This is a genomic window from Pandoraea sp. B-6 (genome assembly GCF_000282835.1).
Lineage (GTDB): Bacteria > Pseudomonadota > Gammaproteobacteria > Burkholderiales > Burkholderiaceae > Pandoraea > Pandoraea cepalis.
Window position 1 is genome coordinate 27118 of record NZ_KB290505.1, and the last position, 48332, is coordinate 75449.

At 58.4% G+C, this 48332-nt stretch carries 46 protein-coding genes and 1 tRNA gene; 29 read left to right on the forward strand and 18 right to left on the reverse strand.

Annotated features, from left to right (window positions below; translation table 11 throughout):
• Positions 1-1084 (forward strand): glycosyltransferase family 9 protein (locus A985_RS24665; RefSeq protein WP_304412209.1); only part of this gene is annotated, 1084 nt, incomplete at its 5' end.
• On the opposite strand, the gene A985_RS0108080 is transcribed toward A985_RS24665, so the two are convergent.
• Together A985_RS0108080 and A985_RS0108085 are read right to left on the reverse strand one after the other, a co-directional pair.
• Entirely contained in the window at positions 1066-2139 is a 1074-nt protein-coding gene (locus A985_RS0108080) for an AI-2E family transporter (protein WP_017232900.1), read from the reverse strand. The genes A985_RS24665 and A985_RS0108080 overlap by 19 nt on opposite strands.
• Positions 2126-3091 carry a LysR family transcriptional regulator gene (locus tag A985_RS0108085; protein ID WP_017232901.1) on the reverse strand — a complete coding sequence of 322 codons (966 nt, stop codon included), beginning with the start codon at positions 3089-3091 and terminating at the stop codon, positions 2126-2128. Before A985_RS0108085 ends, A985_RS0108080 begins: the two co-directional genes overlap by 14 nt.
• Positions 3092-3276: 185 nt before the next feature.
• Between A985_RS0108085 and A985_RS0108090 the strand changes: the two genes are divergently transcribed.
• The 3 genes from A985_RS0108090 to A985_RS24670 all read left to right on the forward strand — a co-directional run bounded on the left by A985_RS0108090 (position 3277) and on the right by A985_RS24670 (position 6225).
• Entirely contained in the window at positions 3277-4056 is a 780-nt protein-coding gene (locus A985_RS0108090; RefSeq protein WP_017232902.1) for a TerC family protein, read from the forward strand.
• 173 nt (positions 4057-4229) lie between these two features.
• A complete protein-coding gene (locus tag A985_RS0108095) occupies positions 4230-4550 on the forward strand; it encodes a zf-TFIIB domain-containing protein (RefSeq protein WP_026131758.1) in 321 nt (106 codons plus the stop codon).
• Positions 4551-4848: 298 nt separating this feature from the next.
• Positions 4849-6225: a site-specific integrase gene (locus A985_RS24670; RefSeq protein WP_017232904.1), complete on the forward strand. Its 1377-nt coding sequence runs from the start codon at positions 4849-4851 to the stop codon at positions 6223-6225.
• A gap of 309 nt (positions 6226-6534) precedes the next feature.
• Here the strand turns inward: A985_RS24670 and A985_RS24675 are convergent, their stop codons facing one another.
• From A985_RS24675 to A985_RS26955, 4 genes are all read right to left on the reverse strand, one after another.
• Entirely contained in the window at positions 6535-6900 is a 366-nt protein-coding gene (locus tag A985_RS24675; protein WP_051060102.1) for a hypothetical protein, read from the reverse strand.
• Between the two features lie 329 nt (positions 6901-7229).
• Positions 7230-7496, reverse strand: a complete 267-nt coding sequence (locus A985_RS28115) for a hypothetical protein (protein WP_157211391.1) — start codon at positions 7494-7496, stop codon at positions 7230-7232.
• 70 nt (positions 7497-7566) lie between these two features.
• Positions 7567-8037: a hypothetical protein gene (locus A985_RS0108110; RefSeq protein WP_017232906.1), complete on the reverse strand. Its 471-nt coding sequence runs from the start codon at positions 8035-8037 to the stop codon at positions 7567-7569.
• 36 nt (positions 8038-8073) lie between these two features.
• Positions 8074-8622: a hypothetical protein gene (locus A985_RS26955; protein WP_198288671.1), complete on the reverse strand. Its 549-nt coding sequence runs from the start codon at positions 8620-8622 to the stop codon at positions 8074-8076.
• A 413-nt stretch (positions 8623-9035) separates the two neighbouring features.
• Here A985_RS26955 and A985_RS0108120 point away from each other — a divergent pair, with 413 nt between their 5' ends.
• Positions 9036-9461, forward strand: a complete 426-nt coding sequence (locus A985_RS0108120; RefSeq protein ID WP_017232908.1) for a transcriptional regulator — start codon at positions 9036-9038, stop codon at positions 9459-9461.
• A gap of 81 nt (positions 9462-9542) precedes the next feature.
• Here A985_RS0108120 and A985_RS27410 read toward each other — a convergent pair whose 3' ends face one another.
• On the reverse strand, positions 9543-10376 hold the full coding sequence (locus A985_RS27410; protein ID WP_017232909.1) for an HNH endonuclease: 834 nt from the start codon (positions 10374-10376) through the stop codon (positions 9543-9545).
• Positions 10377-10595: 219 nt separating this feature from the next.
• On the opposite strand from A985_RS27410, the gene A985_RS28120 reads away from it, so the two are divergent.
• The 4 genes from A985_RS28120 to A985_RS0108145 all read left to right on the forward strand — a co-directional run bounded on the left by A985_RS28120 (position 10596) and on the right by A985_RS0108145 (position 13824).
• A complete protein-coding gene (locus A985_RS28120) occupies positions 10596-10742 on the forward strand; it encodes a hypothetical protein (RefSeq protein WP_017232910.1) in 147 nt (48 codons plus the stop codon).
• A gap of 119 nt (positions 10743-10861) precedes the next feature.
• Positions 10862-11827 (forward strand): DUF932 domain-containing protein, encoded by a 966-nt coding sequence (locus tag A985_RS0108135; protein WP_017232911.1) that lies wholly within the window; start codon positions 10862-10864, stop codon positions 11825-11827.
• 77 nt (positions 11828-11904) lie between these two features.
• The gene (locus A985_RS0108140; RefSeq protein ID WP_017232912.1) at positions 11905-12906 is read left to right on the forward strand and encodes a YqaJ viral recombinase family protein; all 1002 of its coding nucleotides are present in this window, start codon (positions 11905-11907) and stop codon (positions 12904-12906) included.
• A gap of 15 nt (positions 12907-12921) precedes the next feature.
• On the forward strand, positions 12922-13824 hold the full coding sequence (locus A985_RS0108145) for a hypothetical protein (RefSeq protein WP_017232913.1): 903 nt from the start codon (positions 12922-12924) through the stop codon (positions 13822-13824).
• A gap of 264 nt (positions 13825-14088) precedes the next feature.
• Here A985_RS0108145 and A985_RS24690 read toward each other — a convergent pair whose 3' ends face one another.
• Positions 14089-14487 (reverse strand): hypothetical protein, encoded by a 399-nt coding sequence (locus A985_RS24690; protein ID WP_017232915.1) that lies wholly within the window; start codon positions 14485-14487, stop codon positions 14089-14091.
• Between the two features lie 418 nt (positions 14488-14905).
• Here A985_RS24690 and A985_RS0108160 point away from each other — a divergent pair, with 418 nt between their 5' ends.
• The 10 genes from A985_RS0108160 (at position 14906) to A985_RS0108205 (ending at position 26959) form a co-directional block, all read left to right on the forward strand.
• Positions 14906-17296 (forward strand): type I restriction-modification system subunit M, encoded by a 2391-nt coding sequence (locus A985_RS0108160; RefSeq protein ID WP_017232916.1) that lies wholly within the window; start codon positions 14906-14908, stop codon positions 17294-17296.
• A complete protein-coding gene (locus A985_RS26960) occupies positions 17287-18480 on the forward strand; it encodes a restriction endonuclease subunit S (protein WP_017232917.1) in 1194 nt (397 codons plus the stop codon). The genes A985_RS0108160 and A985_RS26960 overlap by 10 nt, the downstream gene beginning before the upstream one ends.
• Positions 18477-21533 (forward strand): type I restriction endonuclease subunit R, encoded by a 3057-nt coding sequence (locus A985_RS0108170; RefSeq protein WP_017232918.1) that lies wholly within the window; start codon positions 18477-18479, stop codon positions 21531-21533. Before A985_RS26960 ends, A985_RS0108170 begins: the two co-directional genes overlap by 4 nt.
• Positions 21523-22251, forward strand: a complete 729-nt coding sequence (locus tag A985_RS0108175) for a M48 family metallopeptidase (protein WP_017232919.1) — start codon at positions 21523-21525, stop codon at positions 22249-22251. Before A985_RS0108170 ends, A985_RS0108175 begins: the two co-directional genes overlap by 11 nt.
• Positions 22252-22281: 30 nt before the next feature.
• On the forward strand, positions 22282-22710 hold the full coding sequence (locus A985_RS0108180; protein WP_017232920.1) for a DUF3293 domain-containing protein: 429 nt from the start codon (positions 22282-22284) through the stop codon (positions 22708-22710).
• 60 nt (positions 22711-22770) lie between these two features.
• On the forward strand, positions 22771-23580 hold the full coding sequence (locus tag A985_RS0108185) for a hypothetical protein (protein ID WP_017232921.1): 810 nt from the start codon (positions 22771-22773) through the stop codon (positions 23578-23580).
• The gene (locus tag A985_RS28125) at positions 23571-24167 is read left to right on the forward strand and encodes a hypothetical protein (RefSeq protein WP_157211392.1); all 597 of its coding nucleotides are present in this window, start codon (positions 23571-23573) and stop codon (positions 24165-24167) included. Before A985_RS0108185 ends, A985_RS28125 begins: the two co-directional genes overlap by 10 nt.
• A gap of 67 nt (positions 24168-24234) precedes the next feature.
• Positions 24235-24873, forward strand: a complete 639-nt coding sequence (locus A985_RS0108195; RefSeq protein WP_017232923.1) for a PolC-type DNA polymerase III — start codon at positions 24235-24237, stop codon at positions 24871-24873.
• 97 nt (positions 24874-24970) lie between these two features.
• Positions 24971-25621 carry a uracil-DNA glycosylase gene (locus tag A985_RS24705; RefSeq protein ID WP_017232924.1) on the forward strand — a complete coding sequence of 217 codons (651 nt, stop codon included), beginning with the start codon at positions 24971-24973 and terminating at the stop codon, positions 25619-25621.
• A gap of 174 nt (positions 25622-25795) precedes the next feature.
• Positions 25796-26959, forward strand: coding sequence for a Shedu immune nuclease family protein (locus tag A985_RS0108205; protein ID WP_017232925.1), 1164 nt, complete (start codon positions 25796-25798; stop codon positions 26957-26959).
• 57 nt (positions 26960-27016) lie between these two features.
• On the opposite strand, the gene A985_RS26965 is transcribed toward A985_RS0108205, so the two are convergent.
• From A985_RS26965 to A985_RS0108250, 9 genes are all read right to left on the reverse strand, one after another.
• Positions 27017-27517, reverse strand: coding sequence for a GIY-YIG nuclease family protein (locus tag A985_RS26965; RefSeq protein ID WP_157211393.1), 501 nt, complete (start codon positions 27515-27517; stop codon positions 27017-27019).
• Between the two features lie 30 nt (positions 27518-27547).
• A complete protein-coding gene (locus A985_RS0108215) occupies positions 27548-28306 on the reverse strand; it encodes a hypothetical protein (protein ID WP_157211394.1) in 759 nt (252 codons plus the stop codon).
• A gap of 435 nt (positions 28307-28741) precedes the next feature.
• Positions 28742-31129, reverse strand: coding sequence for a phage/plasmid primase, P4 family (locus A985_RS0108220; protein WP_017232928.1), 2388 nt, complete (start codon positions 31127-31129; stop codon positions 28742-28744).
• Positions 31126-31323: a helix-turn-helix domain-containing protein gene (locus tag A985_RS0108225; RefSeq protein ID WP_017232929.1), complete on the reverse strand. Its 198-nt coding sequence runs from the start codon at positions 31321-31323 to the stop codon at positions 31126-31128. The genes A985_RS0108220 and A985_RS0108225 overlap by 4 nt, the downstream gene beginning before the upstream one ends.
• Positions 31324-31493: 170 nt before the next feature.
• Entirely contained in the window at positions 31494-32264 is a 771-nt protein-coding gene (locus tag A985_RS0108230) for a DUF6387 family protein (protein ID WP_017232930.1), read from the reverse strand.
• Between the two features lie 88 nt (positions 32265-32352).
• Positions 32353-32429 (reverse strand) — tRNA-Met (locus A985_RS0108235).
• 180 nt (positions 32430-32609) lie between these two features.
• Positions 32610-34268, reverse strand: coding sequence for an MFS transporter (locus A985_RS0108240; protein WP_026131762.1), 1659 nt, complete (start codon positions 34266-34268; stop codon positions 32610-32612).
• Between the two features lie 171 nt (positions 34269-34439).
• On the reverse strand, positions 34440-36083 hold the full coding sequence (locus tag A985_RS0108245; protein ID WP_017232932.1) for a HAMP domain-containing histidine kinase: 1644 nt from the start codon (positions 36081-36083) through the stop codon (positions 34440-34442).
• A 50-nt stretch (positions 36084-36133) separates the two neighbouring features.
• Complete coding sequence (locus A985_RS0108250; RefSeq protein WP_017232933.1) at positions 36134-36823, reverse strand: response regulator transcription factor; 690 nt, start codon at positions 36821-36823, stop codon at positions 36134-36136.
• Positions 36824-37025: 202 nt separating this feature from the next.
• Between A985_RS0108250 and recA the strand changes: the two genes are divergently transcribed.
• The 8 genes from recA to A985_RS24715 all read left to right on the forward strand — a co-directional run bounded on the left by recA (position 37026) and on the right by A985_RS24715 (position 45588).
• Positions 37026-38090 carry a recombinase RecA gene (gene recA / locus A985_RS0108255; protein WP_017232934.1) on the forward strand — a complete coding sequence of 355 codons (1065 nt, stop codon included), beginning with the start codon at positions 37026-37028 and terminating at the stop codon, positions 38088-38090.
• 100 nt (positions 38091-38190) lie between these two features.
• Positions 38191-38736, forward strand: a complete 546-nt coding sequence (gene recX, locus A985_RS0108260; protein WP_017232935.1) for a recombination regulator RecX — start codon at positions 38191-38193, stop codon at positions 38734-38736.
• A 309-nt stretch (positions 38737-39045) separates the two neighbouring features.
• Positions 39046-39732, forward strand: a complete 687-nt coding sequence (locus A985_RS0108265) for a DUF2889 domain-containing protein (protein ID WP_017232936.1) — start codon at positions 39046-39048, stop codon at positions 39730-39732.
• Positions 39729-40895: an ADP-forming succinate--CoA ligase subunit beta gene (gene sucC / locus A985_RS0108270; protein WP_017232937.1), complete on the forward strand. Its 1167-nt coding sequence runs from the start codon at positions 39729-39731 to the stop codon at positions 40893-40895. The genes A985_RS0108265 and sucC overlap by 4 nt, the downstream gene beginning before the upstream one ends.
• 82 nt (positions 40896-40977) lie before the next feature.
• Positions 40978-41859 (forward strand): succinate--CoA ligase subunit alpha, encoded by an 882-nt coding sequence (sucD, locus tag A985_RS0108275; RefSeq protein ID WP_017232938.1) that lies wholly within the window; start codon positions 40978-40980, stop codon positions 41857-41859.
• 155 nt (positions 41860-42014) lie between these two features.
• On the forward strand, positions 42015-42743 hold the full coding sequence (locus A985_RS0108280; RefSeq protein ID WP_026131763.1) for a TerC family protein: 729 nt from the start codon (positions 42015-42017) through the stop codon (positions 42741-42743).
• Positions 42744-42972: 229 nt separating this feature from the next.
• On the forward strand, positions 42973-43497 hold the full coding sequence (locus A985_RS0108285; RefSeq protein ID WP_017232940.1) for a pilin: 525 nt from the start codon (positions 42973-42975) through the stop codon (positions 43495-43497).
• Positions 43498-43791: 294 nt separating this feature from the next.
• Positions 43792-45588 carry a PglL family O-oligosaccharyltransferase gene (locus A985_RS24715; protein ID WP_157211396.1) on the forward strand — a complete coding sequence of 599 codons (1797 nt, stop codon included), beginning with the start codon at positions 43792-43794 and terminating at the stop codon, positions 45586-45588.
• A gap of 82 nt (positions 45589-45670) precedes the next feature.
• On the opposite strand, the gene A985_RS0108295 is transcribed toward A985_RS24715, so the two are convergent.
• Positions 45671-46513: a hydroxymethylpyrimidine/phosphomethylpyrimidine kinase gene (locus tag A985_RS0108295; RefSeq protein WP_017232942.1), complete on the reverse strand. Its 843-nt coding sequence runs from the start codon at positions 46511-46513 to the stop codon at positions 45671-45673.
• 217 nt (positions 46514-46730) lie between these two features.
• On the opposite strand from A985_RS0108295, the gene A985_RS0108300 reads away from it, so the two are divergent.
• Together A985_RS0108300 and A985_RS0108305 are read left to right on the forward strand one after the other, a co-directional pair.
• Positions 46731-46901 carry a rubredoxin gene (locus A985_RS0108300; protein WP_006400971.1) on the forward strand — a complete coding sequence of 57 codons (171 nt, stop codon included), beginning with the start codon at positions 46731-46733 and terminating at the stop codon, positions 46899-46901.
• A gap of 240 nt (positions 46902-47141) precedes the next feature.
• Positions 47142-48332: hypothetical protein (locus A985_RS0108305; RefSeq protein ID WP_017232943.1), on the forward strand; the 1191-nt coding region annotated here is incomplete at its 3' end.

Below are 48332 nucleotides of genomic sequence, written 5' to 3' on the forward strand. Positions count from 1 at the left end.
GCAGCAACCCGATCCGCTGGTGAACCTGGGGGTGGCGCTGCGTGAGCAACACGCGTTCGGCGAAGCGCTGCAATGCTTGCGCGAGGCGGTAAAGCTCGCGCCGGACCATGCGGGCGCGCGCACTAACCGGGCGCAGACAAATCTGCTGCTGGGCGACTTCGAGCATGGCTGGCATGACTACGAGTGGCGCTGGCAGGAAGGCGGTCAGCGGCGGCGCTTCAGCGACCGGCTCTGGGACGGCCGCGCGCCGCTCGCGGGCAAGACGGTGTTCGTCCATAGCGAACCGGGCCTGGGGAATACGTTGCAGTTCGTGCGGTTTGTCCCGCGTTTGGTCGAGAGGGGGGCGAACGTCGTGCTGTCGGTGCAAGCGCCGCTTGTCACGTTGCTGGGCGGCTTCGCGCGCGGGGTGACGGTGCTTGCCGAGCACATACCGGTGCCGTCGTTCGACTGGCAGCTGCCGCTGCTCAGCCTGCCGCATCTGTTGAAAGCGGGGGGCGATGTGGCAACCGCTTTGCCCTACGTGCGCTCGAGCGCAGGGCGGGAGATGATCTGGCGGTCGATGCTGGGCAAGCGGCCGGAAGGCGCGTTGCGGGTGGGCTTCGTGTGGCGCACCGGGCCGTTTCCGCCGCATCGCGACGTGGCGCTTGCGCATTGGGCGCCGGTCTTCGGTGCCGACGCGCATTTCTACGCGTTGCAGGTCGATGTGACCGACGACGAGCGCGCCGAACTGGCCCGGTATGCCAATGTGCATGACATCGGCGCGAAGCTCAGCGATTTTGCCGAGACAGCGGCCGTCATGGCGCAGATGGATCTCGTGATCTCAGTGGACACGGCGGCGCTGCACTTGGCCGGAGCGCTGGGAAAACCGGTCTGGGGACTCGTCGGCTTTACGCCGGACTGGCGCTGGCAGTTATCGCGTCGGGACAGCGACTGGTATCGGTCGCTCACGCTTTATCGCCAGTCGCCGCGCGGCGACTGGGATGGCCTGATGGCGCAGGTCGGGGCCGATCTCGCTACCCTCGTGCATGAAGCGCGGGCGGCTGTGCCGATGGAGGCCCACGGATATCACCCGGCGTCGGCCTGATCGCTGTCGTCGTCGCGCAGGCGCGTATAGATATTCCAGCTGGAGATGAACAGGGCGGCGATGAGCGGTCCGATCACGAAGCCCGTCAGGCCGAAGAGCGACATCCCGCCGAGGGTGGCGATCAGCACGACCCAGTCGGGCAGCTTCGTGTCCTTGCCCACGAGAATCGGACGCAGCACGTTGTCGACCAGGCTCACAATGGTGCCGCAGAACGCAAACAGCACCACGCCCTTCCAGACTTCCCCGGAGAGCAACAGCCAGGTCCCCACGGGCACCCACACGACGGCTGCGCCCACGGCGGGTAATAGCGACAGGAAGGCCATCACCACGGCGGCGAGCACGTAGCCCTGGATGCCGAGGACGGCGAAGATGAAGCCGCCGAGTACGCCTTGCACCACGGCGACGGCGATGTTGCCCTTGACGGTGGCGCGCACGACCGTGGTGAACTGCCGGATCAGTTGGGTTTTGTGACGTTCTTCGAGCGGCAGGGCGCGTCGGACCATCACGCCGAGCACGGTACCGTCGCGCAGCAGAAAGAACAGCAGGTAGAGCATTACGCCGAAGCTCACGAGCAGTTGCGCCGTGTTCTGACCGATGCTCACCAGATAGACCGCGACCAGGCGGCCGATTTGCGCGGCGCCGTCGCCCAGCTTTTGCTGGATCGCGGCGACGTCCTGCACACCGGCCAGATCCATCACTCTATGCACACTCGCGGGCATCCGGTCGAGCAATTGCTGGAAGGCTACCGTGAGTTGGGGAAGATCGGCGCGAAAACGCACGAGTGCCGTGCTGATTTCCTGCGTCAGCATGCCGATCACGAGCGTGAGCGGCAGGATCACGATGAGCAGGATCAGCGCCAGCGTGGCGAGGGCGGCCAGATTCGGCCGGCCGCGCAGACGAGTGAGGATGCGGCGCTGCACTGGCTGGAACAGCACGGCGAGAATCGTGCCCCAGAAGACGGCGCCGAATAGCGGAAACAGAATCCACCCGAACACGATCGTCACGACGAACAGCATGAGGTGGAAGAACTTGCGCTGATCGCTACGACTCGACATGAGGTTTCCTCGCAGATGACGGCGGCGCAGACGGAGACGGCGTGCCAGTCGTTCTTATAGCAGAACCGGCCGTCGGGCCGATTTCACGGATGATTTGTGTCACGAGCGGATGGCCTTCGCCACGTCGCGAGCGAATGGCGTGGATGTCCTCGAAAACCTCGCTAGGGCGGCCCAGCCAGCGCAGGCCGCGCAGCAGCGAGACGTCGCCCGCGCCCGCCTCGCTCAGCGGAAAGACGCCCATGCCGCGTGTGGCAAAGACGGCCATGAGCGCGCTGTCTTCGAATTCGCCGACGATATTCGGGCGAATGCTCTGTGCCTCAAACCATTGATCGAGCCGGGCGCGCAGGGCCGAGTGACCGGTTGGCAGCACGACGGGGAGGTCTGCCAGGCATTGAGGAAACGCGGCTCGCGCGGATTGGCGTACCAGCGATGCCGGCCCATACCAGTCGACCGGCGACGCGACCAGACGTTCGCTTGAGAGTCGCAGCGTAGGGTTATACGGGGCGGGCTGGCTCGCGAGCACGAGGTCGAGCTTGTGTAGCGCAAGTTCGGCGAGCAACTGCTCGTGTTCGCCTTCATGGCAGACGAGCCGCAGCGAGGGCGTGTCGAGCACCGGCGCGAGAATCGCGTGCGCGGCCAGTTTGGAGATACCGTCGGCCAGCCCGATGGCAAGCCTTGCCACACGACCGCTGGCGGCCTCGCGAACGTCGTCGGGGATCGACTGGCCGAGGCGAAAAATCTCTTCTGCACGCCGAAACGCCGCCTGCCCCGGGTCGGTCATTGCGACGCCGCGTCCGGCGGGCTTGAGCAACTGGTGGCCGAGTGATTTCTCGAGCTCGCGCACCTGGGCGCTGATCGTCTGCACGGCCATGTCGAGACGCTCCGCCGCGCGAGCAAAGCCCCCTTCCTTGACGACGACCCAAAAATAGTAAAGATGACGGTAATTCAACATATCGAATGGACTTCGGAAAAACCGAACTATTTTGAAGTATATAACTGGTTTTTGCGAAACATGAGTTCGGGGATCATGCTGTCCTGGACCCGCACCTCGCGTTAGGTGCGGGATAACGAAGGGGCATGGCCGCTGTCGACTGGCGGTGAATGTTCCGATAACCCTAGGGAATCTCTGGCGCACATATGGACTATCTGCTTGCTTTGACGGTTGACCCGGCGGTATGGGCGGCGCTTGTCACGTTGGTGGTCATGGAAGTCGTGCTTGGCATCGACAACCTGATCTTCATCTCTATCCTGACCAACAAGTTGCCGTTGTCGATGCGGGCGCGCGCGCAGCGTATGGGCATTGGTCTGGCGCTGGTCATGCGTCTGGCGCTGCTGGGTACGGTGGCATGGATCGCCAAGCTGACGACACCGCTCTTCGAGTTGTTCGGTCACGGCTTTTCGTGGCGCGACCTGATTCTGATCTCCGGTGGTCTGTTCCTCGTGTGGAAGGCGACGAAGGAGATGCATCAGCATGTGGCGTCGGACACGGACGATGCCGAACACGGCGAGGGCGCATCGACGGCGGGAACGATGGCGACGATCACTGCGCGTGCCGCCGTGGTTCAGATCCTGATGCTGGACCTCGTGTTCTCGATCGACAGCATCGTGACGGCCGTGGGCATGACCGAGCACATCCCGATCATGTTCGTTGCGGTGATTGCCGCCGTGACGGCAATGTTGTTCATGGCGGGGCCGCTCTCGCGATTCATCGAGGCGAATCCGACGGTCGTGATGCTGGCGCTGGGCTTTCTGCTTGTGATTGGCATGACGCTGATCGCGGAAGGTTTCGGGTCACATATCCCGAAGGGTTACATCTACGCGGCGATGGCATTCTCGGCCTTCGTGGAGGGGCTGAACATGTTGACGCGTCGTGCGAAGGCGCGCCGTAAGGCAGAGCAGGGGCGCGTGCTTCACTAGGGGGTGCGGTAACGAAAGCGTAAGTGAGGCGGCGGCGGTCACCACCGCCGTCACTTTTTTTGTCTGACCGCTTCGGTTTTTACGAACATGGATGAACGGAAAAGCAGGTTTTTCCGTGGTGCGACAGCCGATACATTAAGGGCGTTGTCTCATTTACGTGATGGAGCGAAACGATGAAATGTCCTGTATGCGGTACCCCGGATTTGCTGATGGCGGAGCGTCAGGGGGTGGAGATCGACTATTGCCCGAGCTGTCGTGGTGTGTGGCTCGATCGTGGGGAGCTGGACAAGCTGATCGAGCGAACGGAGGGAGGTGGGGCGAGGCCGGCACCTGCGGCGCTCGGCGGCGATGATCAAGGGAATCGTCGCGACTCCCAAGCGTCTTGGCGCGATCATGCTCATCGCGATAGATCTCGTGGGGACGATGACCGAAGTCGCCAGTACGACCAGCCACGCAAGAAGAAGTCGCTGTTCGAGATGTTCGACTTTGACTGACGCCGGCGGGTAACTGACGTTTGCGCCCTTTGGCGTGGGATGCAAAACGTCAGCAGCGCTTTTGTGCGAACCCAAAAAAAACGGCTCCCATCGCTGGGAGCCGTTTTAAATTTGGTGGCGAATCAGGGACTCGAACCCCGGACCTGCGGATTATGATTCCGTGGGTCAGATATTTTTTCTATGTTGATGTTGGTTGAAGATTGTTGATTTTATTGAAATATATATGTAGGTGATATACGCTTAAGGTGACGAAAATTCCCTGATTTTCACCTGAATCGTAACCCCGGCGTAACCCCAAATGACTGACGGTACCCACATCAATTTTACGAAGGCAGCTTTGCTGGCGTTGCCAACGCCGGCCGCTGGTCGAACCACATACCACGACATCAAAACCCCGGGGTTGCAGCTTCGGGTCACGGTGACCGGTGTCAAGACGTTCTCCGTTTTTCGTCGGGTCAAGGGGGGTAGCCCTGTTCGGGTGACTCTGGGGCGTTTTCCGGATGTTTCGATTGAGAAGGCTCGTCAACAGGCGATGTCGCACACGGCAGAGCTAGCCGCCGGGACTGACGTTGCTGAGCGCCAGCGCAAGGCACAATCGGTATTGACGTTCGGAGCGTTGTTCGCTGAATACATGCGGCTACATAGCAAGGTCAAGAAGAGGACCTGGGCGGAAGACGAGAGCAAGTACGAGCAGTACCTTTCGGCGCCGCTTGGGAAGAAGCGCCTTTCGGAAATTACTCGTAAGAACATTGCAGACATTCACTCAAAAATTACAGCAGACGGGCATGCGGTGACGGCTAATCGTGTGCATGCTCTCGTGTCGAGCGTCTTCGGTTGGGCCATCTCGGTGGACGTGTGGGAGCAGAACCCGGCCGTCGGTATCAAGAAGAATGCCGAGAAGTCTCGTGACAGATTCATTCAGGGCCGTGAGCTGCCTGCCTTTTTTCGAGCAGTTCATGCCGAACCCAACGGTAGCATCCTAGACTTCTTCCTGATGTCACTTTTGACTGGAGCAAGAAGGTCGAACGTGCTGGAGATGGCGTGGACAGACGTTGATCTTACTGACAACGTATGGCGGATTCCCCGCACGAAGAACGGCGAGTCTCAAACGGTAATGCTGGTCAAAGAGGCCGTTGAAATACTAGTGCGCCGCAAGAATGGCAGTGCTAGCCCCTTTGTTTTTCCTGGTCACGGCGACTCCGGTCATCTGGTGGAGCCGAAGAAGGGGTGGCATCGCATCAAGGCCCGGATGGCTGGGCAAGAACTACTTCGGCAACTGGGCGAGCATCTGGCGTGGTCAGACGAAATGCTCGAATCCGAGTTGCGGGCGTTTCTAAGCACAGTGGATGTTGACCAAGCACTTGCATTGACATCTCAACGGGCAAGTGAGGCAGGAATCAACCTTCCGGCGCTGCTGCTACCTGATATTCGGATTCATGATCTGCGCCGGACTCTTGCTAGTTGGCAGGTAAAGACCGGAGCGACGCTGCCCGTTATCGGCAAGAGCCTGAACCACCGTTCGCCTGCAACCACGGCTGTGTATGCGAGGCTGGACCACGACCCGGTTCGAGAGGCGGTTACGAAAGCGACTGATGAAATGCTGAGCATCGGTCAAGCACGCATTCGCCTGAAGGACATCCTCGGCGCTACGCCTGATTCCGATAAGGCCGCGTAGGTACAGGTCCCCGAAACAGGTCCACGATCTGCTTGGGGCCTCGCAACTCTTCACGCATCGACGTTGCTTGCCCCAAATCGGCGGAAGTAATCGCTCACAATTTCATCGACGCTGGCTCGCACCTCGTCATCCCAAGTGTATGCGTGCAATAGACGGAAGGAGCTTTGCGTTGCAGCAGGGCCGCCGACTATGTTGTGTGCCAGGAGTAGGGCAACCGTGCGGAGATCATGTTCTGTGATCCGGGACGTTAGGTCGTCAAGCGACCTTTTGGCCGCACTACGCCGGGGGGACCATTGGAGCTGGTCGTGTTCAATGTGCGCTCCCCAATCGTTCGGCAGTCAATTTCGGTAGCCGCTTCTTGGCATTTTGCACAACGTCATTCAGTTCGTGTCGTGCGGCAGGGTTCCGCAGATAGGTCTGCAGCAACTCATAAAGCTGCACGTCGCCAGCCGATCCGCCCGAAAGATTGCAGGTGAGAACAAGGGCACGTACGCCGTTGTCAATTTGTTGTCGGGTGAGGTTGTGGCAGGCGCCCGACGTCAGTTCTTGCGCTGGTGGCTCGACATAGAACTCCGGCCAACCTCTCTTGATTCCGTTCAGGATCATCGCTTGAGCCTGTTCAATTGCTCGCTTTTCAAGCGTCGCAGCCGACTCTTCACTGATATGCTTGGTCACCGCGTCCCTCGCAGCAGTTGAATATCGATTCCCGATGCATTGGCAATAATTCTTGCTCGATCGATATTAGGAATTCGACCTGCATTCAGCCATAAATGGACCGTGGCGTTGCTCACTGAGGCAGCGTGGGCTGCTTTAGTCGCCCCACCGATCCGTTCGACTGCTACTCTCACGTGGTTTTGTGTAATGTACATACGCTATTTTTCCTTTTTCTTGATAAGCGCGCGACAATTTATTGATTACTTCTTGTCTATATTTATTTTAGTGTGCCGACTGTCGGCGGTGGGGCGGGGACGATATTTTTTTGATGATGCCCCCACATTACATGTTCAACGCAAGAATCGTTGACACCCGTTGACGGCGATCCGATACAGCTGGGCAGGAGAATAGTTCGGCGTTGCGTAAACGATGGTCAAAACTTCGTTTTCCGCTGCACCCGGTGGCTGCCCCCATTGCTCGGCATAGCCGACCTCGTAATCGTGTCGAGGAACGCCCTTGTCCATAATTTCTGCTGTTGTCCGAATTGCATTTGCGCGGGCCATGCAGACGTTGAACATGGCTTCGTCAGCGTGGGCAGAAACAGTGATGCTGAGCAACAACCAAATCAACAAATTTCGGCTAAACATATACTCTACCTCGACACGTTGCTCGCATTGAGTGAAGTCATCATTCTCGTTTGGCTGCCGGATCAATCACGGCAATTACCCCGATGTCGGCATAGGTACCGACGGCTCTCCCGATAACTGCGGCGTACCTGTGATCCTTTTCCAGGCCGAGCAGTACCTCCCGCACGTTATCAGAGGCCACGACAATGAGGTCCCCCCCGTTCGTTCTGCAGGTTACGGACGGGTATCCGTCTCGCAGGCGAGGTGCATAACAATAATGCGCGGGGAAAAGGACAAGCTTTCGCTTTAAGGTGCCCGCCTGCAAACCGAGCGTGAGATTTAGCACGTCCCTCTCTGTTGCAGAAACGTCAGGGTCTTTGACATCCATAAGCCGGATGGGGACATCCTCAACATTTTTCACGGAATCTCTACCGATCCATATCCAGTCATTCGCATGGCTTCGGTGCTTAAAAGCATACGCACCAGCTACGAGCAAAAGACCAGCCAGCAATATTGTGTGTGTTTTTCGCATTGCATCGTCTCGCTCGTTAAGCAAGCGCAAATTTCCCTAAAAAACCAACGCCTTTATCTGAGCAATGTCGTCGACCAAAAGCACTTGACTTTTTATTAGTGGAATCAATGCTGTCAAAAAATCGTCGGTTGGTTCTCGAGGGGGGAATTCGCTAAGCGAGATAATCGCCCTTTGTTTCCTATCCGAAAACTCCGAATCCGTTAATAATCCATTCGATGAGAGGTTGTGAAGCTTGCGAATGTTATCGACGAACTCTTGAGCTGAAGTGGTTTTTGCTTCAATCTCGGCCACCTCAATTTCTGCTTTTCGTTTCAAAAATGCATCATCTTCATATTTTTTATTCTTATTTTGAGCGGTGACGTACGCATCATATGCAGCGTATCCGATGAGAGGGATGACGAGCAGCCACGCGGCGATGCCGAACATAATTCCAGCCAGCAACGCGGCGAAGAACATGACGAGACCTTTAGGAGCGTCGTCGTTATACAACTGTCCTGCACCGACGCACACAATGCTCAGCACGCATGCAAGCGTCGGATTTTTCGGCCTAGCCAACTCCTCGACTTTGGGCATAATCGTGCTCAAACTGCACCTCCATCGTTGTTCTTTCGATACCACTGTGCAAGCTTGTAACCGCCATAGCCCATGGCAGCGGCTGCCACTATGGGTGCTGCAGCGGTTATGACCACGCCAGCGGCCATCCCACCACCTGCCACGCTCCCGACTGCGGCAAGACCTGATGTGATCCCTGCCGCCCCCAAGCCAGCAACTGAGCCACTAGCCGCAACATCGGCAACTGCACCCCCAGCCCCCGCAACAGCGCCAACACTGGCACCAACGGCTGCTCCCGTTAGTTCAGTAGGCGAGTTCTCTTTTTCTTTAGACACAGTCTGGCTCCTTCCAACGTGTAGGTACTGATGCGAAAGAATAAACCATTGAGTTGTTAACAACAACCAACCGGTTATCACGACGACGAACGTCTATTCCACACTCGGCAGATGCCGACACTGGACGAAAAGAAGGCGTTCGCCGCCCGCCTCAAGCAAGCCCTGAAACGCAGTCCGAAGAAGATCGAGACTGCGTCTGAACTCGCCACGCAGTTCAATCTCCGTCACCCAGTCGAGCCGATCACCCCTCAAGCGGCACAGAAGTGGCTGACCGGAACGGCACGACCCACGGTGGACAAGATCAAGACGCTTGCCGAGTGGTTGGATGTGTCCGAGCAATGGTTGCGTTTCGGCGTGACGGATATGAAGCGCCCTCGCCCCGCGAAGGGTGCGAGCGCAGTTGCCGACGAAGTTAGGCCGACCGCTCTGGAGTTGGAGTTGCTTCGCCGCCTCCGCGGCCTTTCAGCCCACCGTCGGCAAATTGTCGAAGAAATCATCGAGCAGTTCGCACTCGATGGTGAGGTTTGGAGGGAGTGACTCTAGGTTGCGGGCGTACAGTAAGTCACGACCATGAAATTCTTCGCATATGCGGTATATGCAGGCACCGTGCACCCTATCTTATTTGTTCACCGCTGTCTTGACCGTGATTTGCAGAAGGTCCAGTCGTGATGGGTCTGGCATCCGATGAAGCATTGCATGGCAGTTCGGGCACACGGGCCGAAGATGTCGCACTGGATCCACCACGTACTCTGAGCCGATGGTCGACAATGGCAGAAGATGGTGAACGTGTATGAAACCTTTGCCCAGCTCACCATAAGCCTTCTCGAAGTCGAGCCCACAAACCTGACACCGTGCACCGAAGTGATCAATGCATTGCCGTCTTGCTTGCGGGTCACGTTCATATCGGTTCACCATAACGGTTTGAGCCGCCCCCTCCGTGAGTCCCACCGCGCTCTCGATTTGGTCAGGAAAGAGGGTTCCGTCTTCGACTCGGTAATCTAGGGGCGACGTGCGAATTTTAAGCAGATCAACGATTCGCCTGGCGTTAGTCGAGTCTTTCACCTGAGTTTTGGTCTGCAGCCGAAAACCTAATTTCAGGTCACAGTAGGGAATGGCATTCGCCAACGAGCGAACGAAGTATTTCCAACTCACGCTCCTCCAATGGCGATGATCGCTCTCCCAGCCTGCGGGCAGGTCTGAGGCAGGCACAAGACGGTAAGTGGACTTCGGTCCGACGATTCCAGCTCCAATCGCACCATGCTCGTTGGCGTACGCAATTACCCAATCACCCTCAGCTAAGCTGCTTAGCTTCTTATCCCCCGCATCTCCAACGCTGCCGAGAAACCCTGCCGTAACAATCCGATTGCTCAGGTGCCTTTGCCACCACGCGTCTGTATATGGCTCGCCGATGTTGATGATGTAGTAGTTTGCTTCACCAGAGGGGCTTTTCATATCGGGTTTCCATCGCTTTTGAGCTGTAGGTCGCTACCGGACGTTAGCCGGGGCGAATCGGAGAAACCAGAATTAGAAGAATTTGGACGGCGACTCAGCATGCTGCTATGCACTGGAAATCATTGTCCTGAACTCGCTCCGAGTCAATTTCAGTACGCACCCTTGGTACAAGAACAATACGGGAGCGCGTCAGCCTTCCGCCTTAACCAAGGAGCCGTCATGCATAAATCTGCTTTCAATCTTCTGCTGGTCGTCCTTATCGAGGCCATCTGCGCCGTCGCGGCCTATCTGAAGGACCGTCTAATGGGAAGCCTTCACCGCTCCGGTGACGACGAGCCGTGGGCGAATCACCCCGAGTTCGCCTAACACTTTCCGCAACTCTCCGTAGCCGGTTCTGGCTGCATCGCTTCTCATCCCCGCATTCAATCGTAGCCTCGCCCGGTTCTGACCTGGCTGGATGCGCACGTCTATTCAAGGAGTTCAAAATGCACCTTGTGCAAAACATGGCCTATGTCGGCGAAGTTCCCTGGCACGGGCTAGGCAATCAACTTGCCCCGGACCAGCCGCTCGAAGTCTGGGCCATGCAGGCGGGTATGGATTGGACAATCGAAGAATCCGAAGTCCGCTTCGTTGCCGGCAACGGTGGTCTGGGCTCGATCCACGCCTTCCCCGACCAGAAGGTCTTGTATCGAAGCGACACGAAAGACCCGCTCTCGGTGGTGTCGAGCCGTTATCAGGTCGTGCAGCCGCAGGAAATCCTGGAGTTTTATCGAGACCTCACTGAAGTGGGTGGCTTTCAGCTCGAAACAGCAGGTGTACTAAAAGGCGGACGTAAGCTCTGGGCACTGGCACGCACCGGACAGTCCGTCGCCCTCAAGGGCAGAGACGTAGTGGACGGCTACTTGCTCCTCGCCACCGCCTGCGACGGAACACTAGCGACAACTGCACAATTTACGTCCGTCCGTGTTGTTTGCAATAACACCTTGGCCGTAGCACTCGGCGACAGCACTGGAGCGATCAAGGTGCCTCATCGAAGCCAGTTCGATCAGCAAACCGTTAAGCGTCAGTTGGGGATCGCCATCTCGTCATGGGATGAATTCCTGGTGCGGATGAAGGCCCTGTCCGAGCGGAAGGTCAAGCATGAAACGGCGGACGCCTACTTCCAGCGTGTGCTGACCTACCCGACAACCACGGATTCCGGCAACGCAACGACAACGACCAACGAGCGGGCTATCAAGGCCGTGCATGAGCTTTTCTCTGGCCGTGGCAAAGGTGCGGACCTTGCTTCTGCGTCTGGCACTGCGTGGGGTCTCGTCAACGCTGTTACCGAATACGTCGACCACCAACGCCGAGCCAGAAGCGAAGACCACCGTCGAGACGCTGCATGGTTTGGTGCCGGTGCCACGTTGAAAGAAAAGGCTTGGGACGAAGCCCTTCGCTTGGTCGCATAGCCGCTCCCCCCACCGCAATACCGAAGCCCGGTTGAACCTTGCGTTCGCCGGGCTTTTCTTCATTGAAGGAGCTGAACATGAGCACTGCAATCAGTATAGAAAAGCCTTCCAGGAATCGGCCTGCCCTGCGACTTGTCGACACTCGTGGCCTCGACCGTGAAGACTGGCTCGCTGTTCGCAAGACAGGTATCGGTGGATCCGACGCAGCCGCCGCAGTTGGCTTGAATCCGTACAAATCGATGTTGGAACTCTGGCTTGAGAAAACGGGGCGAGACGCCGAGCTCGAAAAGCCGAATCCCAATGACACCACTCATCCAGTCTTTTGGGGAACGTTGCTCGAACCCATCGTCGCCGCAGCGTATAGCCAGCAGACCGGCAACCGTGTACGCAAGGTCAATGCCGTGCTGCGACATCCGACGGTACCTTTCATGTTGGCCAACCTGGACCGTGAAGTGACCGGCTTGGCCGACGTGCAGATACTCGAATGCAAAACGGCCGGAGAGTTCGGTTCTCGATTGTGGCGGGATGGTGTGCCGGAATATGTGCAGTTGCAGGTACAGCATCAGCTTGCCGTGACAGGCAAACGAGCTGCCCACGTTGCCGTTCTTCTCTGCGGCCAGAAGTTGGACGTTCATCGTATCGAGCGTGACGACGAGTTGATCGCAAGACTGATCGAACTCGAAGCCCGGTTCTGGCAATACGTGGAAAGCGATACGCCACCGCCGGCTGACGGTTCGGAATCTGCCGATCGAGCGTTGCGTTGCTTGTTTCCCAAAGACGCCGGAAACACCGTCGACTTCAGCGACGATCGGAACCTGTCCGCCACGTTCTCCGATCTTGTTACGGTCCGTGCCGAAATCGAAACACGGGAACAGCTCGAATCGAAGCTCAAACAATGCCTCCAGCAGGCCATGGGAGACGCGTCACGGGCTTTGTTCGAGACAGGCGAGGTCACGTTCAAGCGCAGCAAGGACGGCTCCAGCGTCGATTTGAAGAGGCTTCTCGCCGATCACCCGGAGCTTCAACAACAGTACACCATCACCAAGCCTGGTTCTCGCCGGTTCCTGGTATCAGTCTAGTCAACGGAGGCAATCATGTTGAAAGGCTTAGCAATCACGCCTCCGGTCATCGGGCGGATTTCGATTGGCCGTGTCGTAGAGAAGAACGGTAAGCGGTTGCCTGAGAAAGACGACCAGTTCACGATCACAACGCAGATGCAAAACCGTGACGGCTGGGTTCTCCATCCATTCGATGAGGCGCTACGCAAGGCGGGCAGTGGCAAGCTGCGATCGATCCCGGTCCGAGTGTTGTTCAACGATCCGGATCTGAATCTGCGTGCCGAGTACTCGATGTTTGACCGGCAAAACGGAAGGCCGGTGTGTGTTGGCAACGGTGAGACTTGCAGGCGTGTCACCAACGAGGGCACTGTCCCGTTGCCATGTCCGTCTCCCGACGGCTGTGCATTTGGGCAGACTGGCGGTTGCAAGCCCTACGGTCGACTGAACGTTGTCATTGGCGACGAGGATGAGCTCGGTTCGTTCATTTTCAGAACCACGTCGTTCAACTCCATTCGCACGTTGGCCGCACGGCTGCATTACTTCAACGCCGTGTCGGGCGGGTTGCTGGCGACCATGCCACTGGAGTTGAAGCTGCGTGGAAAATCAACAACGCAAAGTCACCGATCTGCAATTTACTACGTGGACCTCGTCGTTCAGTCTGGGCTTACGCTGGGAGACGCCATTGCTCGGGCACGGGAACTGGATAGCCAGCGCAAGGCTTCAGGCTTCGATCCGGCTGCGCTCGATGAAGCGGCGCAAGCAGGTTTTGCCAACGGAGCGTTCGAGGAATCTGGTGAGGATACGCAAGCGGTCGTGGAGGAGTTCTATCCGGACGACGACGGCACGGGCGAACCGGAATCTGACAAGGGGGCTGGCGGCACGAGCCTGAAGGACAAGCTCGAACGGAAGGCCACGAGAGCAACGGGAGGCTCGTCATGATCTTCGTCGAAGCCATCCTGTTCCTGACCGTTGCGCCGTTTCTGCTGATCGCAGTTGGCTTCGTCTGGCTGTGGTTCGGTCACAAGTTGCTGGTCTGCATCTTGGGACGCTGATGCGTCCCTTTGCTCCCGCTGATGTGGGGGCTTTTTTAGCTAATACGGATCGAGGCGTGCTGGTGGTGAGTTGGTGTTGCGGGATCCGCAGGTAAAATTCACACCTCCATTCCGGTATGTGTGCCGGTAGAAATGCAGCCGCTCAAGGCAGTCAATCTCGGACCTTGCAGACTGTATGCTTTAGCCACGTTACGATGCCACGATCAGTGACTGCTTTGGGATGCGTATCGTTGAGTGTCAGGTACCCATAAAACCTGCCATTTTGGTCGACAATAACTGGCGGATCAGATGCGATGTCATTGCATGGGCTTTCAGAAGATATGTCCGATCCGTACTGGCCGATGTCATTGAAGATGCTCAGCGGCGAAATGTCCGAACCGTATTGGCCGATATCATTGTGGACCGAGTCGGGGGCCACTTCTGAACAGTTCATGCAGCCCAAATAGACGTCATGTCGTGGCCCGCCGAACAACATGAGTTTGACCTGTGCCTGCGCCATGCCTGAAACCGTTGCCAGAATCATTAAAAGCAATACACCTCTCACTTTCATTTCCGACCTCCCTCTAGGTTGTCGTATGGCAATTTCGTCGTCCCATTAGACGGGGGCGGCATGTCGCCGGAACTGGGCCGCTGCGGGCGACAGCCGAACACGGAACCGGTGTCGTTCCTATATATATTATTAGGAAATGCTCAACATCGAAAACGAAGCACTCGTACGGCATTTCCGCTCTCGGTCGCCCACAAGTTTTTGAAATTCGTGGGCGAGGAGCGCCATTGCCACGAGAACTTTGAGGCGTCAACGAGCAGACGATCCTCATCCGAGCGCCCCAACTCAAGATGAGTTGCTGCTGGCGCCTCTTTCCGTCCGCCGCATTGTAAAATTTGCCATCAGTCCGACGAAGCAGTCCATCTGATCGTCTGGGGCACTTATTCGACCCACGGGTCAGCAATGCACATTCAAAGAACTCATGGCAATCAAGAAATCTGAACTCTACAGCTCGTTGTGGAAGGGCTGCGACGAACTCCGCGGCGGAATGGACGCCTCGCAGTACAAGGACTACGTGCTCGTCCTGTTGTTCGTCAAGTACGTGTCCGACAAATATGCGGGTCAGAAGGATGCCCTGATCGACGTGCCGGCTGGGGGGAGTTTCAGCGACATGGTCGCCCTGAAGGGTGACAAAGAGGTTGGCGACAAGATCAACAAGATCATTGCCCGACTCGCAGAAGCAAACGACCTCAAGGGCGTGATAGATGTTGCTGACTTCAACGACGCAGAAAAGCTGGGCAAGGGCAAGGAGATGGTGGACCGTCTCTCCAATCTCATCGCCATCTTCGACACGCCTGGACTCGACTTTAAGAGCAACCGTGCAGAGGGTGACGATATTCTGGGTGACGCCTACGAGTATCTGATGCGCAACTTCGCTACCGAGTCGGGCAAAAGCAAGGGGCAGTTCTACACTCCAGCAGAAGTTTCCCGTGTGATGGCGAAGGTGATCGGCATCGGCAGTGCCAAAAGCGCCGACCAGACCATCTATGACCCGACATGTGGCTCGGGATCGCTGCTCATCAAGGCACACGACGAAGCGAAAGGGGCTACGCGGCTTGATTTGACCATTTACGGGCAGGAGATGGACAACGCCACGTCAGCACTGGCGAAGATGAATATGATCCTGCACGACTGCCCCACAGCAGAGGTCTGGAAGGACAATTCGCTGTCCAGCCCGCATTTCAAGCAAGGCAACGGCGCCCTCAAGACCTTTGACTTCGTTGTCGCCAATCCGCCGTTCTCGACGAAGGCTTGGAGCAACGGGTTTGACCCGCTAAACGATGAATTTGGTCGCTTCGAATATGGCACACCTCCCGACAAGAATGGCGACTACGCGTTCTTGCTGCATATTCTTACGTCCCTCAAGAGCACGGGTAAGGGCGCGGTAATTCTCCCGCACGGCGTGCTGTTCCGTGGCGGTGCTGAAGGCGCAATTCGAAAGCGCGTCGTCCAGCAAGGCTACATCAAGGGCATTATCGGTCTGCCAGCCAACTTGTTCTATGGAACGGGCATCCCGGCGTGCATCATCGTTCTTGACAAAGAACATGCTGCTGCCCGCAAGGGCATCTTCATGATCGATGCCAGTAAGGGGTTCATCAAGGACGGGAACAAGAATCGCCTGCGTTCGCAGGACATTCACAAGATCGTCGATGCCTTCAACAGACAGGCCGAGATCCCGAAGTTCGCCCGGCTGGTGCCCGTTTCAGAGATTTGCGAGAACGACTTCAACCTAAACATCCCCCGCTACATCGATAGTACCGAGCCCGAGGATCTGCAGGATATCGCCGCCCACCTATTGGGTGGAATTCCAGACCACGACATCGAAGATCTGGGTGAATACTGGCGTGTATTGCCGAACGTACGTTCCTCATTGTTTTCCCCGGCCGGTCGAGCCGGTTATAGCCAACTGAAGGTTGCATCAAGCGAGATCAAGTCGACGATCTTCGGTCATGCGGAGTTTGCTACCTTCACGGAAACTGTGCATTCCGACTTCGCCAAATGGAAGGCGGGCAATGTCCCCCTGCTCGCCGGAATCCAGATCGGAGACCATCCGAAGGCGTTGATCGAAGCCATCTCTGAAAGCCTACTCGACACGTTTAAAGCCACGCCGCTGCTTGATGCCTACGACGTTTATCAGCACCTGATGAGCTACTGGGCAGACACGATGCAGGACGACGTGTACATGCTCGTTCACGACGGCTGGAATGCGCTGACCGATGGCAAGTCCAATACTGACCTAATCCCCGCACCGCTTGTAGTCGCTCGATACTTTGCAGATGATGCCACGGCCATTGAACAGCTAGAAGGCGAGCGTGACTCCATCTCACGCCAGATGGAAGAACTCAACGAAGAGCATGGCAGTGAGGATGGACTGCTGGCCGAAGCAAAGACCGACAAGGGCAAGCTCACGAAGGTCAGCGTCAAGGCCCGTTTGTCGGAGATCAAAAAGGACGCTGACGCCGCCGAGGAGCGCAAGGTCCTGAATGAATACCTCGAACTGATCGACAAGGAAGCGGCGGCGAGCAAGAAGCTGAAGGATGCCCAGAAGGCTCTGGAAGCCAAGGTAATAGCGCATTACGGCAAGCTGACCGAGGCAGAAATTAGGACGTTGGTTGTCGCCGACAAGTGGATTGCAACGCTCGCCGCTGACGTCCAGACCGAGCTTGATCGGGTGTCGCAAGCGCTCACTGGACGTATCAAGGAGTTGGCGGAGCGGTATTCGACGCCGCTGCCGAAGCTCACGGCGGAGGTTGAGATGCTGTCGGCTCGTGTGGATGAGCATCTAAAGAAGATGGGGTTCGCATGGAACTGAAGCCGGGTTACAAGCAGACCGAGGTAGGGGTGATCCCTGTGGATTGGGAGGTAACCCCACTCCTCTCCGCTGTTCGCATTGCGAGTGGCCAAGTTGACCCGAGAGTCGAACCATATAGGTCAATGGTTCTGGTTGCACCTGATCACATCGAAAGTGGAACTGGAAAATTGATCGAGCGGCGAACGGCAGAAGCTCAAGGTGCAATCAGCGGCAAATATCTGTTCAACTCTGGCGACATTATTTACAGCAAGATTCGTCCTTATCTTCGTAAGGCTACGTTGGCCAATTTTCAGGGCCTTTGCAGCGCAGACATGTACCCCCTAACACCATCCAATGGTGTCGATAGCAAATTCGTATTCCCGATTCTGCTAGGGGAGCGCTTCTCCCGATTTGCCGAAACCGTTTCGGTTCGCAGTGGTATTCCGAAGATTAACCGAGAGGAGCTTTCGGAGTTTTCCCTTGCACTCCCATCGCTTCCGGAGCAGCAAGCCATCGCCACCGCCCTCTCCGACGTCGACACCCTGATTTCGTCGCTGGACAAACTCATAGCCAAGAAGCGTGACCTCAAACAGGCCGCCATGCAGCAATTGCTCACCGGTAAGCAACGTTTGCCGGGGTTCAGCGGGGAGTGGAAAGTTAAGCGGATCGGTTCCCTTCTCAAGTTTCAGGTTGGCTTCCCATTCAAGTCGTCCCATTTCAACCAGAAAGGGGATGGAATTAGACTCATCAAGAATCGAGATCTAAAGAGCGACGATCAGACCTTTCATTTCAGCGGCAAGTACGACGAGGCCTACATCGTCCGAGATGGTGATGTACTGGTCGGGATGGATGGGGATTTTGCTCCTGCCATATGGACAAGGGGACCGGCACTCCTGAATCAACGGGTAGGTCGAATACTTCCACAAGCCGGCTTGAACAAGGTTTTCGCTAGTTATTTTTTGATTGATCCATTGAAGGAGATCGAGATCAAAACGGCGAGCACTACGGTAAAGCATTTGTCTCACGGGGAGGTCGAGGCAATCGAGGGACCGCTTCCGGATGTTTTCGAGCAAACCGCAATTGCTTCCGTTCTCTCCGACATGGACACCGAAATTGCAGCACTAGAACAAAAGCGTGACAAGACCCGTGCGCTCAAGCAGGGCATGATGCAAGAACTATTGACCGGGAGAATTCGACTCGTATGAGCACCGTCGGCCAGATCGAGAAAAAAACGCAGGAGCGTGTCGTCAAGCTGTTCGTGGACTCGCTGGGGTACGAGTACCTAGGTAACTGGATCGACCGCGTCGGAAACAGGAACGTCGACCATGGCCTGTTGAGTCGGTTCCTCAAGCGGCAAGGCTACGACGACGCCCTGATCGTCCGTGCTATCCATGCTCTCGACAAAGCCGCCTGCGATCAGAGCAAAAGCATCTACGACCGAAACAAAGCGGTGTACGAGATGCTCCGCTACGGCGTAAAGGTGAAGCCCGAGGTCGGTGAGAACACGCAAACGGTTTGGCTCGTCGACTGGAAGCAACCGCTAAACAACGACTTTGCCATTGCCGAGGAAGTAACCGTCAGCGGTGCCGATGCGAAAGCAAACACCAAGCGCCCGGACGTTGTGTTGTACGTCAACGGCATTGCGCTGGGCGTTCTTGAACTGAAGCGCTCTACCGTATCTGTGTCGGAGGGTATTCGGCAGAACCTCGACAATCAGAAGAAGGTCTTCATCCAACACTTCTTCTCGACCATGCAGCTCGTCATGGCAGGCAACGATACGGAAGGCTTGCGCTACGGTTCCATTGAGACACCGGAGAAGTATTACCTTGCCTGGAAGGAAGATAGCCCCATCGAGAACCTGCTCGATCGCCATCTGACTCAGGTCTGCAACAAGACCCGCTTCCTAGAGCTGATCCATGATTTCATCGTGTTCGATGCTGGAACGAAGAAGCTCTGTCGACAAAACCAGTATTTCGGGGTGCGAGCTGCACAGGATCATGTGAAGCGCCGTGAGGGCGGCATCATCTGGCACACCCAAGGCTCGGGCAAGAGCCTGACGATGGTCTGGCTCACGAAGTGGATACGGGAAAATGTCAAAGATGCCCGTGTCCTCATAATCACCGACCGGACCGAGCTTGATGAGCAGATCGAAAAGGTATTCACGGGTGTACACGAGGAGATTTACCGAACGAAGAGTGGCGCTGATCTGATTGCTGCGCTCAATGCGACGACCCCCTGGCTTCTGTGCTCGTTGATCCACAAATTCGGCGGCAAAGAGGGCGACGACGATGCGGCCGATATCTCAGGCTTCGTTCAGGAGCTGAAGAAATCATTGCCCGCCGATTTTCGGGCCAAGGGAGATCTTTACGTCTTCGTGGACGAATGCCATCGCACCCAGTCGGGCGAGCTGCACGATGCCATGACGTCCATTCTTCCCAACGCAATGTTCATCGGTTTCACCGGCACACCACTGCTCAAAGCCGACAAGCAGAAGAGCATTGAGGTGTTTGGGCGCTATATTCACACCTACAAGTTTGATGAAGCCGTGAAGGACGGTGTGGTATTGGACTTGCGTTACGAGGCTCGGGACGTCGACCAGGACATCACGTCGCAGAAGAAAATCGATCAATGGTTTGAAGCCAAGACCAAAGGGCTAACGAATCTGGCCAAGGCGCAGCTCAAGCAGAAATGGGGCACGATGCAACGCGTGCTTTCGAGCCAGTCGAGACTTGAAAAGATTGCTGCCGACATCCTGCTTGACATGGAAACGCGTGATCGGCTGATGAGTGGGCACGGAAATGCGATGCTTGTATCTGGCAGCATCTACCAAGCCTGCAAGTTCTACGAGCTGTTCGATAAGACCGACTTGGCCGGTAAGTGCGCCATTGTCACCAGCTACCGACCGTCTCCCGCAGACATCAAAGGTGAGAGCGCCGAAGGGCTGACGGAGAAGCTGCGCCAGTACGAGATCTACAACAAGATGCTGAGCGGGCAGGAGCCCGAAGCCTTCGAGAAAGATGTGAAGAAGAAATTCATCGACGACCCGGGGCAAATGAAGCTCCTGATCGTGGTGGATAAGCTCCTGACCGGCTTTGATGCTCCGTCGGCGACCTACCTTTACATCGACAAGCAGATGCGTGACCACGGTCTTTTCCAAGCCATCTGTCGCGTGAATCGTCTCGACGGCGACGACAAAGAATACGGCTACATCGTCGACTATAAGGACTTGTTCAAAAGCCTCGAGAACTCGATTCACGATTACACATCCGGGGCCTTGGATGGCTACGACAAAGACGATGTGGCGGGGCTCTTAGAGGATCGATTGGCCAAAGCTCACGACGAACTGGAAGAGGCTCGTGAAGCCATCAGAGCACTTTGTGAGCCCGTGGATGCTCCCAAGGACACACCGGCCTACTTGCGATACTTTTGTGCGAAGGACTCTGGCAACTCGGAGCAGCTAAAGGAGAATGAACCGAAGCGGCTTGCGCTTTACAAGTTCACCTCTGCCTTCATCCGGGCATTTGCAAGTCTGGCCAACGAACTCGAAGAGGCGGGCTATACGCCCGCTGAGATTTCAGCGCTGGAAGACGAGACCAGTCACTTCGACAAGGTTCGCAACGAAGTCAAACTGGCTAGCGGGGACTACATCGACCTGAAGATGTATGAACCCGCGATGCGGCATTTGATCGATACCTACATCCGTGCCGAGGAAAGCGAGAAGATTTCCGCGTTCGACGACCTGTCGTTGATTCAGCTAATCGTTGAACGTGGTACCGGGGCGGTTGACGCCTTGCCGAAGGGAATTCGGGAGAGCAAGGAAGCCGTAGCGGAAACGATCGAGAACAACGTTCGAAAATTGATCATCGACGAGCAACCGATCAATCCGAAGTATTACGAGCGGATGTCGGAGCTACTCGATGCACTGATCGAGAAACGAAGATCGGACGCGCTGGCATACGAGGAGTATCTGGCCGAAATCGTTGAGCTGACGAAGCAAGCGAAGAATCCAGCGACCGGTACGGCATACCCCGCCGCGCTCAATACTGCGGCAAAGCGGGCGCTATACGACAATCTTGGTAAGGACGAGACGCTAGCACTCAATGTTGATAGCGCTATTCGCCTGAGTCGACAAGATAACTGGCGAGGCAATCGCATGAAGATTTTGATGGTGAAGAACGCCATCAAAGCGATTCTTGACGGCGATGAAGAGCGCACTGAGGTGATTCTAGAATTGGCCAAGAACCAACATGAGTACTGAGCCGCTTCACATTCGGGTCAGCGGCCTGACGATCGACATCGTTCGTAAGGACATCAAGAATCTTCACCTTGGTGTTTATCCTCCCAATGGACGCGTCCGGGTTGCTGCTCCGTTGGCCGTTAGCAATGACGCCGTTCGCCTTGCCGTTATCGGGAAGCTGGGGTGGATTAAACGCCAGCGGGCGAAATTCGAGGCTCAGCCTCGCCAATCACCGCGTGAAATGGTCCGTGGTGAGAGTCACTATTTTCAGGGGCGCCGGTACCGCATCCGTATTGTCGAACATCAGGGTGCCGGTACCGTGGTGTTGCGTAACAAGACAACGATGGAGATCCATGTGCGATCTGAGGCGAACGCCGAGCAGCGCCTGCGGGTGCTAGACGGCTGGTACAGAGAACAACTAAAAGCTCAGGTACCGTTTCTGCTCGAAAAGTGGCAGCCCCTATTGGGTGTGGAGGTAGCTCACTGGGGCATCAAGAAAATGAAGACCAAATGGGGGAGCTGCAATGTTGATGCTGGCCGCATTTGGCTGAACCTTGAGTTGGCAAAGAAGCCCATGCACTGCCTCGAGTATGTTGTCGTCCATGAGATGGTCCATCTGGCGGAGCGGCACCACAACGACCGATTCATTGCATTGATGGATCGAAACCTTCCGCACTGGCGGGCATATCGTGACGAACTGAATCAAGCGCCGCTGGGCCACGAAACCTGGACTGCTTGACAGATCACAACCACATAGGTGAGACGCCCCATGATTTTTTCGTCGAACATCGATTCGGACGCGATTAGGGCCTACGTGGAAACACATTACCGCGTCAAAGGCGGTTTGCCGATGACCTTGCGGGTGGGCGTGCAGAACCCTTCGTTGGCCGTCCTGCACGAGGCTGCACATGTCGAGTCGAGCGCCTTCATCACGGCCTGCAATCCGTTTAGCCACGCCTGTGACGATGCGAGCAATGCTCAGCGCCAGGATGTCTTTGCGCAGGAACTGACCCAGCTCGGATTGAGATTTGTCGATGGCATCGGGCAACATTCGTCAAACGAGTGGCCGGGGGAACCCAGTTTTCTGGTGTTAGGGATTTCGTTAGAAGCTGCGAAGGACCTTGGCGAACGCTACGAGCAAAACGCAATCGTCTGGGCAGGGGCGGATGCTGTGCCGCAGTTGATTTTGCTTCGGTGAGCGTGAGACGAGACAGATATCGAATGGTTCTTGCCGGCGTGCCGGTTACGAAGAGGCAACATGCTGAAAGCGATTTTGCAGGGCAAGGCCGGAAGAGCGGTTGTATCCAGTGGCATTGAACAGAGTTGGCGGGAAATATTCCGGCAACGAGAGGACCTGCTAACGTCGACGTTTTTCGAGCGACTCAGGTACCTGTCGGCTGACGGTGAACGGAGCGTACTGAAGGTGCTGTCGCCGAGTCTGAACGTTTCGCCAGGGGCGATCGAATCCATATCATTTTGGCCTAGGCTTACAGGTCTCGCTAACCGAAGCTTCGTCGAACCCGACGTGCTGATCACCTGTGAGAATGTAATTTATTTGATCGAAGTGAAGCCGCCGTTTACGGGGCAGCAATCGTTTGAGCAATGGCGAGCTGAAATCGAGAGCCTAGTGCTGCAGAAGGCGATTGAGGATTCGGACTGGGTGGTCCGGGACAGGATTTGCTTTGTGGCACTGGGCCGCAATGTCGAGGATTGGAGAGCGATGGCAATCGAGCTCGAAATCGAGTACGCGGAAGACGGCCTCTCCATCCACGCGCTCGAGTGGGATGACATTAATCACGGCGTCGCCAAGTTGCTCGAAGTCGAAGAAGGACGAGACGCAACGGTGTACAGAGACTGGCTTGATGCGTTCTCCCTGTTCGGTCTGATAGACCGCCCCGCGCCATTCGAGGATCTATTGCCACTTCTGGGAAGAATATCGTCCGACTGGCGTCAGGTTTTCGACATTGATGCAAGACCTTTGAGTAAAAGTATTGAAGAAAATGCCGATTGGCCATCAATTATGAAGCTAATAAACCGCCACACCTTGGAGGCCAATCTATGGGCTTGAGCAGAGAAGATGCCGTCACGATGGTAGAGCAATTACAACAGGCTCATCGAATATCTGTGGCCTTTTACAGACGAATTTTACCGACCCTGGACAACATCGCATCGGAGCTTAAATGCCAGTTTCGTTACTGGGAACCTCTGCACACAAGCATGCCAGGCCGTGCAACGACACGGCCCAGTACCAAATGGGCGTGGGATTATGTCCCTCTTTTTGCCTTCAACCAAGTCTATTGGCGGACGGGTGGGACCGAAGCTCAACCGTCCGATGTAGGTCTCAGCTTGTGCACATATGTGGACGACGGTTTCAACTTGGATAATCGGAAGAAAAGCGGCGTTACCGGGCAACCGGATGCCGTGACCTTGCCGATAGGAAATGCTGTTCTCCAAGCATATATATTTCGTCCAACAGAAGCATCGACACGTCCGTTCAGCGAGCTTTGGAAGGAGACTGAGGATCCGAGTGGCGATAGCGGGCAAATCGAAGTAGTCGGAGAGCACATGCAAGCGATTTGGTTCGAGTGGGCTTTGGCCGATGTGCTGGTGGACACGAGGCCAATTGTGGAGACGCTCAAAATTCATGTCGAGTAAGTGCCGACACGCCCTCTGTCGTTGACAGCATTTGCGTTGCCGCTTGAAATTTTTTGCCAAAATACGTATGCAAACCGTTGCGGTACTAGACTTCGAAACGACGGGCCTTTCGCCGGCGCAGGGTGACCGGGCCACCGAAATTGCGGTCGTGCTTTTGCGTGACGGGCAAATCGTCGATCGCTATCAGAGCTTGATGAATGCGGGCAGACGTATTCCGTCGGACGTCGTGAATCTGACGGGTATCACGAACGACATGATTTCAACGGCACCCGCAGTGTCGAAGGTCATGCGTGAAGTGGCCCAGTTCGTCGGCAAGCATCCCGTAGTGGCCCACAACGCCGGCTTCGACAGAAGGTTTTGGCAGGCTGAGCTTGCGCTGGTGAGGATGCCGGCAGATCAGTCCTTCGCCTGCACAATGTTGGCGTCGAGGCGGATCTACCCTCACGCGCAAAGTCATCGGCTATCAAATTTGGCAGAGATGCTGCGATTGCCGAAAACCGGTCGTGCCCACCGAGCAATGGTTGATGCAGAAATGACCACGCACCTCTGGTGCCGACTGCAGTACGATATTTCGAAGACTTACGGCGTGGGTCAAGTCGATCACGCACTCATCTCACGGGTGCAGGTGACCAGCAAGGAAAAGGTTCCGACGCTGCTGCGTTCGCTAGGTGGAGGCCCCGTTCGGGCGTCAAACGGCAAGTCATAGTAAGCCGCGTTCTTGCGCAGGCGACCACTCAGGAAAGCAAGGCTATGAACACGGTATCACTTAGAAACGGTGTCGGTGCTTCTTATCAGGACATCTTATGGACTACATCAACACTCCCCGGTCTTTTAAGTATCCAGAGGCGATCGTTGGCCGCCGAATGATGCTCGATGAGCCGCACATTGCACCTTTGACTGATTATGTCGAAGCGCTAAGGACCAAGAACCCGACCTGGGAATTTCAGAACTTTGACCCCGCCGACGGAGGTGTCGATGCGGACATGCTCTTCCTGCTGGAAAAGCCCGGCCCTATGACTTCCAGCTCGGGTAAGCGTAAAGGCTCAGGCTTCATTTCTCGCAACAACGATGACCCAACGGCTGAGGCTCTCTTTTCCTTCATGGCGAAGGCGAACGTTGACAGAAGGCGAACGGTGCTCTGGAATGTAGTGCCTGGGTGGAACGGAACCATAAGGGTAAGTTCAACAGAGTGCCGCGAGGGGGGTGAAGAGTTGAGCAATCTTGTCGCCCTGTTGCCACGACTGAAGACCGCAATCTTGGTTGGGCGAAAGGCAGGAAAAGCCGAAAAGCTGATGCAATCGCTGGACCTCAGAATTTTCACGTCAGCCCATCCATCACCCAAGGTCAGAAGCACAAACCGAGCTATGTGGGATCGTATACCCGAACAATGGGCGGCGGCGGCCTATGGCCAATCGGACACGAACTTGCCAGTTCGCTTAGCTGCCGGTCGATAAGCTACCTCTCGATGTAAGGTCGTTTGCACGCCGCTGGCTGTTGCGAAACTAGTGTCCTGAATTAAACGTTTTGCTTAAGGTTTGCCCGGGGGGGTGATCTGGCGGACTTGCAGAGCTGTGAAGCGGTATTCGTGTGGTAGCAGATCTTGGCTTCGATGAACATGAGGGGGGGAGATGCAAGACGATGAAAAAATTCACAGAAATAAGCTTCCGAGAAAAACGTACATCAGCCCTCGTATCGATGCAGGGTTGGGCGAGCATCTCCGCATTGCCTCGAAGGTCATTGACTCCGAGGGTTTGCACTATGCAACAGTAAAGAATGAAGTCGTACTTCGAAGGACCGAAGCCGGTCGTACGGAGATCGTCGCCAAATTTCTCGAGTCCACGAGGGACTTAGAGGTGGTGACAATACAAGCGTTCAACGGCAACAAGGGCACACCGCAGAAGACTCACTTTTCCTTTATCCGTGACGAAATCCCGAGGCTGCTTGCTTTCTTCCAGAACATTGCCTCCGTCGATTTTAATGATGGCGAACGGGTCAACATTTCGGATGCAGACCTGCGAAAGCTCATCTTATCGAAAGAGCAGGCGACAAGCTTGGTTCACGAAAACCAGGATGTCTTTGCAGAGGTGGTCCAGCAGGAAATCACGAAAGAGGATGTGGTGGCACTTGGCTACCGCAAACGGCAACTCACAGCCTTTGGAAAACTGCTAATCGAGCCGGAGTATTTTGAGCAGGCGAAGACGGCCAAGGGGATTCGAGGCGATGAGGCGCTCTGGCAGGCCTTCTTCGAGCGCAACCAGTGGATCTTCGGCTATGGCCTCAGCTATCTCTTTGTCACGGGCTTTGATGACAAGAAACTTGAGCAGATTGTCGAAGGCCACGATGTCGTGAACCACGGCAAGCGAGCTGATGGTCTCATGAAAACCAGAGGGATCATCAGTTCACTCTGTTTCGTTGAAATCAAGACTCACAAGACAAAGCTCCTGGAGTCGGCGGCATACCGTGCCGGCTGTTGGGCACCCTCGAAGGAGCTTTCCGGTGCGGTAGCGCAGGTGCAGGGAACCGTTGCGTCTGCCGTTAAGAATCTCTCCGACATGATTCGACCTACAGGCGAGGACGGTGCCCCTGCTGGTGAGGAGGTCTATAACTTCAAGCCTCGCTCATTCATCGTGATCGGCACGCTAAATGAGTTCGTTTCCGAGTACGGCGTGAACAAGGAAAAACTGCGATCCTTTGAGCTCTTCCGGAACAGTGTTTCCGATATTGAGATTTTGACCTTTGACGAGCTGTACGAGCGCAGCAGCTTTATCGTGGAGTCGGCGGCAGCCTCCTAATTGGGCGGCGTGGTCCCTGTCCCTGTATTGCCAGAGCGATGTGGCAACCGCGTGTCGTCACTTGCTACGCTTATTGATGTTCTCCGCAATTTCTGAGCGTAACTGATAAATTGCGTACTGACGGTTCGGGCTGTTGCGCCGATTCATCCGAAGATGTTCGCTGCAATAATATTGCCCGGAATCGGCCTTCCGGCGGCAGCCCGGGTGGGAGCAATCAACTTGCTCCTGAATCATGACTGGTTCCTGAGACACGCTCAACAGACGCTCAGCGAATTGATCCGCTCCCGCAATCTCTCTAATCGCTCTAATGGCGTCGGCAACGCTCATACGGAACCACTCCTTGCCCTCCCGCTGAGCCTGGAGCTTCATATGAACCTGTTGCTCGATTCTGAATGGGGCCGTAACGAGCAGGTCATATTCGACGAGGTACGGATGAGGAATCCCAGTGTGATTCAACTCCAGCGCTCGTAACCTCGGATCCTTTGTCGAGAATCCAATTTTTACGAGGTTCGGCATCGCCTTGTTTGTTATGACGTATACCCATCCGCGTACTTTCATTTTGCCCCCCTCGGACACGAAGTTTCGGTGTCAGCGAATCGACGCGAGCAAATCGTCCACCGACGCTTCAAGGACTCCCCACGAAGTCTTACACGTAGCGAGATCAAAATTCGCCCGGGTTGTCACTTCGACCCATGGGTGCACAACGTTCCTCGATTCTCGAAGCGCATGGCTGAATTTTCCTCGATCGGACTTCAACCAACCGATGTCCACGGCGACGTCAATCAGGGAGTTCAGCGTCCAGTCTGGTATCGCAGGGACCTTTCCTTGCCTGTCACGTGGAGCCTTTGTTGACTGGTATGCCTCACCAGAGGCGAGGGTCGCCCTTGCCAGCAAAAGTGCTTCCAGTACGCTGCCCATCATGATCACCGCGGATGTATAGCATCCCACATGCATGCACTTCTGCGCCTCTCGCCACCGACGGTCAATGGCATCTTTCAAATTTGGCAGCGTAGCTGTAAGCCTTGAAACGTCCGGGGGCTCCAGAATGACGTTTTGAGGTTTTGCGATTGCTCCGGATTCGATGAACTTGATAGCACTACGTATATATCCAGCCAGAGCCTCCAGACGTACTCGGCGGCTTTGAGCGTCAAAGTCGACGTTCGATGACATTTCTATGATGAACGTTTGGGGGAGTCCATCAACTGCGCCGAAGATGTGCCTAGCTTCTCGTACCTTAGCATCGACGTCTCTCAGGCCAGCGTACTGATCCACCGCAGCCGCTCCCGACGGGGAGGTAATTTCCCGAAGCAAGTCTCGAAGTAATGTCAGCGCTTGGTTTTTTTCCATCTTAGCTTTGTCATTCTGGTGACCTACCCGCATTGTCATTCGCAAATTGCACCGGAGCAAGCAGTTGACGGAGAGCGTAGCCATCGACTGGGCATCTGCAGTCAGCAGGGGCATGATCAGGGGCAGATGGCCAAAAGCGTCGAAGAAGAAAACACGTGACGATGCATTCGGTTTCGTCTACGGAAGGTCCAGGCCGAAAAATTCTGCAAAAAACCTTTTTCGGCATAGTGGGGGCTGCTATTGATGACTGCCCTTCTTAACGTCAAAAATATATTTTGTGGTTTTGCTGAAAGTATCCATCCCTGCATACCCTGCGTCGAATAAATGCCTGATAGGTAAAGGAATTTTTGCAGGGCGGGTAGGATTTTCACACCCACCCTGCATCTGCCCCTATCCGCCCCTGCTGATCGCCACGACCGCCCCCCCCCCCCGCCGCTAAACGCTATACCTCGACGCCAATTCGCTGTCGGCTGCGGAAGCAGCGCCCACCGAGTCGTTCGCCGCAGCTCCCAGTACGCTGGATCCGATACCCATGCCGAGCGTATATTCCCTGCCAGCCGGTGTTAGGGCTACTCGCCAGTACCTCGTGCCGTTCGACCTCCCCTGCTCGAAACCCAGCTCCCCGAGCGCCCTCCCAAATGTCGAGACGTTTCGACAATTGAATCCGTATTGCCTACACCACTCCCTGTGCACCGCCAGCAGGTCTCTCGATTGCGCTCGCCCGGATGGTGAAGATACCAGGCACTCGTTAGCGAAAAGTTGTACAGGGTTTGCTTCAACCCGGTACTGCTCTAGCGCCGCATCCGACGAAGCGGGAATTGTGAAGCGTCCCTGCTGCCTCAGCGTCCGGAGGCCCTCGACCGCCCAAGCAAGGATGCCGGGCAACTCTTCGAGCAGTTCGCTGACCAAGCGTGGGTTCTGTTCCTCCGCCGTGAACCTGCGGTTGAACGACAGGATGACTGTGCGACGAAAAAAGCCATGCGTTAGGTCATTCGTTCTCGGCAGGTTGTTCGTGGCCGCCATAAGCCGAGCGAATGGGCGAAACGACACTGACGGTTTGTACTTCCGGGACGCCTCAATCGTATCGCCGGCAACAATCGCTTTGACGTACCCGTCGTTGATCATAGAATCTGCCGCCATCTCGCCGGCAATGTTCACCAACTTTCCGTCCAGTTCAGCCCGGACGTGCGCTAGGTGAAACGTATCGAGCATGGCGTGCGAAATGTTGGCCTCTCCGACAAGCGCATTGACCACCGACAGCAGCACCGATTTGCCATTTGCCCCAGCACCAACGAGCCAAAGCATCTTCTGTAGCGACGTATCGGGAGTCAGCAGGTAGCCCAGCCATTGCTGGACGAAGGCGATCTTTTCCGCCTTGTCCGCGTCAGGCTGAAACACGCCGTCCAGGTAAGCCAAGAACTTCGGGCACTCGGCGCTTGAGTCCCACGGCACGTCCAACCGGGTACGCAAATGATGCTTCGGCGAGTGCGCTTCAAGCTCGTACGTTGCCAGGTTCAACGTGCCGTTTTGCATACATAAAAAGTTCAGGTTCGGCGTAAACCCGATATCCGTTTGCGCTTGCTGGATTGCCAACAACCCCGTGAGTTTTCGAATAAAGCTCGACGTGGCAGCATTGCCCAAAAAATTGGCAATAGGCTTCTCGACCCCCGCTGTTTCGTCAAGCTGCTCGTATGCTCCTGCACGGTAGCAGTGAAATTCTGCGTTCGCATACACCAGGCCTCCAGAAAAGATGCTGTCCATAAAGGATTGCAGGATTGCCGGATGCGGAATGGCATCGTGCTCGAAATATGATGGCCACGCGGCAAGGCCCGCCGGAGCCCCGGTGGCAACTCCGTTCGGCAGCACACACCCCCCGCTAGGGCAGCCGTCGAACCCAAGTTCCCGAATATGCGAACACGTGATCGGCCCAGACTGAGCGAGGTGACGGGCCAGACGTTCGTCCGTTTCTTCCTGCGTATAGCCGTCGTGATGGCTGCTGGCTTCATGCGCAAAGTTACGTCCTCCCTCAAACCGGCAGGCGTTCGACAGCATCGCCATCCATTCTGGCTCCGAAACTGCATTTTGGTTTTCGGGTGTTGCCGCCCGCCGCATGAAGTGACAGCGCTTAAGAACCTGTGCCAAACCGGGCTTCCCGGCCTCGTACAGACTAACGTCGTCAACGATCTGGCTTGCGTGCGTGTTCGCCCTCGCTGCGCCATGAGTTGGGGCATGCGGAGCCCTCGACGTAGGCAACACCGGCAAATCGTCAATGGAAATCAAACGCCCCTCATTCTGACGAGCGAAATGCCCCTCAGCACCGGACGGCATGCTCGGCAGAAAGTACATGCGAGCGGGATCCTTCGTCGCACGGTCAGCGTGTCCGTCCACGAACAGATTCAGACGTTGCCAAACGTGTGGCCATTCCGTGGACAAGACGGGCGTAGCCAGCGGCAACACCACCCGATACTTCGGATGCGCTGGGGTATGGCTGTGCGACGTATGCACAACGTAGTGAAACGGGGCCAGCTTCGCCTCCAACTCGGCGAACGGTGTCCCGTCGTCTACGTCAACGACGAGCGCAGTAATGGCTACGACGTTGGTGCTCTTCCGGTTGGCTCCATCGGCATAGATAGTGGGCGACCAGAGCTTGCCGCTGTGCTTGTCGGCAATAACCGTGTGCTGCTCAAACTGCGCCAAGAATTGGGCGAGCGACAGCGTCGCCATTTTGGGCAGAGCATCCGTCATGGATGCGAACGAGGCGACGCTGATGATCGAGGAGCCTTCCCGCACAGCATCCGACTCAACGATGGCGATATCGCTCATGCCACCTCCTCGTTGCGACCGTGACGGTTGGCCATAATGAAGGCGTCAAGATCGGCAATGCGATACATGACGCGACGGCCAATCTTCACGAAAGGCAACGGATAGCGTTGGGTGCAGGCCCAGACGGCAAGCGTCTGCTTTTTGAGGCCGAGATACGACGCTGCGGCGGAGCGGTCAACAAGTTCTTTTTGCATGATCAAAATTTTCTTCGGTGCACCAGGATTTGGTGTAAGAAGAATATTGATCGATGCTCGTCAGCAATTCGACGGGAAAAACTCAGGCTCGAATCCTCCCCCCTTTTTCGATGGCGGAGGACTCCGTGTGGAGACACATGCGCCCCGCACACTCCGACTAGCTGGGGCAACTATGCCGAAAGGCTATTGAGGGCGTGAAAAGTGGCGAAGCTGATATTCTTGTCGGCCGATTTTCTTAACCCGTCAAGCAAGTCCTTTGGCGAGGGGCGATCTTGAAAGTCGAGCAACTCAGCAAATTTTTCACGGCTGACCGTGTGCCCCTCGAAGGTAGCGTGCAGGCGAAGGTCAAAGTATTGAAGGACTCGACTTTGACGCCATCCTGCAATCTTCGTGGTGTATTTGTGCCCGGTGACCTTTGCGTCGACATGTTGCCGCCACGCCTTGAGCCATGCCTTGAAGTCCGTGTGTAGTTGCGCATCCGTAGCCGTGAGATCAACCGCCAAGTGGAGGAAAGAACCGGAAAACGGGTTTTCGTGAGAAAGCAGGAGCTCATCAACTGCTGAGGAATTTTGGGCAGTGCTTCCAGGCGCGTCACCGTTGTCAGCGGCAATTTCGCTCGTGAGCGACCCGAGTCGACTAGATGTCAATGCCCTAACGGATGCGGTATCGAGGGGATGCCCCTGTTTCCACTGGTAACCAAAGCCGAGTTCACAAAGAGGGTCGTCTTGGAGCTTCTTGAGCAGCGGGCGAATATACTCCCGGTTTCCTGGGGTATCTGCCAGCTTTTGAAGATTGGCTCGATCAAAAATGAGTTGTGCCCATTTCCGGATGCCTGCGTCTGCCAAGCCGGCATACTTCTCGAGCCTGAACCAGGCCAAGGCATCGTCGGAAATATAGTCGGATTTTTTGGGTCTGCCCATGATGGTAATGTTGGACGGCAATTGACGAGGATGCACCTCGAACGTAACCCCAATGTAACCCCGGACTGAAACGACAAAGGGTTAGCCGAAGCTAACCCTTTGTTTTATTTGGTGGCGAATCAGGGACTCGAACCCCGGACCTGCGGATTATGATTCCGTCGCTCTAACCAACTGAGCTAATTCGCCGTAGAAGAAAGAGTATAGGTAAGCCCCCATGGGCTGTCAACATATTTTTGCGGAACAACGCAAATAGTCGCCACGACCGCTCGTCCCGCGTCGCCGCCCCGGGTTCCGGAAACGACAACGCCGAGACCCGAAGGCCCCGGCGTTGTTGATCCGTTTCAACCTGTCGGGCAGGTCACCCCATCAATCGTTGGCGTAGATGTCGACGTCCTTGGTTTCCTTGATGAAGAGCATGCCGATCACAAAGGTCGCCAGGGCGATGATGATCGGGTACCACAGGCCGGAGTAAATGTCGCCCTTGGCGGCCACGATCGCGAACGCCGTGGCCGGCAGGAAGCCGCCGAACCAGCCGTTACCGATGTGATACGGCAGCGACATCGACGTGTAGCGAATGCGCGTCGGGAACATTTCCACCAGCATCGCGGCAATCGGCCCGTACACCATCGTCACGAAGATCACCAGAATCGTGAGCAGTACCACGACCATCGGCTTGTTCATCTGCGCCGGGTCAGCCTTCGGCGGATATCCGTCGGCCTTGAGCGTACCGGACATGTCGGCCTCGAACGCCGCAGTCTTTTCCTTCGCATCCGCCGCTTTGCCGTCGACCGACGAAATCACCTTGTCGCCGATCTTCACCGTGGTCATCGTGCCCGCCGGCGCTGCCTGGTTCTCATAGTTCAGGCCGGAGCGCGACAGGTAGCTCTTCGCGATGTCGCACGAACTCGTGAACTTCGACGTGCCCACCGGGTTGAACTGGAACGAGCACTCGTTCGGATCGGCGATCACCGTGATCGGCGAGCGAGCGGTTGCCGCCTCCAGGGCCGGGTTGGCGTAGTGCGTGAGTGCCTTGAAGATCGGGAAGTACAGCAGCGCGGCGATCAGACAGCCCCCCATGATGATCGGCTTGCGCCCGATCTTGTCCGAGAGCGCGCCGAAGAACACGAAGAACGGACTGCCGATAAGCAAGGCCACCGCGATCATGATGTTCGCGGTATTGCCATCGACCTTCAGCACCTGCGTCATGAAGAACAGCGCATAGAACTGGCCGGTGTACCACACGACCGCCTGACCGGCCGTCAGGCCGACGAGCGCCAGGATCACGATCTTCAGGTTCTTCCACTCACCGAACGACTCCCTGAGCGGCGCCTTGGAGGCCTTGCCCTCGGCCTTCATGCGCTGGAACGCCGGCGATTCGCTCAATTGCATGCGGATCCACAGCGACACCAGCAACAGCAGGAGCGACAGAACGAACGGCACGCGCCAGCCCCAGTTGGCAAACGCTTCTTCGCCAATCACCGTGCGGGTGCCAAGAATCACCAGCAGCGAGAGGAAGAGACCCAGCGTGGCGGTCGTCTGAATCCACGACGTGTAGAACCCGCGGCGGCCATGCGGCGCGTGTTCGGCAACGTACGTGGCGGCACCACCGTATTCGCCACCGAGCGCCAGACCTTGCAACAAACGCATGGCGATGAAGATCACCGGGGCGGCGATCCCCCACGACGCGTAGCCCGGCAGCAAACCGACAACCAGCGTCGACAGCCCCATCAGCGTGATGGTTACCAGGAACGTGTATTTGCGACCGACCAGGTCACCGATGCGGCCGAACACGATGGCGCCGAACGGACGCACCGCGAAGCCTGCAGCGAATGACAACAATGTGAAGATGAAAGCGGCCGTCGGGTTGATCCCCGAGAAGAACTGCCGGCTGATGAAAACGGCCAACGACCCGGCCAGGTAGAAGTCGTACCATTCGAACACCGTGCCCAGCGACGACGCGAAGATGACCTTTCTTTCTTCGGCGGTCATCGGCGCATGGGAGGTGGCTGTCGTTGTAGTAGCCATGCGGTTGTCTCCTGTAATGTAAGCACGCCCCTGGGTCGTGCCCGGGCCGCTGCCACTGATTATTGGAGGACAACCTTACCGACGTCTGACGCCAAACTGACTCGAAGCTTACGTTGCTAGGGACTTACCCTCGACTTTGGCGCGATATTGAACGTATTTCGCGTGAATTCGTCACGCATGCGGGTTTTCGATAGGCGCATCGGCGAGGGGGAACGTGACACGAATGAGCGTGCCGGTTGCTTCGGGGTGCTGCGCGTCAACATGGTCGAGCACGCTCACGTCGCCGCGATGGATCTGCACGATCTCGCGCACGATGGCCAAACCCAGGCCGCTGCCGTCGCTGTCACTGCCGAGAATGCGATAAAAGCGCTCGAACACCCGTGGACGCTCAGACGCCGGAATGCCCGGCCCGGTGTCTTCGACTTCGAGATGAACGAAGCCGTCGGACGCCTCATGCCGCAGACGTACCGTCACCTTCCCACCCGTCGGCGTATACCGGATCGCGTTATCGATCAGGTTGTTGAGCAATTCGCGAAGCATCACCGGTTGACCCGACAGATGCACCGAAAACGGCGGCTCCTCGAAGCCCAGATCGATCCGCTTGGCGAAGGCGGCCTGGAACCAGTCCTGCATGGCGCTTCGGGCAAGCACGCTGAGATTGACCGGCGTGAAGGCGGCGGCGTCGTTCGCGCTGTTCTCCGCGCGGGCCAGCGCCAGCAACTGGTTGACGAGGCGCGCCGCCTGCTCGGAACTTACGGCGATCTGCGACAGCGAACGGCGTAATTCGTCGGGAGACGTCTGGCGCAAGGCAAGTTCGGCCTGCATGCGCAGCCCCGCGAGCGGTGTTTTCAGCTGGTGCGCGGCATCGGCGATGAAACGCTGTTGAAGTTTCATATTCTGCTCCAGCCGACTGAGCAGATCGTTCAGCGAACCCACGAGCGGTGCAATCTCTGGCGGGGCCTGGCGCGCTTCGAGCGGCGATAGATCGTCGGGACGCCGCGCGCGGATGTGTTCCTGCAACGCATGCAGCGGCGCGAGGCCGCGCGACAGGCCGAACCACACGAGCACGATAGCCAGCGGCAGGATCACGAACTGCGGCAGGATTACGCCCTTGATGATTTCGTTCGCCAGTTGGCTGCGCTTGTCGAGCGTCTCCGCGACCTGCACGAGCGCCATGCTGCCGGCGGGCGTCACCCGCGGCAAGTCGACGTAGGTGAACGCCACGCGGATGTCGTTGCCGCCCACGGTTTCGTCGCGAAACTGTACGACGCCGGGTTGCGGACGGTCGTCTTCGTGCGGTAGCGGCAGGTCGGGCGTGCCGCCGACGAGTTCGCCCTTCGCCCCCAGCACCTGGAAATAGACGTTGTCGGTGGCGTCGGCGCGCAGCAGATCGCGTGCGGGCATGGGCAGCGTCAGGGTGACTTGGCCGCGGTCCGAATGGACTTGCTGGGCGAGAACATAAGCGTTGGTCTCGAGCGCCCGGTCGAAGGGGCCGTTGGCAATGGATTTCGCGACGAGGTACGTCACGGCAATGCTCATCGGCCAAAGCAGCAGCAGTGGCGCGAGCATCCAGTCGAGGATTTCGCCGAAGAGCGAGCGCGGGGGCGGCTCCGCCTCGTGCTCGAGCGGCGCGCCAAAGCCGGGCCGTACGAACGGATCGGTGTAAGGGTCGAGCCGGTCGAACGGTTCGTCGGCACCGGGCGGCGAGGGAGTGTGCCGTCGTGAGGGGGCGCCCTCAGGTGATGAGGGCGAGTGCGACGACGCGTCCGGGTCCGCAGGCGTGGCGCGATGATGGTGGCGAAAGCTCAGACGCATCGGACGGAGAGGCTAAAGAGGCAGGGGCGGCCGCGGCCGCATTCGGCGGACTATGCCGCATTGGCAGGCGCGGCGGCCGGCTTCTCCAGACAATACCCCAACCCGCGGATCGTGGCGATGCGCACCCCGCTCGGCTCGATCTTCTTGCGCAGCCGGTGCATGTACACCTCGATGGCGTTGTTGCTCACCTCTTCGCCCCAGCCGCACAAGTGGTCTACGAGCTGCTCCTTGGAAACGAGCCGCCCGGTACGCAGCAGCAGGACTTCGAGCAATTCCAGTTCGCGGGCGGACAGGTCGAGCATCTGCTCATTGATATAGGCGGTTCGTCCGACCTGGTCGAAGCTGAGCGGGCCGTGACGGATGACCGTCGAGCCGCCGCCCGCGCCGCGCCGCGTCAGCGCCCGCACGCGCGCTTCGAGCTCGGCCAGCGCGAACGGCTTGGCCATATAGTCGTCGGCACCGAGATCGAGCCCCTTGACGCGGGCGTCGACGCTGTCCGATGCGGTCAGGATCAGTACGGGCAGATGGGAATTGCGCGCGCGCAAGCGGCGCAGGACCTCGTGACCGGGCAGGCGCGGCAGGCCGAGGTCGAGAATCAGCAGGTCGAACGTCTGGGCGCAGAGCGCGGAATCGGCTTCGAGCCCCGTCTTGACGTGATCGACGGCATAGCCCCCCTGGCGCAGCGAGCGGGTCAGGGCGTCGGCCAGAATGCTGTCATCCTCTGCGATGAGAATTCGCATGGGCGTGATAGGCTCGTATTGGCACCGTCGCCTGACGGCTGCGGTGTGTCTCCTGTGATGTTGCGGCGCGTGGTTCGCGGCTTTTTTTGTCGTTTCGGCGCTTTCGGACAACAGGCACTTGCAAACAGCACTGGTTTTTTATACAGTACTGGCATTCACGCCTCACCCGAGCCGTCTCGCTCATCATATCAAAGGACGATTCATGGAAGAAAGCAAGAAAGGGTCTGCCAATCTGTCGGCCGAGAAAGGCAAGGCGCTGGCCGCCGCCCTCGCGCAGATCGAAAAGCAATTCGGCAAGGGCTCGATCATGCGTCTGGGCGACAGCGAGGTCGAAGCGGACATCCAGGTCGTCTCGACCGGCTCGCTGGGCCTGGACATCGCGCTGGGCGTGGGTGGCTTGCCGCGTGGGCGCGTGATCGAAATCTACGGTCCGGAATCGTCGGGTAAGACCACGCTCACGCTGCAAGTCGTGGCGGAAATGCAGAAGGTCGGTGGCACTTGCGCGTTTATCGACGCCGAGCACGCCCTCGATGTCGGCTACGCCAACAAACTGGGCGTGTCGGTGCCGGAACTGCTGATCTCGCAGCCGGACACGGGCGAACAAGCCCTCGAAATCGCCGACGCGCTGGTGCGCTCGGGCTCGATCGACCTCATCGTCATCGACTCGGTGGCGGCGCTGGTGCCGAAGGCCGAAATCGAAGGGGAAATGGGCGATTCGCTGCCGGGTCTGCAGGCGCGTCTGATGTCCCAGGCCCTGCGCAAGCTGACCGGTACCATCAAGCGCACGAACTGCACGGTGATCTTCATCAACCAGATTCGGATGAAGATCGGTGTGATGTTCGGTAACCCGGAAACTACTACGGGCGGAAACGCACTGAAGTTCTACTCATCGGTGCGTCTCGACATTCGCCGGATCGGCTCGATCAAGAAGGGTGACGAGGTCGTCGGCAACGAAACCCGCGTCAAGGTCGTCAAGAACAAGGTGTCGCCGCCGTTCCGCGAAGCGATTTTCGATATCCTTTATGGCCAGGGGATTTCGCGCGAAGGCGAAATCATCGATCTGGGCGTGAACGCGAAGATCGTCGAGAAGGCTGGCGCCTGGTACAGCTACAACGGCGAGAAGATTGGTCAGGGTAAGGACAACGCGCGTGAATTCCTGCGCGAAAATCCGGATATCGCCCACGAGATCGAAAATAAGGTACGCGCATCGCTCGGCGTCACGGCAATCAACGAGACCGGCGAGATCGAAGCAGACGACGAGGTCTGAGGACCTCTCGCCTGTTCCGGAGCGGCAACGCGAGGCCAGTCGGCGCCGCGTTGCCGTTTTGCTTTTCCGGCCCCCGCTTTGATGGCATCACGATGACGTCATGATCACTCGCCGTCCTCCCCGAGATCCGAACGCGCCGCCACCTCCGCCGGGCGACGCCGCCGTTGCGGCCAAGCCGTCGCGCAAACCCGTGCTGAGCCTCAAGGCGCGCGCGCTGTCCTATCTCGCGCGTCGCGAACACAGCCGAGCTGAGCTGCGTCGCAAGCTTGCGCCGTTCGCCGACGCCGACGATCCCGAGGCGCTCGATCGCGTGCTGGACGGTCTTGAGCAGGAGCGCTGGCTGTCCAATGAGCGATTTGCGCAAAGCGTCGTGCATCGGCGTGCGTCGCGCATGGGGACGACGCGTATCGTCAACGAACTCAAGCAGCATCAGGTCGACGCCGATACCGTGACGGCCCTCGCGACACAACTGCGCGAAACGGAACTCGTCCGGGCCCGCGCCGTATGGCAGAAGAAGTTCGGCGAGATTGCCACGACGCCCGAGGCGCGCGCCAAACAGATGCGTTTTCTCGCCTCGCGCGGTTTCTCGCGTACCGTTATCAGCAAAATCGTGTGGGGTGCCGACGAATACTCGGACGACTTTTGACGCGACATCCATCATTTTCCTGATGGATGTCGCACCATTCATCGGGGAAGGGCGGGTGACGCGCGTGGGCTCGCAAGCCGCATGAATACTGGCGTGACATGGCGCGGTATCTCGCGTGTCGCGTCATGCCACAGTTATCGCGATATGGCGTTGCACCATACGCCCAGCACCTGCGGAATTTTGATAACCCGACCCATTGGTCGGGTAATTCGACCTTATGCGGCGGGCTTCTGTTGCGCTGCGGCAATCGCCGTCGCTGCCTATGCTAGAATTCAGATCTTTCCGCGTTCATGCATTGCACACTCTCGCATGCCGCTCTCTGAGCCCGCCTCTCGTACCCTGCGTCACCGCCGCGCGATCGCTGTCGAAGCGTTTTCGCGCGACGATGGCCTATGGGACATCGAAGCCTGTCTAACCGATCACAAGGATCGCGATTTTGCATTGGCAACGGGCCTTCGAAAGGAGGGCACGCCGATTCACTCGCTGTGGCTGCGTCTGACGATCGACGAGAGTTTCGAGGTGCGTGACGCCGAGGCCGTCTCCGACTGGGTGCCTTATCCCGGCATTTGCGACCAGATTGGCCCAGACTACCGTCAATTGATCGGACTTAACCTGCGGCGCGGGTTCCGCCATGCGGTGCGCGAGCGCCTCGGCGGCGCGGCGGGCTGTACCCATCTGACCGAACTTTGCAGTGTCCTGCCCACGGCAGCGATTCAGGCCTTCGCCGGCGAGGTGATCCACACCCCCGACACGGCGCTCAAGGCCGCCCACGAGGCCGATGTTTCGGCGCCTCCTTTCCAACTCGGACATTGTCACGCCCTGCGGTTTGATGGCGAGGCGGTGCGCCGGTTTTACCCGCGCTGGTTCAACGGCCGCGCAAACGATCGAGCGAACGAGCCCACGACGCCCGCCACAACCGAAGCGGTGCGCGATGGTGCCTCGACTCGCCAGCTCGAACCCAAACTTCCAACTCAGCAAGAAGGGAATCACGCATGAAGATTCATGAGTATCAAGGCAAGGAAATCCTCCGAAAATTCGGAGTCGCGGTGCCCCGCGGCATTCCGGCGTTTTCCGTGGACGAGGCCGTGAAGGCAGCCGAAGAACTCGGCGGTCCGGTTTGGGTGGTCAAGGCCCAGATTCACGCAGGCGGTCGCGGTAAGGGCGGCGGCGTGAAGGTTGCCAAGTCGATCGAGCAAGTGCGCGAATACGCCGGCCAGATCCTCGGCATGCAACTGATCACGCACCAGACCGGTCCGGAAGGTCAAAAGGTCAACCGCCTGCTGATCGAAGACGGCGCCGACATCAAGAACGAACTCTATGTCAGCCTCGTGGTCGACCGCATCACGCAGAAGATTGTGCTGATGGGTTCGAGCGAAGGCGGCATGGACATCGAAGAAGTCGCCGAAACGCATCCGGAACTGATCCACAAGGTCATCGTTGAGCCGTCCGTCGGTCTGACCGACGCGCAAGCCGACGATCTGGCCAAGAAGATCGGCGTTCCCGACGCTTCGATCGCTCAAGCCCGCGCGATTCTGCAAGGTCTGTACAAGGCGTTCTGGGAAACCGATGCGTCGCTGGCCGAAATCAACCCGCTGAACGTGAGCAGCAACGGCACGGTCACCGCGCTGGACGCCAAGTTCAACTTCGACTCGAACGCCCTGTTCCGTCACCCGGAAATCGTCGCTTACCGCGACCTGGACGAAGAAGATCCGGCAGAAGTCGAAGCCTCGAAGTTCGATCTGGCCTACATCTCGCTCGACGGTAACATCGGCTGCCTGGTGAACGGTGCCGGTCTGGCCATGGCCACGATGGACACCATCAAGCTCTTCGGCGGCGAGCCGGCGAACTTCCTGGACGTGGGCGGTGGCGCCACGACCGAGAAGGTCACCGAAGCGTTCAAGATCATGCTGAAGAACCCGAACCTGACCGCCATTCTGGTCAACATCTTCGGTGGCATCATGCGTTGCGACGTGATCGCCGAAGGCGTGATCGCAGCCTCGAAGGCCGTCTCGCTGAAGGTGCCGCTGGTCGTGCGCATGAAGGGCACGAACGAAGACCTGGGCAAGAAGATGCTCGCCGAATCGGGTCTGCCGATCATCTCGGCGGACAGCATGGAAGAAGCTGCCCAGAAGGTTGTCGCGGCTGCCGCAGGCAAGTAACCAGAACAGTCGAAGCCGCAGCGGCGCGACCCCAAAGGGGTGTGCGAACGCTGCCCGGCAACCGGATGAAGGAAATCAAGCAATGTCGATTCTGATCAACAAAGATACAAAGGTCATCACCCAAGGTATCACTGGCAAGACCGGCCAGTTCCATACCCGCATGTGCCGCGAATACGCGAATGGCAAGAACGCGTTCGTCGCCGGCGTGAACCCGAAGAAGGCTGGCGAAGACTTCGAGGGCATTCCCATTTTCGGTTCGGTCAAGGACGCGAAGGCACAGACCGGCGCGACCGTGTCGGTGATCTACGTGCCGCCCGCAGGCGCGGCCGCCGCGATCTGGGAAGCCGTCGAAGCCGATCTGGACTTGGCGATCTGTATCACGGAAGGGATCCCCGTTCGTGACATGATCGAAGTGAAGGACCGTATGCGTCGCGAAGGTCGCAAGACCCTGCTGCTCGGCCCGAACTGCCCGGGCGTGATCACGCCGGACGAACTGAAGATCGGCATCATGCCGGGTCACATCCACAAGAAGGGTCGCATTGGCGTGGTGTCGCGCTCGGGTACCCTGACGTATGAAGCCGTGGGTCAACTGACCGCCCTGGGCCTGGGCCAATCGACCGCCGTCGGTATCGGTGGCGATCCGATCAATGGTCTGAAGCACATCGACGTCATGCAAATGTTCAACGACGATCCGGATACGGACGCCGTGATCATGATCGGTGAAATCGGTGGCCCGGACGAAGCCATGGCGGCCGAGTGGATCAAGGGCAACATGAAGAAGCCGGTCGTCGGCTTCATCGCGGGCGTGACGGCGCCCCCGGGCAAGCGCATGGGCCACGCCGGCGCGCTGATCTCGGGCGGTGCCGATACGGCTGAAGCCAAGCTGGAAATCATGGACGCCTGCGGTATCAAGGTGACCAAGAACCCGTCGGAAATGGGCCGTCTGCTCAAGTCGGTGCTGTAATTCCCGTCGGACGACCGGCTCGTGCGCGCCGGAACTGGCGCGCACGAGCGAGGTCATGAAAAGGGAGCCCGGGACATCGGGCTCCCTTTTTTGCTATGGCGTTTTACAAGCCATTCGTTTCCATCGTTGCATTCGTTCCCGAGGATATTCCCGCCATGCTTGCGTTTTTTGCCGAGCTGAACTGGGCTGCGGTTCTGCAGATCATCATGATCGACATCCTGCTGGGTGGCGACAATGCCGTGGTGATCGCGCTCGCCTGCCGCAACTTGCCGGCCAAACAACGTTTGCAGGGCGTCGTATGGGGCACGATCGGCGCCATCGTGCTGCGCGTGATTCTGATCGCGTTCGCCGTGACGTTGCTCGCGGTGCCGTATCTCAAGGCGGTGGGCGGCGCGTTGTTGCTCTGGATTGGGATCAAGCTGCTGGTGCCCGATCATGAGGCTCACGATAGCGTACAGCCGGCCGACAAGCTCTGGACGGCGGTCAAGACCATCATCATTGCGGACCTGGTGATGAGCATCGATAACGTCATCGCCATTGCCGGCGCCGCGGAAGGGGCCGCCAAAGACCATCAGTTGCCGCTCGTCATCTTCGGTCTGCTCGTGAGCATTCCGCTGATCGTCTGGGGCTCGCAACTGGTGCTCAAGGCCCTGGACCGGTTCCCATTCATCGTGATGGCCGGGGCGGCGTTGCTCGGCTGGATTGCGGGCGGGCTGATCGCGTCGGATCCGGGCATCGGCGATTGGTTGCATCTGCCGGGCGCCGTGGCCGAATATACGCATTACGTAGCGGCTGTGATCGGCGCACTGCTCGTCGTGGTGGTGGGGCGCGTGCTCAAGCGTCGGGCCGATGCACGTCAAATGCGTGCAACCTCTTCGGAATGATCGGGTCCATTCCCGGGGCCGATGTCGTCGGTCCGCGGTGGTTTTTCCAGGAGCCACCGTGCTGTTCGGCTGAATCGTCCCGCCTCTGACTAGGACGATTCTCCTCACCCACACGGCCCCGCCCGATTTTGATCTACGGCAGGGCGCTGGCCGAGGGGGGTATGGCATACTCCGCCCACTTCCCCCCGATGTCCCTTTTGTTTTCATTGCTTTCGCAGGGAGTTACACAATGCGTCGTTTCGGCCACCGGACCTCCGGTATTGCCAAGTCTCGGGGTTTCACCCTGATCGAGTTGATGATCGTGTTGGCGATCATCGGTGTGCTGGTCATGGCAGGGGTTCCGTATCTGCAGAGTTATCTGGTACGTGCACGTGTTGTCGAAGGGCTGGGGGCTGCGGCGTCCGCCAAGGCACTCGTGAGCGAGAACGCCATGCACGGCGCGCCGTTCAACAGCGGCTGGCAAGCGCCGAGCGCGACGGACAACGTGAATGCGGTGAGTATCGATGCCGTGAGCGGCAACGTGACGGTCGCCTATACGCAACGTGCAGGCGACGGTGCCCTTGTGCTGGTGCCGACGAGCGCCGCTGCCGATGGCTCGCCCAAGGCGCTGACGGTCGGCAAGGCCCCCGAAGGCCAGATCGTCTGGACGTGTTACGCCCAAGGCCGCGAAGGGGCTCCGAATGGTGCGACGTTGCCGGGTAAGCTGGCGCCGCCGGAGTGCCGTGCGGCGGCGGCCACCGGCAAGTCGGGCTGAGGCCGGCGCTCGGCCGGACGGACTGCGTCGAGCTGTATCGGCGCGACATCCACGCAACGTCTGCCGACGCGGGCCCGGCGCGTGCGTAACGTCGAGCTTGCGTTGATTTGGGGGCGACCTGGCGTTGACGCACCGGCGGCGCAACCTTGACGTGCCCCTCCGCGTGGCGTGCCGAGATGGCGGATTTGTCGACGGCGCAGTCATACGCGTCCGCCGTGAAATGGCTGCCCCTGGGGCAGCCATTTTTCGTTATGCTTGCGCATCTTCCAACGGGTGCATTGCACGGCGGCAATCTTGTTTCCTCCTCTGCTTCTCTCAATGATCGGGCTCACGCTGGCCCTGATCTGGGCCTTGCCCTATAACCTCGTCAGGCACACGTATCCGATTTCCACCTTCTATGCGGAAGCGCTGACATTCTCGCTGTTCGCGTTGCTCGGTGCGCTCTCGATGATCGCCGTGTGGCAACGCGACGCACGCGCGCTACGGATGCCTCGCGTCACCTGGATGCCGCTCGCTTTTGTGGCGGTCATCCTTGTGCAGCGTGCCACGATGCCGACCGAGCTGCCGCAACTGATGATGACTGCGCTGCTCTACGGCGTGGCGATGATCGTGGCCGTGAATGCCGGGTTCTGGCTGGCACAACTCGGGTGGCGCGACGTGCTCATGCGATGGAGTGCGATGGCGCTCACGCTGGGGGGGCTGTACGCCGTGGGCGCGCAGGTCTTGCAAGCGTTTCATCTGGAAGCCGACGTACCCTGGCTGGTGGCCAAGTACTCCGTGACGGTCGCGCGCCGACTGTTCGGCAATATGTATCAGCCGAATCACTTGGCAACATATTTGTCGCTTGCCAGCGCGGGGGCGTTCTATCTCTGGTATCAGCGCAAGCTGCCCGCCTGGCTGTGGCTTGTGGTGTGTGCGGCTTTCGATATCGGTATCTGCCTGACCGGCTCGCGTACACCGTGGCTGCAACTGGCGCTATTGTCGGCATTCGGGGCGTGGCTCGTGTGGGTGGCGCGTGCCGAGACGGCGCGCAACATGCGCCGGTCGACGCGCTGGTTCGTGCCCGTTGCCATCCTTCCGTTGCTCGCCCTGATGACGATGTTCGTCGGTTGGGCGAACGTTGCCTGGGGGTTGCAGCTCGACGGCAGTGCCGTGGCCCGCATGCAGCAGGCCGGCCAAGTGGCGGGGCGCTTGAACCTGTGGGAGTACGGTCTGGCGATCTTCCGTGAGCATTGGTGGTTCGGCGCGGGCTGGTCGAACTACATCGACGCACAGTTTGCCTTGGTCGACAAGCTCGGTCCCGTTGAGATGGCCGACAACGCCCATAACGTGCTGCTCGATCTGCTCGCGAAGACCGGCATCATCGGTGCGTTGGCGGTACTGGCGCCGCTGGCGTTCTGGTTCGCGCGCGCGGTGCGCGGCATCAAGGTGGCGTCTGTCGCGCTCGCCTTCGTTCTGCTGGGTATGCTCGCGGTCCACGCCATGCTGGAGTATCCGCAGCACTACGCATTCTTCCTCTTGCCCGCGCTGTTCCTGCTCGGTTTGTGCGAGACAAAAGCGATCGATAGCGTGTCACCCACCGCCGCCGGTGCCATCAATGGCGTGATCGTGCTGTTTGCATGCGTGGCGATTCCTTGGCTCTACCACGATTACCAACGCGTCGAAGTGGCTTATCGCGCCGGCAAGATCGAAGCCTATCGCACGGATCCGGCACTCTTCTTCACCCCGTATGGCGACTACGCGGTCACGGGGGCGTTGTTCCTGAATCGCGATCAGCTCGACGAAAAGCTGGCGGCGCATCGTGAAGCGCTGGCGCTGGGTGCCGGGCCGACCATGATCAAGCGTTATATCGTGCTGCTCGCCCTCGCAGGGCGCGACGACGAAGCGCTCGAAGACATTCAGCGCCTGAAGAATTACAACTCGGCGATTTTCGATGGGCAGTACGCTGCGCTCGTCCGGATGTTGCGTGAGCAGGGCGATACGCTGAAGCCGTTCGTCAAACGGGTCATCGAGGCGTGGGGGCGGCCGAAGGGCGAGGCCGACGAGGACGCGAGCGCCGCACCGCAAGAGAAGACGTCATCGATGTCATAAAGGCAGTGGCGACTCTGCCCATGAAACACAACGCCCGTGAATTTCACGGGCGTTGTGTTTTGCGGCGCTGTCGCACAACGGCTCAAGCCTTGGGGGTATCGCCTTCGTCGTCTTGATCGGTCTCTTCGCTACGCGCCCAGAAGAAACGGTCGGGGAAATGGCGTCCCATGCCCGGGCGGAATGCGTTCTCCAGGACCTGCTGCAGATACTCTTGCGCTTCACTGACGGCTTCTGGCACGGCGAGGCCGTTGGCGAGCATCGCGGTGACGGCGGCCGCCAACGTGTCGATGGCGCCGGCGACGTTGTGCGGCGGCCGGTCCCACGCGTCCTCGCGCACGACGCCACCCTCGGTGTAGAGCGTGTGCGTGAATTGCGGTGCGTTATTGTCGCTCACCAGAATGAACTCGCAGCCGTTTTCCAACAGGATGGCAACCGCGTCGTCGAGCGAAAGGTTTTCGTTCTCCGTGACGGTCTGTGCCAGCGCGATGGCATTGGCTGGGCTCACCACGAGCACGCTGGCCTGCGGCACGAGCAGACTGGCCGTGGCCTCGCGCAACTCGTCGGCCGAGAGCAGGTGCTCGCCGGCCAGGCCGAAGTCGGGCGCGACCACCAGGGGCGTCTCGTCGTAATCGGCCACGATCTCGGCAATGGCCGCGACGTTCTCCGCATTGACAGCGCTTCCGACCTTGAAGGCGGCGACCGGCATGTCTTCGAGCAGCATGCGGGCCTGATCGACGACCCAGTCCGGGTCGACCGGCTGTACGTCGTTGCACGTGCGCGAGTCCTGGGCGGAATAGCCGGTGAGCACCGACACGCCGTAGCCGCCCATGCTCGCGAACGTGAGCAGGTCAGCCTGGACGCCGGTTGCCGAAGTCGGGTCGGAGAGTCCGAAGGTCAGGAGAATGGGAGGGGATTCAGTTTGCATGGAGGCAGGATAGACGGCGATCTGGTCACGCCTTGGGTTCGTTGGTACCATCACGCCTTAAATGCCCGTTTCGGAGCGCTGGAAAGCGTCGTGGGCATCGCCCGCCGGAGAACGAATGCACCGGCAGGTTTCCACGCCACCGTACGACAATTTTGTCCGCGGGGCCCGAAGCGGTTGACAAAGCCATTGTAACGGAACGCTCGTCGCTGAAGAAAGCATGGAATACAAGAGCTGGATGTGCCTCATTTGCGGTTGGATTTACGACGAAGAGGCAGGTTTGCCCGATGAGGGCATCGCGCCCGGCACGCGCTGGGAAGACGTGCCCATCAATTGGACCTGCCCCGAGTGCGGCGCGCGCAAGGAAGATTTCGAGATGGTGCAGATCTGAGGACGGGCGGCCCAGCCGCCGCCTGCTCCTCAAGGTCCTTGCGCGTCCGCCGCATCCACTGCGGTTGTCGCGCGCTCCGAAGTATCGGATGCCCTCGATGCCTCTGATGTACCCGATCGCCGTTTCGCCGTCGTTACGGCATGGCGCTCGACGATCTGCCCGGCCTTTGGCCGGGACGGTCACGCAGCGGACTTCCCGCCCAAATTCACGAAGACCGGCCGTATGGCCAGGAGATGGCCTATGGTGACGCCGCAAACGCCTTCCGACACCACCATCAACACGCCCCAAACGTCCGCGCGCGAGACTCGCGACACGCCCTTGTGGCGTTTGCCCGAAGTGGCAGACGCGCTGACCGAGGCATCCGACGTCTGGTCGAACGGTCCGGCGGCCTCGCTCGGCCCGCTGCGACGGGCCAACCGTTTGCTCCAGTCGAGCGGCCACGCCGATTGGGCGCTGCACGGCGAGCGCCTTGTGCAGGCGATCGCCGAAGCGGCCTATGGGCAGCCGGCCAGCCAGGACACCCAGCGCAATGCCCTGCGTCAGTTCGAACGCGACATCTGGCAGGCGGGGACGGCATCGGGTTCATCCCCTGTGGCGGCCGATGATGCCCCTCGCGCTTCCGAGCATTGGCCAGGCGCGCCGTCGCTGGGTGAGCTTCGTATGGCAGGCTGGCCGGCCGCGCACCCACGCTTGGACGGTCTGCCGGCGGGCACGGCACCGTTGCGAGCGGACGTCGAGCGCGTGCTGTTGCGACTGCTGCGTCCCGACGCGCAGGCCACCGACACCACGGCGGCCCTCGGTGAACTGGCTGATCTGGCGGCCGATCTCCACCGTGCGGGGGGTACGGCGCCGCTCGACTACTGGCGTCTGGCGGCTGCATGGCTGCGATTTGCCCGTGCGCCGTTGAGTCTGGCCGACAAGCGCCAGATTGGCCGGATGAATATGGCGTTACGCAAGCAATTGACACGTGCTGTTGTGCCGGAGGGCGGGGCCCCTGCCGCAACGCCTTCGTCTGCCACGGCGGGCGTCGGCGCAAAGGGCGTGAACGAGGCCATTCCCGGCCACGATCTGCTCGAGGCGCTCGCCACGTGGCATGCACAAGCCCCGGATCGCTGGCTGGGCGCGCTGCTGACCGATTTCGGCGTACTGCGACATCCCGGCCATCTGCCCGAACCGCTGGTCGATGCCGCACAGGTCGGGCAGAAGCAGGGCACGGGAAGCAGTTCGCGCGATTGGCTGCGCATTGGGCCGCTGGCGGTACGGCAGGACGTCTGCCAGACGTTCCTGAGCCTGGCGGACGAGGCGCTGCCCAATCTGAACGATCCGGCGGTGGCGGCGAAGGTGGCGCAATACTCGGCGGGCATCGGGCTGGCACCGGTCGCGCGGCTCGCGGCGGCGGTGGCGGCCACCGGCGAGCGGCTTGCCGCCTCG

Excerpts from the sequence above, each read along its gene's own strand:
- A985_RS26965 (WP_157211393.1), bottom strand. The coding sequence starts at position 27,517 with ATGAAAGTACGCGGATGGGTATACGTCATAACAAACAAGGCGATGCCG.
- A985_RS0108195 (WP_017232923.1), top strand. The coding sequence starts at position 24,235 with ATGCAAACCGTTGCGGTACTAGACTTCGAAACGACGGGCCTTTCGCCG.
- A985_RS0108285 (WP_017232940.1), top strand. The coding sequence starts at position 42,973 with ATGCGTCGTTTCGGCCACCGGACCTCCGGTATTGCCAAGTCTCGGGGT.
- recA (WP_017232934.1), top strand. The coding sequence starts at position 37,026 with ATGGAAGAAAGCAAGAAAGGGTCTGCCAATCTGTCGGCCGAGAAAGGC.
- A985_RS0108120 (WP_017232908.1), top strand. The coding sequence starts at position 9,036 with ATGCCGACACTGGACGAAAAGAAGGCGTTCGCCGCCCGCCTCAAGCAA.
- A985_RS0108215 (WP_157211394.1), bottom strand. The coding sequence starts at position 28,306 with ATGGAAAAAAACCAAGCGCTGACATTACTTCGAGACTTGCTTCGGGAA.
- A985_RS0108145 (WP_017232913.1), top strand. The coding sequence starts at position 12,922 with ATGTTGAAAGGCTTAGCAATCACGCCTCCGGTCATCGGGCGGATTTCG.
- A985_RS0108110 (WP_017232906.1), bottom strand. The coding sequence starts at position 8,037 with ATGCGAAAAACACACACAATATTGCTGGCTGGTCTTTTGCTCGTAGCT.
- A985_RS0108250 (WP_017232933.1), bottom strand. The coding sequence starts at position 36,823 with ATGCGAATTCTCATCGCAGAGGATGACAGCATTCTGGCCGACGCCCTG.
- A985_RS0108160 (WP_017232916.1), top strand. The coding sequence starts at position 14,906 with ATGGCAATCAAGAAATCTGAACTCTACAGCTCGTTGTGGAAGGGCTGC.
- A985_RS0108295 (WP_017232942.1), bottom strand. The coding sequence starts at position 46,513 with ATGCAAACTGAATCCCCTCCCATTCTCCTGACCTTCGGACTCTCCGAC.
- A985_RS0108080 (WP_017232900.1), bottom strand. The coding sequence starts at position 2,139 with ATGTCGAGTCGTAGCGATCAGCGCAAGTTCTTCCACCTCATGCTGTTC.
- sucD (WP_017232938.1), top strand. The coding sequence starts at position 40,978 with ATGTCGATTCTGATCAACAAAGATACAAAGGTCATCACCCAAGGTATC.
- A985_RS0108220 (WP_017232928.1), bottom strand. The coding sequence starts at position 31,129 with ATGAGCGATATCGCCATCGTTGAGTCGGATGCTGTGCGGGAAGGCTCC.
- A985_RS27410 (WP_017232909.1), bottom strand. The coding sequence starts at position 10,376 with ATGAAAAGCCCCTCTGGTGAAGCAAACTACTACATCATCAACATCGGC.
- A985_RS0108135 (WP_017232911.1), top strand. The coding sequence starts at position 10,862 with ATGCACCTTGTGCAAAACATGGCCTATGTCGGCGAAGTTCCCTGGCAC.
- sucC (WP_017232937.1), top strand. The coding sequence starts at position 39,729 with ATGAAGATTCATGAGTATCAAGGCAAGGAAATCCTCCGAAAATTCGGA.
- A985_RS24670 (WP_017232904.1), top strand. The coding sequence starts at position 4,849 with ATGACTGACGGTACCCACATCAATTTTACGAAGGCAGCTTTGCTGGCG.
- A985_RS0108185 (WP_017232921.1), top strand. The coding sequence starts at position 22,771 with ATGCTGAAAGCGATTTTGCAGGGCAAGGCCGGAAGAGCGGTTGTATCC.
- A985_RS0108095 (WP_026131758.1), top strand. The coding sequence starts at position 4,230 with ATGAAATGTCCTGTATGCGGTACCCCGGATTTGCTGATGGCGGAGCGT.
- A985_RS0108280 (WP_026131763.1), top strand. The coding sequence starts at position 42,015 with ATGCTTGCGTTTTTTGCCGAGCTGAACTGGGCTGCGGTTCTGCAGATC.
- A985_RS0108085 (WP_017232901.1), bottom strand. The coding sequence starts at position 3,091 with ATGTTGAATTACCGTCATCTTTACTATTTTTGGGTCGTCGTCAAGGAA.
- A985_RS0108175 (WP_017232919.1), top strand. The coding sequence starts at position 21,523 with ATGAGTACTGAGCCGCTTCACATTCGGGTCAGCGGCCTGACGATCGAC.
- A985_RS26960 (WP_017232917.1), top strand. The coding sequence starts at position 17,287 with ATGGAACTGAAGCCGGGTTACAAGCAGACCGAGGTAGGGGTGATCCCT.
- A985_RS28120 (WP_017232910.1), top strand. The coding sequence starts at position 10,596 with ATGCATAAATCTGCTTTCAATCTTCTGCTGGTCGTCCTTATCGAGGCC.
- A985_RS0108205 (WP_017232925.1), top strand. The coding sequence starts at position 25,796 with ATGCAAGACGATGAAAAAATTCACAGAAATAAGCTTCCGAGAAAAACG.
- A985_RS0108090 (WP_017232902.1), top strand. The coding sequence starts at position 3,277 with ATGGACTATCTGCTTGCTTTGACGGTTGACCCGGCGGTATGGGCGGCG.
- A985_RS0108240 (WP_026131762.1), bottom strand. The coding sequence starts at position 34,268 with ATGGCTACTACAACGACAGCCACCTCCCATGCGCCGATGACCGCCGAA.
- A985_RS24705 (WP_017232924.1), top strand. The coding sequence starts at position 24,971 with ATGGACTACATCAACACTCCCCGGTCTTTTAAGTATCCAGAGGCGATC.
- A985_RS0108225 (WP_017232929.1), bottom strand. The coding sequence starts at position 31,323 with ATGCAAAAAGAACTTGTTGACCGCTCCGCCGCAGCGTCGTATCTCGGC.
- A985_RS0108170 (WP_017232918.1), top strand. The coding sequence starts at position 18,477 with ATGAGCACCGTCGGCCAGATCGAGAAAAAAACGCAGGAGCGTGTCGTC.
- A985_RS24690 (WP_017232915.1), bottom strand. The coding sequence starts at position 14,487 with ATGAAAGTGAGAGGTGTATTGCTTTTAATGATTCTGGCAACGGTTTCA.
- recX (WP_017232935.1), top strand. The coding sequence starts at position 38,191 with ATGATCACTCGCCGTCCTCCCCGAGATCCGAACGCGCCGCCACCTCCG.
- A985_RS0108140 (WP_017232912.1), top strand. The coding sequence starts at position 11,905 with ATGAGCACTGCAATCAGTATAGAAAAGCCTTCCAGGAATCGGCCTGCC.
- A985_RS0108300 (WP_006400971.1), top strand. The coding sequence starts at position 46,731 with ATGGAATACAAGAGCTGGATGTGCCTCATTTGCGGTTGGATTTACGAC.
- A985_RS0108265 (WP_017232936.1), top strand. The coding sequence starts at position 39,046 with ATGCCGCTCTCTGAGCCCGCCTCTCGTACCCTGCGTCACCGCCGCGCG.
- A985_RS0108245 (WP_017232932.1), bottom strand. The coding sequence starts at position 36,083 with ATGCGTCTGAGCTTTCGCCACCATCATCGCGCCACGCCTGCGGACCCG.
- A985_RS28125 (WP_157211392.1), top strand. The coding sequence starts at position 23,571 with ATGGGCTTGAGCAGAGAAGATGCCGTCACGATGGTAGAGCAATTACAA.
- A985_RS0108180 (WP_017232920.1), top strand. The coding sequence starts at position 22,282 with ATGATTTTTTCGTCGAACATCGATTCGGACGCGATTAGGGCCTACGTG.